Genomic DNA, 57,671 nt, shown 5'->3' with positions numbered 1-57,671 from the left:
GTATCGTCGAGAACCGGCAGGGCCTGGTGATGGCCGCGGCCGGCGTCGACGCCTCCAACACCCCTGCCGGGACTGTGCTGTTGCTGCCTGCCGATCCTGATGCCTCGGCGCGCGCGATCCGCGAGGGGCTGCGGGCGGCGCTGGGCGTCGACGTCGGCGTGATCGTCACGGACACCTTCGGGCGGCCCTGGCGCAACGGCCTGACAGATGTCGCGATCGGCGCGGCCGGAGTGCGGGTCCTCGACGATCTGCGGGGCGGGTCTGATGCGCACGGCAATCCGCTGAGCGCGACCGTCGTCGCCACCGCGGACGAACTGGCCGCCGCCGGTGACCTGGTGAAGGGCAAGGCCGATGGGCTGCCGGTCGCGGTGGTGCGCGGTCTGCCGCATCTGGTCGAGGAGGGCGACAGCGCCCGCGCGATGGTCCGCACCGCCGCGGACGACATGTTCCGCCTCGGTACGTCGGAGGCGGTACGGGAGGCGGTGACCCAGCGCCGTACGGTGCGGGAGTTCACCGACGAGCCGGTGGACGGCGGCGCGGTGCGGCGGGCGGTCGCGGCTGCCGTGACTGCTCCGGCGCCGCATCACACGACGCCGTGGCGCTTCGTACTGCTCGAATCCGCGTCGTCCCGCGCCGAGTTGCTGGACGCGATGCGGGATGCGTGGATCGCGGATCTGCGACGCGACGGCAAGTCGGAGGAGTCCATCGCGAAGCGGGTGAAGCGGGGCGATGTCCTGCGCAAGACGCCGTACTTGGTGGTCCCCTGCCTGGTGATGGACGGGTCGCACCACTACGGGGATCCGCGCCGGGACACCGCCGAACGCGAGATGTTCGTGGTCGCGGCGGGCGCGGGCGTGCAGAACTTCCTGGTGGCGCTGGCGGGCGAGCGGCTCGGGTCGGCGTGGGTGTCCTCGACGATGTTCTGCCGCGAGGTGGTACGGGACGTGCTGGGCCTGCCGGAAGACTGGGACCCGATGGGCGCGGTGGCGGTGGGGCATGCGGCCGCGCCGGCGAAGGAACGCCCGCCGCGCGACGCGTCGTCCTTCATCGCGGTGCGCTGAAGGACGACGCGTCGTTCGTGTCCTTCTACGAAGGATCTCCCTCTTCCCATGTCGCCACCAGATCTGCGGCGACAACGAAGAGGGAGCCGCTCGTGAACGCAATTTCGTGGGTGAATCCGTCGGGGTGCGGAAGGAGCTCGTCCAGCAGCAGACTTCCGAGCCGGGGGATCGTCCCATCCCCTTCGTCGACGGCCACACGAACGTCGCGGACATCGGTGTAGCGAATCCTCAGCCCCGACTCGTGTTTCCAGTCATTGGGGTTAAGGCGGATGGTGAGGGAGAGCTCTTCTCCCTCATCGACCAGTGAAGCTTCGGCCATGGTCAGATCCTTCACACAGCGCGTGCTACCGAAGTCGTAGTGCCCTGCGTGCGAGGCGAACGCATACGCCCCGGAGGGAAGCGCGCCCTTGAGTCCCGGCAGTTCGCCGAGGTACGCCTGCGGATCGAGGGAGTAGCCGTACTGGTCTTCCAGGGGAGCCACTCTCACAAACTTCATCAGCAACCACCCGTAATCCGCGGGAGCTTCCAGCTGTCGCCCTTGACGTTCTGCGTACCCTTGGGACCCAATCGGCCCGAAGCGCGCATCTCTCCCACTGCCAGACCCTTTAGATTGTTGTAGACATCCTGCGGAACGTGGACGTCGGCACTCTTCCCATGCTTGGGGAACCAGCCGTTACTACCGAAGATCCCGATTTCCTTGCCCCGATGGTAGACGTGGACCTCGAAGTCTGCTGTACCGCCGATATTGATCCGGTCCAGGCGGCCCGTGTACCTACTTCCGAAACTCAGCGGATCCATCGGACCCCCCGCGTTATGGACAAGGACCGGGGTGGTTCCAGCGAGCACGTAGTACGTGTGGAACTCGTCGACGGTGAAGTTGTGTACGGTGGCCGGCGCTGACCGACGCGCGACCGCGAGGATCGTTACCTGCCGACCAGGTCCGGCCAGCAGGTGCTGACCGGCGATCAGGTCCGTTGCTGCAAGCCATTCGTTGAGTTCCGGAACCCAGAAAGGGTGCCCTGCGGTTGTCGTGATCTCGGCGGTCTTGCCACCGGTCTGCCCGTCGGTGTCGACCTTTACGCGGACGAGGTTCTTGTTCCCTGTGTCCCCGCGGATCGCCGAAACCTCCTTGCTCCGCGTTTGGCCGGTTTCGGGATCGGTGGCCAGAACCTTGTCACCGGTCTTGATGTCCTCAATGGGCTTGGCCGTGCCGTCTGCCATCAGCACGAGCGTTCCGGGGACAAAGCTGTTCAGTTCGCAGACGTCGTCGACCTTGTCGATCACCTTGTAGGTAACCTTCAGGCCCTTCGCGAGCTTGGCTATGGGCAGGTCCAGGGCGGCCGCCCCGCAGGAGGACAGCTCTCCGCCGAAGCAGCCCTTCCATGCCTCCGTGTCCGGGGCCACGACGCCCACGATGATCGCCGTGACGATCTTCTGGGACGCGGACTGCTCGTACGAGACCAGGCCCATTCCCTCAGCGGCCACGCAGAACTTGCTGCCCTGGTCCTCGGGGTTGTAGCACTTGCCCTGCGCCCACTGCTTGAGGCGTTCTTCCTCCGACTTCACCAGCGGGTAGCGGGCCGCGAGTTCCTGGGCTGTCGGCATGCGCATGCCCTCGACCCAGGTGACGCCCTTTCCATCGGTCGTGATCGTGACCGTCTGGGCGGGCTTCTGTGGCTTGGTCGTCGACGAGGTGTTGGGGTTGTAGAGGTAGTCGCCGTCGGTGTCGTAGCAGCCTTCCGTCGTGCAGCCCGGGCCGTGGTCCGGCGTCCAGACCGTGTCCGCGCCGCCCGCGCCGCAGCCGTCGCAGAACAGGCCCGACGGGTCGGACGCGCTGATCGGGCTGTTGTTGCTGTAGGCGTACCCGTTCATCTGCAGCGGGTCTGTGAAGTCGATGACCGGGTCCGCCGAGACAAAGCGGCCGGCCGTCTGGTCGTACTCGCGGGCGCCGATATGGGTCAGGCCCGACGCGTCGTCGATGCCGACGCCCAGGTATGTGCGCTTGTTGGGCCACGAGGTCTTGGTCCCGCGGATCTCTCCGTACGGCTTGAAGGCCCGTCGTGAGACCGGCTGGTTCGCGGCCATGCCGATCACCGTGGTCGCCGTGCCCAGGTGGTCGCTGACCAGGACGTCCAGCTTGTGGCCGGTCGTCGCGCCGTTCGTGGTCGAGCGCAGCACCGTGGGGGCGCCGGCCTGGGAGTACGCCCGCGTCGCGCGGGTGATCGTGCCCGCGGCCGTCGTCAGCTCGGTCTCGCCCAGGTAGAGGACACTGCCCGAAGGGGTGTTCTCCAGCAGGCGGTTGCCCTCGGCGTCGTAGACGTACTTGGTGGTGACACCGTCGTCCGTGATCGTGGCGAGCTTGCGCTCCTGCGTCCAGGTCAGCTGCTGGGTGGTGTCAGGCAGGTCGCGGACCGTGGTGTTGCCCACGGAGTCGTACGTGTAGACGCTGCCGCTGCCGCTCGGTGTGGAGGTGACGTCGGCCAGCGTGTGGGGCTGGATCTCGGTGGCAGGAGCGGTGCCGCCGGGGACGGTTGTTCCGTAGCCGTAGGTGCGGGTGACGTCCTTCGTCGGGTCCGCGGGGTTGTGGATCACGAGCCCGGTGCGGTTGCCGATGACGTCGAAGGTGTAGCTGTCCCAGTAGCCCGTCGTACCGCCCGAGACCGTGCCTGCGAGCGGGGCCGCCCCCTTCAGCGAGTCGGTGAGCGCGGTGTCCGGGGCCGTCGCGTCGGTGACGTTGTCCGGTGCGTCCGCGACCGGTCCGCGGGTGGCCAGTCCGTCGGACCGGTATCCCCAGGACCAGCCGCCCGGGCTCTGGCAGGCCGCGCCGCCCGCCGAGGACGGCAGGTTCGTGGTCCAGGCGTGGACGAGCTCGCCCATCGCGTCGTAGGTGAAGCACTGGTTGTCGTTCGTAGCCGCGCCGGTCGTCGGATCGGACATCTTGTGGCCGATCGACGTGATCTTTCCGGCGTAGTCGTAGGAGTAGCGGGTGTCGCTGACCCGGGTCTTCGCCGTCTCCCGGTCGACGACGGTGCGCTGCAGCTGCCCCGTGTTGTTGTGGAGGAAGTTGGTGGTCCACACCCGGTAGGGCTGCGGGCCGCTGACCGTGCGCATCGGCTCGCCATACGCCGAGTACGTGACGTCCGCCGTGTACCAGGTGTCCCCGGACGTGGACTCCGGCAGGCCGTCCTCGTTGTACCGGGTGACGACCTTCTCCGCGGCCAGGCCGCCCTTCGCCGGAAGAGTCGTCGTCAGCGGCTTGCCGGTCGGCGTGTACGTGTACGCGTAGGCATACGTGCCGGAGACACCGGTGGTCATCGTGTTCGCCGGGATGACCGTCTCACGGCCGGTCGGCCGGTACCCGATGTCGTAGCCGGTGACGCGGTTGACGTAGTCGCCGCTCGCGTCGTGCCGGGTCGAGGAGACCGGCAGGCCCAGCGCGCCGGGCAGGGTGTCGTACCTGAACTCCTTGACGGGCGGGGCCGTCGCGGAGCCCTCGCGGACCGCGGTGAGCCGGCTCAGCTCGTCGTACGAGGAGAAGAGGGTGCCCTTCGAGTCGGTGACGCTCGTGACCCGGTCGGCGGCGTCGTAGTCCGTCGTCGCGGTGCCGGTGTCCGGGTCCGTGCTGGAGACGACCCGGCGCCGCGCGTCGTAGCTGGACGACCAGACGTTGCCCGCCGGGTCGGTGACCTTGGTCCGGTTGCCCCGGGCGTCGTACTCGTACGTCGTCGCACGCGACAGCGTCGAGTTCGTGTTGGTGTAGTGCAGGACCTTCGTGACCCGGCCCAGGGCGTCGTTGAACGTCTTGGTGGCGGGGTCGCTGACGCCCGCCGGGCGGACGTAGGTGGTCGTATCGCCGTACGTGGTCGAGTCGTTGTGCAGGAACGTGGTGCCGTGGTAGGTCGCCACCCGGACCTGGCGCTCAAGGCCGTCGAAGAACGTCCTGGTCAGGCTGGGGACGAGGGTGTCCGACTGGCGCTTGAAGAGCGAGGTCACCGGCTCGCCCTTGGCGAGGTAGCCGCTGGTCTGCTCCCAGGCCAGACCATGGTCGTTGTACCGGGTGTCGGTGACGATCCGGCCCGGGCCGTGCGCCTGCGACTGGGTCTGGACCGGCCGCATCAGGCCGTCGTAGATGGTGACCTGCGTGGCGTGGGTCCCGTCATCCTTGATCGTCTGGACGGTGACGGCCGAGGGCTTGGTGACCGTCGAGGACGCGTCGGCCATCTGGTACGAGATCTGCACGTCCGGCGTCTGGATACCGGAGGAGCGCGCCGGGGACCAGCCCTTGACCAGCCGACCGAAGACGTCGTACTCGTTGCGCGCCGTACGGCCGTTGGCGTCGGTGACGGTCAGCGGCAGCCCGCGCCCGGGGTCGAAGACGGTGGTGTTCGAGTGGCCCTTTGGGTTGATGGTCTTGATCGAGGTCACCGGACCACCGACGTCACCCGGGATGTACTGCGTCTCGGTGGTGCCGAGCAGCGGCTTGGTCACCTTGCGGATACGGCCCAGGGGGTCGTACTGCATGGAGGTGACCACGGTGTGCGAGGTGCCCTCGGCGTTGATGTCGGCGACGGAGGTGGCCAGGCCCTTCACCGGGGTCACACCGTAGGACAGTCCGTCGTACGAGGTACGGGTCGCGCTCACCAATTGGGTGCCCGGGTCGGCCGAGGCGTAGTCGGCGCAGGAGGTGGCCGTCGTCCGCACGGCCTTGACCAGGCCGACGAGGTTGGCCGAGGTGTTGTGCGCGTACTCGGTCTTGGTGCAGGAGTAGTCGCTCAGCGTCTCGCCGGTCCCGTTGGGCTTGACCACCGCGGTCTGCGTCTGGACGGGCAGCCCGTAGTTGCTGTCGAACTCCGTCTCGGTGCGCACGGCCTGCCAGCTCGTGCCGACGGTCTGGATCGCGTCCGTCTGCTGCACGCCGGTGCGGTGCGCGAGCAGCGGTCCGACGCCTCCGTCGCGGGCGCGTGAGGCCGTCTGCTCGGACCACGGTCTGCTCAGGGTGCGGCTGAGGATGCGGCCGCCGGCTCCGTTGTAGCTGATGGTCTCTGCGACCATTCCGGCGTACTGGTCCTGGTCGTCCGCGGCGAGCGTGACCTTGCCGGTGGAGTCCTTGACGGCACCGCCCGCACCTCGGAAGTAGCGGGAGACCGCGTACGACTGGGTCTCGGGATCGGTGCTCTTGGCGCTCTTGGTCTCGTTGCCCTTGACCGTGGTCACCGTCTGGTAGCCACGCCAGTCGCTGTACGTGCGCAGATCGGGCTTGGTGAACTCGTCGTCGCTCTTGCCCCAGGCAGCGTCCGCGTACTTGTACTTGGTGACGACGCGCGCCGAGACGCCGGTAATCCGGTCGGTCTCGATCACGGTGTCGGCGACGTACTTGTTGAACCAGGCGAGCTTGGGCAGCTTCTCCTCGCCGTCCGGGGACCAGCGCACGGGGTAGCAGGTGCCGTGGTTGTTCTCGGGGGCCACGCTCGGCTGAACCTTGCAGCCGCCGCGGTAGATGACCTCGATGTCGCCGCCGTGCTCGGTGGAGACGGTGCCGATGCGGGGGCGCTTGAATCCGGGGCGGTCGTCGCTGCCGTCCCGGGGGACGAGGTTGGGGAGCTGCTGGTCCTTGAGGTGCTTGAGCGGGTCGTTCGGGCCGACCACGTACTTCTCGAAGCTGACGCCAGACTCCGTCATTCGGGTTCCGCTGGTGGCGCCGGGTGCGAAGCCGTAGCGGGTGATGGAGTTCAGCCACAGACCGGGCGAGGTGTCGTACCAGTCACGCGGGAAGGAGTGGTTGAGGACGAACGTGTCGACCTTCTGCAGACCGGTGGTGCCGGGGCGGTGCGCGAACGTCTCGATCTTGCCCAGGCGCATCCGGTTCCAGAAGGAGGGAAAGGCCGGGCAGAGCTTGGAGGACGACTTGCAGTTGAGGCTGCCCGGGCTGTCCCACCAGGGACGGTAGGCGGCCGGGTCGTCGGTCTTGTCGAAGTTCTCGGACGCGCAGACGGTGGCACTCTCCAGGCAGCGCTGGGAGAGGTAGAAGTTGACCGAGGCGGTGGGAGTGCCGCCGAGGTTGTCGTCGCGCAGTCCGTACTCGATCGAGTCGGGCAAGCCGCCGCGGACGTACTTCTCCGGGGTCTCGGTCTTCTTGCTGACCGCGTAGTAGTTCGTCGACTGGTGCCAGTTGACGACCATCGCGTTGCCGTGAACGTCGACGACCTTGTCCAGGCCCCAGTGCCAGGCCTGCTGCTTGGTGGTGTCGTTGTTGCACCGGGAGGCGGCGAAGGTCGCGGCGTGGCAGGGCTCGTCGGGGTGGTTGCCGAAGACGGGGACAGTGAAGACCGAGCCGGTGTCGGCGTGGCCGCCGCCGATCTTGTTCAGTCCGTAGAAGTACTTGGTGCCGTCGGCGGTGGTGACTTCCCAGTACTCGCCGTCGTTGTCGCCGTTGCCGGCGCCGGTCTTCAGCTGAACGCGGGTGCCGTCGTCGTCCTGCGGGCGGTAGATGTCGGAGGTCGGACTCTCCCGCACCAACTCGACGGTCTTTCCACCGAGGGACATCACGGCGTTGTGCGAGACCCAGCACAGGTCGGAGGTCTCGTCCTTCTTCGCCGTGTTGTTGGGCGTCTCGCCGTCGACGGCCTTGGTGTCGTCCTTGCAGGTGCGGTACCGGCGCTGGATGTGGCCCGGGTCGTAGTCCCAGCCCTCGCCGATCCAGGAAGCCTGGGGCGAGGATGTGGCGGTCCGGCCGTCCACCGACTGGGAGTTGTAGCCCAGCGCGATCTTCGGCGCGGGACCGGCCGGGGCCGGTGGCACAGTGATCGGGTACGACCAGGTGAAGGCGCCGGAGGAACTGCCCGCGGCCCACTGGCCGTTGGAGATCAGCGGGGTGGCCTTGAAGGAGCCGCCCTCGCCCGCGCCCGAGTCGATGGCGCCGACGACCGCCCGGTCGCCGCCCGTGGCGGCGGACGTGGCGGCGGACTTGGGAGCAGGCCTGACATACGCGGCCTGCATGACACCGGAAGGCGTCGCCCCCAGCTGCGGCGCTGCGGCCGGGGTCACGGTGCCGTCGGCCGCCGTGTCGACCGTGGCCGTGATCGACTTGGCCTTGGAGTCGTTGACCGTCTCCAGCTCCTGGTAGGTCCGGCACTCCTCGACCGCGGGGGTCGTCAGATAGCACTCGGGGAACTGGACGAAGCGCAGCCGGGAGGACCAGTCGGCGCCGTAGAGGTTCTGGTACGCCCGGTAGTCGAGCTGGACGGAGACGGGGACGGAGCCGGAAGCGGGCGCGGTCACCGTGAGCAGCGCGCCGTCGACGCCCTTGGCGAGCGGGTCGGCGCGGTCGGTGATCGACACCTGCCAGGTGCCGGTGGGGGCCTCCGCACCGGTGGCCTGGCCGAGCTTCACCGGTAGGTCCTCGGCGGGCTCGAGCGCCACGGGGGTGGCCGAGGCCGTGCCAGTGGTGAACGCCGCGGGCTGGACGGGGGCGCTGAACTCGACGTTGCCCGTGTCGGCCTTGGGCGGGGTGGTGGTGCCCGCCGGGGCCTCGGACTGCGTCACCGGGGCTTCGGCACCGATACGCGCGAGGCCGGCGTTTCCGCTCTTCTCCGGGACGAACTGCCCCTTGGGGAGGGCCTCCAGGACCAGTTCCTCGCGCGGGACCTCGTCGCTGGCGGGGTCCGGTGGCAGGGCTATTGCCTGAGCCGGAAGGGTCAGGGCGAGCAGTACGGCAGCGGCCGGCACCGAGAGGGCGCGCAGGCGTCGGCGTACGGACGGCAGAGCTGGCACAGCGAAGTCCCCCCGGACGACAAAAAGCGGCGCCTGGGCAGACCGCGGGTGAAGTCAATGAATGGGGCGATTGTGTGGGGCAGCCGTGAAGAAAGACCAGACCACAAGTGATCAAGTGATGGTGATCACAGCAACAAATCAGCCATGTTCATCGCAGGGTCGTGGTTAAGCCGCAGGACCCGGCGAGACGTGCCTCATCAGGGGATCCAAGCCTTCTGCCGCATTACGGAGCCTGTCCGTCCACATGGCCTGAAATCACCCTGGATTATGCCCGGATTCGCGGCGGAAAGGCCCAATCTCCGACTGCGGCTCATCGCCTCGTCCGACAGGGCGACATCTCTTTGGCTCACTTCAGAGACGGACCAGCCCCAACGGCGGTTCCCTCGCCGACACGTGACGGCCGATCCGGCGTGGGTCATGATCTGCTCGCATCCGTCACGCCCGGGCCCGACTTGCTGTGCCCGCGTGACCAGCTACAGGAGGCCGGTCGGCGGTATGCCGTAACTGGTTTCCGAGGGGGGAAAGGGAACCTCGCTCATGACGAGCAGATGGCGCCGCATGCCCGGACGCCGACCACTCGCCGCGGTCGCGGCCGCCGTCGTCCTGGCCTCCGGCCTCACCTACGTGGGCCTGAACAACCACGAGGAGCAGCGACCTTCGGCCAAGCCACGCAGCCGGCAGAGCGCGCCGCTGAGTGAGGCCGACGCCGCAGTGAAGGCCAAGAAGTCCGGCAAGGCGGTTGAGGCGACCGCGCTGCGCACGTCGTACGCCACCACCTGGGCGATGCCCGACGGGCTGATGCACCGGCGCATCCACGCCAGCCCGATCCGCGCCAAGGTCGACGGCGCGTGGAAGGCCATCGACACCGACCTGGAGCGAGTGGAGGGCGGCTGGGCCCCCAAGGCCACCAACGTCCGCATGGTCTTCTCCGCGGGCACCAAGGCCAAGGGCGGCAACCGCGCGTCCCGCGACTCCGTGCGGCGCGTCTCGCTGCTGCCGGGGGCGATCACGCCCGGTACCGGCAACACCCTCGCCACCATCACCGTCGACGGCCATGACATCGTGCTGACGTGGCCCGGTGCCATTCCTACGCCCATCATCGACGGCCCACGAGCGCTCTATCCGGAGATCCTCCCGGGCGCGGATCTGGTCCTGACCTCGGACGACAACGGATTCGCCCAGCTGCTCGTCGTGAAGAACCGGACGGCGGCCGCCGATCCCCGGGTCGCGCGCCTGGCCTACGGGCTCTCCTCTCCCGACCTCAACTTCTCCCTGGACCCGGTGTCCGGCATCGTCAGCGCTCAGGACCAGGGCGGCAATGACATAGCCGAGTCCCCGACCCCGCTGATGTGGGACAACTCGGGCGTCCCGGCGCTCACCGACGGGCAGGCGGGCAGCGATGCCACCCCGGCACCCGAGGTGCTGCCCTCCGAGTCTGCCGGGACGACGCCGGATCCCGCGGAGTCGGAGACGGCCACTCCCGAACCCTCGGACTCCGTCCAGGACGGCGATGTGGAAGACCCCTTCAAGGAGGTGCTCCCCGAGGCCTCCGACGAGGCGCCGGACCCGTCCGCCACCGAACCCGGATCAACGGTCCCGCCCATTCCGTCCGAGCCGTCCCCGGAGCCCTCGCAGACCGGCGCCGCGGCCACCCTCTCCCTGCCCTCGCTCAACGGCCCTCAGCCGGACTCCAACGGCACGCTCGTGGAAACACATCTGGACGACGGCAACTGGGTGTTCATCCCGGACCAGGACTTCCTCGCCGACCCCGGCACGGTCTACCCGGTGTTCATCGATCCTTCGGTCAGCAAGCACACCAACGACTGGACCACGGCGTACAGCCGGCACCCCTACGCGAACTTCTACAACGGCAAGAACTTCAACAAGGGCGGCACGCACGAGGCCCGGGTCGGCTTCGAGTCCGACACCTGGGGCACCTCGCGTTCCTTCTTCACCATCGACTGGGACCGCGATCTCAAGGGCGCGACCGTCAGCAAGGCCACTCTGCGGGCCCTGAACACCTACTCCTGGTCCTGCCAGGCGCGCAGCATGTCCGTGCACCTCACGGGCTCGGTCAGCTCCAAGACCAATTGGAAGAACGCGCCGTCGATGAACGACGGCAACAAGATCGGCCGGGACAGCTTCGCGCACGGATACAAGAGCAACTGCCGTGACGACTATGTCGCCTTCGACGTCAAGTCCACGGCCCAGCGCGCGGTGAAGGGCGGCTGGCCGACGATGACCATAGGCTTCAGGGCGACCGACGAGAACTCCCAGTACTCCTGGAAGAAGTTCCAGGCGAACGGCGGCAGCGACCCGTACATCGACCTGAGCTACAACCGTCCCCCCGACCCGCCCACCGGCCTGGACCTCGACCCCGGCCTGAGCTGCGACACGACGTATCCGTACATCAACCTCGGCTCTTCCTCCCTCACCTTCTGGGCCAACGCGAGCGACAAGGACGACAATCTCGCGGCGGTCCAATTCGATCTGTGGCCCACCGGCGGCAGCACCGCCAACCTGCTCGGCAGCAAGGGCAGAGTGTCCGTCGGCAGCCAGACCAGCTCGGCGAGGGTGCACACCGACCCCTTCTCCACCAGCGGCCTGAAGAACGGCACCAGCTACTCGTGGCGTGCCAAGGCAGTCGACAAGTTCGGCGCGACCTCTGGGTACTCACCCTCGAAGACCCCGTGCCGGTTCGTGTTCGACAGTGCCAAGCCTTCGCCGCCGACCGTCACCTCGCCGCACTTCCCGGACGCCGATGCCAAGGACAACGGCTTCAACAACGAGGCCGAGGACTCGAAGTGGAGCACGGTCAAGTTCGGCACCGCGGGCTCCTTCACCTTCAAGGCCGCGCAGACCGATGTGGTGAAGTTCGAGTACGGCTTCAACCAGGCCTCGTATCCCTTCTCTGTGGCGCGCACGAACGGCGCTGCCGTCACCACACTGACCACGGTGTCCAATGCCAAGCCCCCACTCGCCGGACCCAACGTCCTGTATGTGCGAGCGGTGGACGATGCCGGGCATGTCTCGGAGCCGCTGAAGTACTTCTTCTACGTCACCCCGCGCGACCAGGCCGACAAGCCCGGCGACTTCACCGGTGACGCGCTCCCCGACCTGTTGGTCGTCGACGCCAACGGCAACCTACGGCTGTACGCGTCCGAGTCAACGACCGACCTCACGAAGGGCACCGGTGACCTGGACTACTCCATGTCCGGTGCGTACAAGGGGAATCCGGCCAAGGACCCGAACGGTGACGACGGGCTCCCCGTCTATGTCGCGGCCCCGTCCGGGTACTGGAAGAACACCCTCATCACCCACCTCGGCGACATCTACGGCGGCGACGGTCTGCAGGACCTGGTCGCCCGCCGGGAGGGTAAGCTGTGGGTGTATCCCGGTGACGGATACGGCGGCGTGAACATCGACAAGCGCCAGCAGATCCTGCTGCCGTCGAACGCGCCGGCCCCGGACAGCATCACCCAGATCGTCTCCGCCGGCGATGCCACGGGCGACGGCAAGGCCGACTTCTTTCTCACCGTCGGCGACGCCTTCTGGGTGCTGATCGGCTACAACGGCGCGTCCGTCGAGCAAGCGACCCAGCTGTCCAGCTCCGCGTGGACGGAACGCGACATCGTGACGGTCCAGGACGTCACCGGCGACTCAGTCACCGACCTCATCTACCGGACCGATGTGACCGGGCGACTCCTGCTGCGTACGGGCAAGGCGGGCGCCTCAGGCGGTGTCGACCTCAACTCTCTGGCGGCCGCGGCCAATTCGGCCAAGGGCGTGGACGAGCAGTACGGCGCCTCCGGCTGGGCCACCAGCAACATCCGGCTGCTTGCGGGCACACCCGACGCCAACAAGGACGGCATCCCTGACATCTGGACGCTGCGGGCGGACGGTGCTGTCCGCTTCTACGCGGGCTCGCGTGGGGAGATGGCGCACTCCGGAGTCGAGATCGTCGGCAACAGTGACGGCGGCTGGAAGAACAAGATGGCCATCGGCTGACGCAGGTGAGGCATGAGGGCCCGGTCGGTTTCCGACCGGGCCCTCGGCGTTCTACAGCGCGCCGATGTCGACGCGTGGCATCTTCGGCTTGCGGCGGGGCGGGGTGCGGCCGCCGAGAAGGATGAGGCGGGCGGCGCGGTGGCGCTGGCCCGTGTAGGGGGCGAGGAGTTCGAGCATCGCCGCGTCGTCGGCGTTGCGGTCGCCCGCGAGTGCGTAGCCGACGATACCGGGCAGATGCAGGTCGCCGACGGTTACCGCGTCGGGGGCGCCGTTGCTGCGCTGGACCGTCTCGGCGGAGGTCCAGGGACCGATGCCGGGGATCAACTCCAGGCGTTCCTGGGCCTGTTGGGGCTCCATCGCCGCTGCCTCCTCCAGACGGCGGGCGACGCGGACCGCGCGCAGGATGGTGGAGGCGCGCTTGTTGTCGACGCCGGCGCGGTGCCACTCCCAGGACGGGATCATCCGCCAGGCGGACGGGTCCGGCATGACATGCATACGGTGCGCGCCGTCGGCCGGTCCGGGGGCGGGCTCGCCGTACTTCCGTACGAGCAGCCGCCAGGCGCGGTACGCCTCGTCCGTGGTGACCTTCTGCTCCAGGATCGAGGGGATCAGGGACTCGAGGACCAGTCCGGTGCGGGTGAGGCGGAGGCCGGGGCAGCGACGCTGGGACGCGGCGACCAGGCGGTGGCGGGGCTCGAAGAGGTCCGGCTCGTCCTGGGCCCCGAGCAGCTCCGGCAGCCGGCCGAGCAGCCACTGTGCGCCGGGTCCCCATGCTTCGGCCTCGGCCTGCGCGGCTGCCGGCCGGAGGGCGACCCTGAGGGTGCCGGGGCCGTCGGGCGTACGGGTGGCGCGCCAGACGGATCCGTCGGGGGTGGTACGGAAGGTGGGGTCGGCGGGGCCACGGCGGAGGGGGCCGAGGACGAGGCCGAGGTCGAGGGGGCCGGGCGGGGTCCAGCGGCGGGTGTGGGACGCGGACGCCTGCCTGGGGATGCCGGTGGGGGCGGGCACGGTGGTGTGACCGCCTCGCACGGTGGTGCGGGTGGGTTGGTTCTGTGCGAAGCGTCCTGCCACGGTGACGAGAGTACGGGCCCGCGTCGCCCGCGGCGGGCTTTCCCCTGACTGGGGGCAGTGTCCTCAATCGCCGGACGGGCTTGATTTCCGCCCGCGATTGAGGCGCGGGGTCCGGGGCGGAACCCCGCTACTGGTCGGACGAGAAGCGCACCGACGCCCGCGGCAGCACCGCGTCGCACCACACCCTCGCGCCGTCGCGCAGTTCGTTGTCCGCCCCCACGACCGCGCCGTCGCCGATCACCACACCCGACAGCACCGTGCGCGCGCCGATTCGGGCGCCCGCGCCGATGAGGGAGGAGGAGATCACCGCGCCCTCCTCCACGATCGCGCCCTCCAGGACCGCGCTGCCGTCGATGCGGGCGCCCTCGGCGATCACCGCGTTCGCGCCGATGGCCGTGCCGCCGGTGAGTTTGGCGTCGGGGGCAACCGACGCCGAGGGCAGGACCAGGCGGTCGCCGCGGCGGCCCGGGACTGCCGGGGACGGGGCGCGGCCCAGCACCAGGTCGGCCGAGCCGCGGACGAAAGCCTGCGGGGTGCCGAGGTCCAGCCAGTACGTGGAGTCGACCATGCCCTGGAGGTGGGCTCCCGAGGACAGCAGGTCGGGGAACGTCTCGCGCTCCACCGAGACCGGGCGGCCCGTCGGGATCGTGTCGATGACCGAGCGGCGGAAGACGTACGCGCCCGCGTTGATCTGATCGGTGACGATCTCCTCGGGGGTCTGCGGCTTTTCGAGGAAGGCCGTGACCCGCCCGCTCCGGTCCGTCGGGACCAGCCCGAACGCCCGCGGGTCCTCGACCTTGGTGAGGTGCAGGGAAACGTCCGCGCCCGACGAGCGGTGCGTGGTGACCAGCGCCTCGATGTCCAGGCCCGTCAGGATGTCGCCGTTGAAGATCAGCACGGGGTCCTCGGGGCCCGACCGCAGCCGGGAGGCGACGTTGCGGATCGCGCCGCCCGTGCCGAGCGGCTCCTCCTCGGTGACGTACTCCAGGTGGAGGCCGAGCGCGGAGCCGTCCCCAAAGTACGGCTCGAAGACCTCCGCCAGATACGACGTCGCCAGCACGATGTGCTCGACGCCCGCCGCCCTGGCCCGTGCCAGTTGATGCGTGAGGAACGGGACGCCCGCCGCCGGAACCATCGGCTTGGGCGTGTTGACGGTGAGCGGGCGCAGCCGGGTGCCCTTGCCGCCGACCAGGAGGATCGCTTCTGTCACCTTGTCGTCTCTGCTTCCTGCTGGGGCCGGCATGGTCACTCGTCTTGGTCACTCGTTCGAGACCGGCCAGTTTATGCAGTTGGTTGGTGCGGGGTCCGTTGCCTGTTTCAGGCGCGTCCCTGGTACGTGGCCGCAGCACTCCGGGCCTTGCCGAGCCTGCTGTAGAGGAGGGCACCCGGACATTCAGTGAAGAATCCGTCCCGGTGCCCGGAAATGACATTGAAGTTGACCCTCACCCCCTCCGCGTACTTACCGCTCCCTCCCGACGTCAGCACCACCTTGCCTCGCGGATCGCGGCCGTACAGCCCGAGCTTCCAGGCAGTCAGCCGGGCGACCGCGGTGACCGCGGCGGCCGGTGGGGTGGAGAGACTGTACGTGCCGAGCACGGCAATTCCCACGCTATTCGTGTTAAATCCCAGGGTGTGCGCGCCGAGAACCGGCTTGGCCACGCCTCCTGCGCGCCCTTCGTAGATGTTTCCGCACTTGTCGACGGCGAAGTTGTAGCCGAAGTCGCGCCAGCCACTGCTCACGACGTGGTAGCGGTAGATACTGCGCAGGACGGAGGGCGCCTGCGCGCAGGTGTAGTTGTTTCCGGTGGCGCTGTGGTGTACGAAAGCGGCTTTCACGGACGTCGTGTAGACGAAGGTCTTCTCGCGCAGCGACTCGTCGGCGCCCCATCCCTGGCGCGTGATGATGCGGGGGCGCGGTCCGATGTACGGCGTCGCGCCTGCCACGGCCGGGTCCACCTCAGCTTCTGTCTCGGCTCGTGACAGCTCCGGGAGCACGTTCCCGTCCGGGGGTGCGGGTGCGGGTTCGGTCGCCCGGTCGGCTCCCGCAGGCGCGGGCTCCCCGGACGCCGGTTCCCCGGACGCGGGCTCCTCAGACGCGGGCTCCCCGGACGCGGGCTCCTCAGACGCCGGTTCCCCGGACGCGGGCTCCTCAGACGCCGGTTCCCCGGACGCGGGCTCCTCAGACGCCGGTTCCTCGGGCGCGGGCTCCTCGGACGCCGGTTCGCCGGACGCGGCTCCCCCCGACGCGGGTCCCTCGCCCGGGTCCACGAGTTCGAGGCGCAGGCCCTCCGGCAGCGGCACCGTTCCGGCCGCCTCCGAGCGTACGCGGACCTCCACGCCGTCCGATTCGCCGACCCACAGCGGGGCCGTGGAGCCACGCACCTTCCCCGACTCGCGCTCCGCGCTGTCCGGGTCCGCGCCGTGCTCGTGGTTGTGGGTCTCCACGTCCTGCCAGCCGGACCATTCGCCGGAGCCGACGGCCCGGGTTCGGACCTGGACCGTGCCGCGCAGTTCGGCGTTCACGTCGTCCCAGACGACGCCGACTAGGGAAAAGGGTCTGACGTCATGTTCGGTGACCCCCTGTTCCGTCGCCGGACCGCGGGACCGGTCCGACGCCCCCTCCCCGATCGGCGCCAGCGGCAGCGACTGGGTGGAGCCGGGCAGATCCGGCACCTGCGGGGGCGCGGTGGCCGCGCCGGAGAGCAGCGAAAGCGGAAATATCAGCGCGGCTATGCACGCGACGCCGACGGAAGAAGCAAGAAATCCACGCATGATGACGATCCTGAGCCGGGGCCGCCGACTCCGCTATCCGGGAAACTGACCACCCGTCGGTCCGACCGGAGGACCCGCCACCACTACGGCGGCTTCCCGCCCGCCCCGCCGCGTACCCTTGCGCGGGTGAACGCCAGCGACCGTACCCCTGCCGACCTGCTGCGATCCGCGCTCGCCGCGGACCCCGCGCGCCCCTTGGTCACTTTCTACGACGACGCCACCGGTGAGCGGGTCGAATTGTCCGTCGCCACCTTCGCCAATTGGGTGGCAAAGACGGCGAATCTGCTCCAGGGCGACCTGGCCGCCGGGCCCGGCGACCGGCTCGCGCTGCTGCTTCCCGCGCACTGGCAGAGCGCGGTCTGGCTGCTCGCCTGCTCCTCGGTCGGCGTGAGCGTCGAGGTGGGCGGCGACCCGGCGGACGCGGATCTCGTGGTCAGCGGTCCGGACACGCTGGAACAGGCGCGTGCCTGTTCCGGGGAGCGGGTGGCGCTCGCGCTGCGGCCGCTGGGCGGGCGGTTCCCGCAGCCGCCGGCGGGCTTCGTCGACTACGCGGTGGAGGTGCCGGGCCAGGGCGACCGTTTCGCGCCGTACGCACCGGTGGATCCGTCCGCGCCCGCGCTCACCGTGGGCGGCAGGGAGCTGACGGGCGCCGAGCTGGTGGAGCGGGCCCGCGCGGACGCGGCCGGCATGGGCCTTGCGCCCGGCTCGCGGCTGCTGACGGGACGCGGGTACGACTCGTGGGAGGGGCTGTCGGCCGGGCTGTACGCGCCGCTTGCGGCTGGTGGGTCGGTGGTGCTCTGCCGAAACCTCGGCGAGCTGTCCCAGGAGGGCCTCGAGAAGCGGATCGAGAGCGAGCGCGTCACGAACACCGCGGTGTGACAACCCTCTGAGGTCCACTCGTGTGGCGCACACCCGGGCCGAGCCCCCGGGCCTGAGCGTCAACTCCGGTGGATGATCGGCGATACGCGTGCTTCAACGCACAACCAAGCGCGAGGTTCAGCCGTCTAGTCCTGCGATCGGCGACCCAGCGCGCCGCCGACGCCATGAAGGATGGACGCAGACGTGACGGACAGTGCTGGCACGCCCGCCGAACCGGACGGCCCGGCCGATGACGAGCCGCCGACCGGAACGCGCGGGCCTGGTAGTACGGGCGAGGCTGATTCCGGCGAGGGTCCGGCAAAGGCGGACGCGGCCGGCACGGACGCGGCCGGCACGGACGCGGCCGGCACGGACGCAGAAACCCCCAACCGCAAGCATCACTGGCTGCGTTGGATCGCCCTCGGTACCGCCGTCGTCGTCCTCGCCGCCGCCGCCGTCGGATGGTGGTTCTACCGTAAGTTCGACGCCAACATCACCACCGACATCACCGCGGCCTCCGAGCTCGAGGCGTACGAGAAGGAGCGGCCCAAGGCCCTCTCGCTCGACGCGAAGAACATCCTGCTCCTCGGCTCCGACACCCGCTCCGGCGACGGCAACAGCAAGTACGGCCGCGACGACGGCGGCAGTCAGCGCTCCGACACCACGATCCTGCTGCACATCTCCGGGGACCGGAAGAGCGCGACCGCGATGTCCATCCCGCGTGACCTGATGGTCAGCATCCCGAGCTGCCGCAAGCCCGACCGCACCCGTACGAAGGCGCAGTTCGCGCAGTTCAACTGGGCGTTCGAGTTCGGCGGCGCGGCCTGCACGATCCGTACCGTCGAGCGGTTCACCGGCATCCGCATCGACCACCACATGGTGGTGGACTTCAGCGGCTTCAAGGGCATGGTGGACGCCGTGCACGGGGTCGAGATCTGCCTCAAGGAGCCGATCGACGACGCGGACGCGCACCTCAAGCTGCGCGCGGGCAAGCAGACGCTGCGCGGCGAGCAGGCACTCGGTTTCGTACGGGCCCGCAAGTCCATCGGCAACGGCAGTGACACCGAACGCATGGAACGCCAGCAGCAGTTCCTCGGCGCGCTGGTCAAGAAGGTGCAGAGCAATGGCGTACTGCTCAATCCGACCCGGCTCTTCCCGGTACTGGACGCGGCTACCAAGTCACTGACCACCGACCCGGGTCTGAGCTCGCTGAAGGATCTGTACGAACTAACCCGCTCAATCCGTGGCATTCCAACCGAAAAGGTACAGTTCCTCACCGTTCCGCGGCAGCCGTACAGCGCCGACCCGAACCGCGACGAGCTCGTCGAGCCCGACGCGGCTCAGCTCTTCAAGCGACTGCGCGAGGACATGCCTGTCACCGTCATCCCGGACAAGGACAACGAGGGAAGGCCCTCGCGGAAGAAATCCTCGCCCGACGAGAAGCCGGACGACAGCGGGTCCGCGACACCGACGCCGTCGCCGATTTTCTCCGGTACGACCGCCGCAGAGAGCACGTGCGAGTAAAGCGATGGCCAAGCCGGAGTCAGCAGTCCATGACGATTGGGCGGAATGACCGCTTGTAAGGAGCGTGGAATTTGTCACTGACGTCGCTCGACGTTGAACTGGACGGATAGTGTGACGCGATCTGGTGCTTCCGACCTTGGGTCGCGCACTGCTGGATCGAAAGACCGAGCGCCCTTCGGGGGAGGCGCCTCGCGTGGCACCGACGGAGGACTCAAGCAACCGTGGATGCGCAAAGCCGTGGACGGGCGGACGAGATCGACCCCGCCGACCAGTGGGTCCTCAACCCGCAGACCGGCAATTACGAATTGCGACTGAACCAATCCGCACAGCAGTCGTCCGCGTCGACAAACGCCGCTCCCAGAACTCCGGCGCCGAGAAGTCCGCGGGACCGCAGGACCGCTTCTCCTGAGCGGGAGGTGCCGGGTCAGCGCTCGCGCCGCGCGGGCAATGCCTCCGGCGGGACTCCCCCCACGGCGGGCCGGCGCAAGCGCAAGCAGCCCAAGTCCCGCAAGAAGAAGGCGCTTCTGTGGACGGGCGGCGTGACGGCCGTTGTCGTGGTCGCCGCCGCCGTGGGCGCGTATCTCGTCTACCAGCACTTCGACTCGAACCTGAACACGGTCGACGTCGCGGGCGCGGGCAGCGGCGGCTTCAAGAAGGACCAGGCCGTCAACATCCTCGTCATCGGCACCGACAAGCGGTCCGGCGAGGGCAATGAGTCCTACGGCGACAAGGACAGCGTCGGGCACGCCGACACCACGATCCTCTTCCATGTCTCCAAGGACCGGACGAACGCCACCGCGCTGTCCATTCCGCGCGACCTGATCACCACCATCCCGACCTGCGAGACCAAGACCTCAGAGGGCACCAAGGACATCCCGGGTACGCGCAAGACCCGGTTCAACGAGAGCCTCGGCCAGTTCGGCCGCGACCCGGGCTGCACCATGCGTACGGTCAAGGAGCTCACCGGCGTCACCGTCGACCACTTCATGATGGCCGACTTCAACGCGGTCAAGACGATGACGACCGCCGTCGGCGGTGTCGAGGTCTGTCTCGCCAAGGACATCAAGGACAAGGACTCCAAGCTCAACCTCACGGCGGGCAAACACGTCGTGGAGGGTGAGCAGGCGCTGGCGTTCGTACGCACGCGCCACTCGGTGGGCTTCGGCGGCGACCTCAGCCGGATCGAGATCCAGCAGCAGTTCCTGAGCTCGCTGATCCGCAAGATGAAGTCCAGCGACACCCTCTCCAGCCCCTCCAAGATGTGGGACCTGGCGGAGGCCGCCACCAAGGCGCTCACCGTCGACACCGGCATAGGCAAGATCTCCAGGCTGCGCGATCTCGGCATGGAGCTGTCGAAGGTGGACCCGAAGAACATCACCTTCGCGACCGTGCCGGTGGTCGACAACACCGACGGCGCAACCGTGCTGCTCAACGAGGCCAAGGCCAAGCCGCTGTTCTCGATGATTCAGAACGACACCTCGCTCACCGAGGTGAAGCAGCAGCAACAGGACGCAAAGAACAAGCAGCAGGGCCTGCTCAAGGGGACCAGGGCGGCCGCGTCCGAGGTGCGGGTCGCGGTCTTCAACGGCAGCGATACGCGGGGGGCGGCGCTGACGACGCTGACCTGGCTGCAGAACGAGCAGGGCGTACTGAAGTCGAGCAACGAGGGCAATGCCCCGAGCAAGCTTCCAAAGACGACGCTGACGTACGCGCCGAACCAGGCCGATCAGGCCCGCAAGCTCGCGGACCTCATGGGCCTGTCGGCGACGGCGCTGAAGCCGGGCACCAAGGACGCAGTGGGTCTTGAGGCCATGCAGCTGACCCTCGGCGCGGATTTCGAGCGCGCGGGTGTGCCCATCACCGGTCCGGCGAAGGCGCCGGAGGGTGTGCAGAAGGTCGAAGCGGACAAACAGGTGTGTGCCAAGTGATGCCGGAACACCGGGTCATCAGGAGCGCCTGAACGACAGGGGGGACCCGGGGTGGGACAGAACAGCGTGCGGGGGGAGGGGACGCGGCATCGCGTTCCGCACGCCCGCGAACTGGGCTGGGACGACAGCCTGTACGGCGAAGGGGACGACCAAGCCGCCGGAGGCCGCAGGAGGAGAACCGGCAGACAGGCCGGTCCTGACGGGCCGGACGGCGGGTCCGCGGAAGGCGGCGGCCACGAGGCCGGACACCGGCACGGCGGCCCGCGGCGCGGAAAACGGGGCAAACGCCGCATACTTCGCTGGGTCGCCTTCGTACTGTCGCTGCTGATACTTGGCACAGCCGGCGCCGGTTACCTCTACTACGAGCACCTCAACAGCAAGCTCAAGAAGGACGACCTCACGCTCGGCAAAAAGATGCGCGAGCACCAGGCCAACGCCGCCGGTCAGGTCCCGCTGAACATCCTGCTCATCGGCTCGGACGCGCGGGACTCCAAGGAGAACCAGAAGCTCGGCGGCGCCAAGAAGACGTTCGGCGGACAGCCGCTCGCGGATGTGCAGATGCTGCTGCACCTCTCGGCCGACCGCAGCAATATCTCGGTGATCAGCATGCCGCGCGACACCGTGCTCAAGATCCCCGAGTGCAAGGACCCGGACACCGACAAGACGTTCGCCGCGACCGGCTTCAGGCTGACCAACGAGTCGCTCGGCCGCGGCGGGCCCGGCTGCACGGTGGCGACCTGGTACGCACTCACAGGCATCACCATCGACCACTTCATGATGATCGACTTCGCGGGTGTGGTCTCCATGGCCGACGCCATCGGCGGCGTCCCGGTCTGCGTCGAGAAGAACGTCTACTCGCGCAACAGTAAGGGCGAGGGCTCCGGGCTGAAGCTGGAGGCGGGCACTCACCCCGTCAAGGGCGAGCAGGCGCTCCAGTGGCTGCGTACGCGCTACGGCTTCGACGACGGCACCGACCTCGCCCGCACCCGCGCGCAGCACATGTATATGAATTCGATGGTCCGGGAACTGCGCAAGAACACCAAGCTCACCGACCCGAACAAGCTGCGCAAGCTCGCCGAGGCGGCCATCGGAGCGCTCACCGTCGACAAGGGCATCAACTCCGTCAAACAGCTCTTCGACCTGGGCGAGGAGCTCAAGAGCGTCCCGACCGGCCGGATCACCATGACCACGATGCCGAACTTCTACTCCCAGCGGCCGGGGTTCGTCGGCAAGGTCGAGCCCCAGCCGGGCGACGCCGAGCAGCTGTTCCGGATGGTCCGCGAGGACATTCCGCTGGACGGCAAGGCGCCGAAGAAGAAGCCGGCCACCACCACGCCCGCCGTGTCCAAGGACCCGGCTGCGGCACCCGGTGAGATCGCGGTGATGGTGCAGAACGGCACCTCGGGCGACGGCCAGTTCGCCGAGAAGGGCCGTGCGGCGGCGGTCGCCGGGATCCTGTCCGACAAGGGCTTCACACAGGCCAGGGCGGACGCCACGAGGGACCCGCAGAAGAAAACGGTCATCCGGTTCTCCAACGCCGAGCTCGAGGGCGATGCTCAGGCGGTCGCCAAGTCCCTCGGGATTCCGCTGACTTCGGTGAAGAAGTCGACGGATGTCACCGGTATCTCGCTGATCGTGGGCGCGGACTGGCGCCAGGGCGACGCGTACCCGAAGTCGGTGCAGGACGACAACAAGACCCCGGCCTCGGCGAAGGCGCTGAAGGGCGACAACGACGAGTACTGCATGCCCGTGCAGCCCGGCTTCACCTGGTAGCTCGTACGCGAAGGGCCCCGGGTGCGCGTGCACCCGGGGCCCTCTCGTATCTGTCAGAGGCGTACGAGAGTCAGGCGGCCTCGGCCTTCACTGCCGGGCGGCGGCTCGCTATGACCTTCTTCGCCAGTGCGCGCGGGCTGGTGAGGAAGCCGTACCCCCACGACATGTGCATGGTGGCCAGCGCCACGGGGATCTGCAGGCGCGCCTTGAGCGGCAGGCCCTTGCCCGCCGGGAGGGAGCCCGCGACTATCGCGGCCAGATAGCCGCCCGGGACGATGAAACCCCAGGAGGTGAGAGCCGCGCCCACCACGAGGCCCGCCGCCATCGCGCAGACCGCGGTCGGCGGGGCGAGGTAGCGCAGGTTGATGGAGCCCTCGTGGAAGCGGGCGACGACATGGCGCCAGCGGCCGTAGTCCTTGTACTGCTTCGCCAGCGCCCGCACGCTCGGCCGCGGCCGGTACTGCACCCTGAGTTCGGGCGAGAACCAGACCAGGCCGCCCGCCTCGCGGATGCGGAAGTTCAGCTCCCAGTCCTGGGCGCGGATGAACTCCTCGTTGTAGCCGCCCTGCTGCTCCAGCGCCTCGCGCCGGAAGACACCCAGATACACGGTTTCGGCCGGGCCCGCAGTGCCGCCGGTGTGGAAGGCGGCGTTCCCGACGCCGACCTTCGAGGTCATGGCGGCGGCGACGGCGTGCTCCCAGTCGTTCTCGCCCTCGGCGTGCATGATGCCGCCGACGTTCTGCGCGCCGGTCTCCTCGAGCAGCCGGACCGCGGTGGCGATGTAGTTCGCCGACAGCATGCCGTGGCCGTCGACCCGCACCACGATCGGGTGGCGGGAGGCCTTGATGGCGGCGTTCAGCGCTGCCGGGGTGCGGCCGGTGGGGTTCGGGACGGTGTGGACGCGAGGGTCTTCCCGTACGAGCTCGGCGGCGATCTCGTCGGTACGGTCCGTGGACGGTCCGAGCGCGATCACCACTTCCATCTCGCCGTCGTACTCCTGCTCGAGGATGTGACGGACGGAGTTGCGCAGATGCCGCTCCTCATTGAGGACCGGCATGATCACGGAGACAGGGGGCGTGGCGTTCATCGCCCGACACGTTACCGCGAATGGGGGACACGAACGCGCGGCGACCGGTCGCTGCAGGTCGGCGCAGATCGTACGGCCCTACGGTGTGCGGGATCCCCCTGTCGCCCGCGGAGGTTTCCCCCCTTGCCCACGCCGCCCCGCTCCCGGCCGTCCCCCTCCGGCCGTCCCCGGCAAAACGACCGGAACAGGACCAGACGGCCGGTCGAGCGGCCGCGCTGGGGCATGCGAGTGGCGACCACGCTCTCGGTCCTGGTGCTGGCGGCGGGCGGCATCGGGCATGCGGTGGTGACCAGCGTGGACACCGGCATCGTCCGGGTGGACCCGTTCAAGGACATGAAGAACCGGCCCGACGCGGGCGAAGGCATGAACCTCCTGGTCGTCGGCACCGACGGCCGCGACAAGATCACGAAGAAGGAGAAGCGCAAATACCGGCTCGGCGGCGCGCCCTGCCGCTGCACCGACACGATCATGCTGGTGCACATCTCGGGGGACCGGGAACGCGCCAGCGTGGTGAGCCTGCCGCGGGACAGTTACGCCGTGATCCCGGAGCACACCGACGCGACCACCGGCAAGCGCCACTCGAAGCACGCGTTGAAGCTCAACGCGGCGTATTCGAAGGGTGGGCCGAGCCTGACCGTGCGGACTGTCGAGCAGCTGACCAAGGTGAAGATCGACCACTATCTGGAGGTCGACTTCACCAGCTTCATGAAGACGGTGGACACGCTGGGCGGGGTGGAGATCTGCACGACCCGGCGGATGAAGGACACGTACACAGGTCTGAATCTCGCCGCCGGCACCCACAAGCTGAACGGCGGGCAGGCACTGCAGTACGTGCGCTCACGCCATATCGACGGGGCGGCCGACCTCGGCCGGATGCAGCGCCAGCAGCGCTTTCTCGCAGCCCTCATCCACCAGGCGGCCGACAGCGGTGCGCTGCTGAACCCGGTGAAGCTCCGCGAGGTCTCCTCGACGATGCTCAGCTCCGTACGGGCCGACAAAGGCTTCGGCGCCGAGGAAATGCTCGCCCTGGGCAAGGCGATGCGTGGCTTCACCGCGGCCTCGTCGGAGTTCACCTCCGTGCCGCTCCGCGACTCCAGCGACCACGTCAAGGGCATCGGCGCGACGGTGAAGTGGGACGAGGCGAAGTCGAGGAAGCTGTTCCAGACGCTGCGCGAGGACAAGCCGCTCGCGCCGCACCGCCCGAAAAGGCCGCAGGCGGCGGCGGTTGATGTGTCGCCGCGGCAGATCCGGGTGCAGGTCTACAACGGGACGCTCACCGACGGCCTGGGCAGAACGGTCGACGATGCGCTGCGCGCCACCGGCTTCAACACGACCCGCGCTCCGCTGAACCTCGGCGGCAGCGAGGTGCGCCGCAGCTATGTGACGTACGACCCGCGCTGGGACCGCTCGGCGAGGTCGCTGGCGGCGGCGCTGCCGGGGTGCGAGCTGCGGGCGGTGAAGGGGCAGGGACGGACAATGAAGGTGACGGCCGGGACGGACTACAAGGGAGTGACGCGGGTGCGGGCGGAGGAGCCGCCTCCGGGCGAGTTCGGCGCGGTCACCGGCGACCAGGTGGTCTGCCCATAGCTGGAGCTCCGCCCCCGGACCCGCCGCCTCGCCCCCGTACAGCCCCCTAGTCCTCCAGGCCCTCCGCCGCGCGCTTGTCCCGGAGCTCCTTGATCGCGCGGCGCCGGGCGAGCCGGTGCGTACGCCGGATCTGCGCCTCCTGGTAGCGCCGCTGATCCCGCTCGGTCTCGGGGATGACCGGCGGTACGGCTCGGGGCTTGCCGTCCCCGTCGACGGCGGCGAAGACGAGGTAGGCGCTGCCGACCTGGGTCGCCGGCGTCGACTCGTTCCAGCGCTCGGCCAGGACCCGTACGCCGACCTCCATCGAGGACCGGCCCGTCCAGTTCACCTGGGCCTTCACATGCACCAGATCGCCGACCCTGACCGGCACCAGGAAGACCATCTCGTCCATGGAGGCGGTGACCGCGGGACCGCCGGAGTGGCGGCCCGCGACCGCGCCCGCCGCGTCGTCCACCAGCTTCATGATCACGCCACCGTGCACCGTGCCGAGGAGATTGGTGTCACTGCCGGTCATGATGTGGCTGAGGGTGGTTCGGGACGCCGCGGTGGGCTTGCCCGGAATATCTGCCTCCGGGTGCTGGGCCTGGTCTGTCATGCCCTCCACCATATGCGGGGGCTCTGCGGCGGTCGCATTGCATCAGCTTCGCAACAGCCCTGCCCCTATTCCCCCACCCGCCTTGTGGGCGGCGGGGGCCCGCCCTGCACACTGGTCCGCATGAATGACTGGCCCGATGGATGGTCCGACGACCGCGGCAACAACAACGCAGCCGGCTACGGCCGCGGCAGCGGCGGCGCTCAACCCGAGGGCGCGCGAGTGATGCGCCATGTGCAGCGCCCGGCCGCACCCCCGCGCGGCGGGGTCCCGCCGCAGTCGCGAGGGTACGACGAAGGCTATGACCAGCAGGGCTACGACAGCGGCTACAACACGGGCCAGGTCTACGGCGGCCCCGGTGGCGGCAACGGCGGTCCGCCGCACGACGGCCGGCCCTATGACGGCCGCCCCGCCCCCAACTGGCGGCGCCGCCTCAAGGTCGGCTCGCTGACCCTGGTCGTCGTACTGCTCGCCGTCTCCATCGGCACGTACTTCTGGGCCGACTCCAAGCTCAAGCGCGAGGTCGACCTCTCCAAGGTCATCGAGCGCCCGGGCGAGGGCGAAGGCACGAACTATCTGATCGTGGGCTCCGACAGCCGCGAGGGCATGTCGGCCGACGACAAGAAGAAGCTCCACACGGGCTCGGCCGAGGGCAAGCGGACCGACTCGATGATGATCCTGCACGAGGGCTCGAACGGCCCGACGCTGATCTCACTGCCGCGCGACTCGGACGTGGAGATACCGTCCTTCAAGGGCTCGGAGTCCGGCAAGGCCTTCCCGGCCGAGGGCCGGCGGGTGAAGCTGAACGCGGCGTACGCGGAGGACGGCCCGGAGCTGCTGGTCCGCACCGTCGAGCACAACACGGGCCTGCGCATCGATCATTACGTCGAGATCGGCTTCGCGGGTTTCGCGAACATCGTCGACGCGATCGGCGGCGTGGAGATCGACATCCCGAAGGCCTTCAAGGACAAGAAGTCGGGCGCGGACTTCCAGGCGGGCAAGCAGACGCTGAACGGCGAGCAGTCGCTGGCGTTCGTGCGGACGCGGTACGCCTTCGCGGGCAGCGACCTGGACCGTACGAAGAACCAGCAGAAGTTCCTTGCGGCTCTGGCGAGCCAGACGGCGACGCCGGGCACGATGCTCAACCCGTTCAAGCTCTACCCGACGATGGGCGCGGGCCTGGACACCCTGATCGTCGACAAGGACATGTCCCTGTGGTCGCTGGGCAAGATGTTCTTCGCGATGAAGGGCGTCACGGGCGGCGAGGGCAAGTCCATGAACATGCCGATCTCGGGCAGCAGGGGCGGGAACCTGGTCTGGGACAAGGCGAAGGTGAAGCAGCTGGTGCAGCAGTTGAAGAACGACGAGAAGGTCACGGTCACCTCGGACCGCTGACGCGACGACGCGAAGGGGCCCGCACCGGAAACGTCCGGTGCGGGCCCCCTTCGTATGCCGAATTTCGTATGCCGGCTTACGGCAGGTTGCGGGCCATGACGATCCGCTGAACCTGATTCGTGCCTTCATAAATCTGCGTGATCTTGGCGTCGCGCATCATGCGCTCGACGGGGTAGTCACGGGTGTAGCCGTAGCCGCCGAGCAGCTGGACCGCGTCCGTGGTGATCTCCATGGCGGCGTCCGAGGCGTAGCACTTGGCGGCCGCGCCGAAGAAGGTGAGGTCGCTGTCGACCCGCTCGGACTTGGCAGCCGCGGCGTAGGTGAGCTGGCGGGCGGCCTCCAGCTTCATCGCCATGTCGGCGAGCATGAACTGGATGCCCTGGAAGTCGGCGATCGGCTTGCCGAACTGCTTGCGCTCCTGGACGTAGCCCTTGGCGTAGTCGAGAGCGCCCTGCGCGATGCCGAGGGCCTGGGCCGCGATCGTGATGCGGGTGTGGTCCAGGGTCTTCATGGCGGTCGCGAAGCCGGTGCCCTCCTCGCCGATCATGCGGTCGGCGGGGATGCGGACGTTGTCGAGGTAGACCTCCCGGGTCGGGGAGCCCTTGATGCCGAGCTTCTTCTCCGGGGCGCCGAAGGAGACGCCCTCGTCGGACTTCTCGACAACGAAGGCGCTGATGCCCTTGGAGCGCTTGGTCGGGTCGGTGACGGCCATCACCGTGTAGTACTCGGAGACGCCGGCGTTGGTGATCCAGCGCTTCACGCCGTTGAGTATGTAGTGGTCGCCGTCGCGCACGGCCTTGGTCTTCATACCGGCCGCGTCGGAGCCGGCGTCCGGCTCGGAGAGGCAGTACGAGAACATCCCGTCGCCATTGGCGAGCGGGCCCAGGTACTTCTTCTTGAGGTCCTCGGAGCCGGAGAGGATCACCGGGAGCGAGCCGAGCTTGTTCACGGCCGGGATCAGGGAGGAGGAGGCGCAGACGCGCGCGACCTCTTCGATGACGATGACGGTGGCCAGCGCGTCGGCGCCCGCGCCGCCGTAGGACTCCGGGACGTGGACCGCGTGCAGGTCGGCGGAGACCAGGGCGTCGAGGGCCTCCTGCGGGAAGCGGGCCTCCTCGTCGACCTCGGCGGCGAACGGAGCGATCTTTGCCTCGGCGAGCGAGCGGATGGCGTCACGGAGCATGTCGTGCTCTTCGGACGGGCGGTACAGGTCAAATGCCGAGTTACCGGTCGATCCGGCCAAGGTCTCTCACTCCCCAAGGAACGCTAACTACCGTTAAGTAACCGAATTTTAGAGGGCTGGCCGCAGCTAGGCATACGTGACCTTGGCGACAGCGGTCTGACAGGGGGAAACGTGCCCCGAGGGGGCACGGCTATGCTCGGGCACGCATTCCGAGCCCGCACTTCCCTGGAGCACCGCATGGCCCTCAAGATCACCGTGATCGGCACCGGATATCTCGGCGCCACGCACGCCGCGGCCATGGCGGAGCTGGGCTTCGAAGTGCTCGGACTCGACATCGTGCCCGAGAAGATCGAGATGCTTTCGGCGGGCAAGGTCCCTATGTACGAGCCGGGGCTGGAGGAGCTGCTCGCCAGGCATGTCGCGGGGATAGAGGGATCGAGCGGGCGGCTGCGCTTCACGACCTCCTGGGAGGAGATCGGGGAGTTCGGCGACGTTCATTTTGTCTGCGTGAACACCCCGCAGAAGCACGGGGAGTACGCCTGTGACATGTCGTACGTCGACTCCGCCTTCGAGTCGCTGGCGCCGGTACTGACGCGGACCGCGCTCGTCGTCGGCAAGTCGACCGTCCCGGTGGGGTCGGCGCAGCGGCTGGCCGACCTTCTCGCCGAGAAGGCGCCGGGGGACGTGGAGCTGGCCTGGAACCCGGAGTTCCTGCGGGAGGGCTTCGCCGTGCAGGACACGCTGCACCCGGACCGGGTCGTGGTGGGCGTCACCAGCGAGCGGGCCGAGAAGCTGCTGCGCGAGGTGTACGCGACGCCGGTCGAGGAGGGGTCGCCGTTCGTGGTGACGGACTACCCGACGGCGGAGCTGGTGAAGACCGCGGCGAATTCCTTCCTGGCGACCAAGATCTCGTTCATCAACGCCATGGCGGAGATCTGCGAGGCCGCGGACGGCGATGTGGTGAAGCTGGCGGAGGCGATCGGGCACGACGAGCGCATCGGGAAGAAGTTCCTGCGGGCGGGCGTCGGCTTCGGGGGGGGCTGCCTGCCGAAGGACATCCGGGCGTTCATGGCGCGGGCCGGTGAGCTGGGCGTGGACCAGGCGCTGACGTTCCTGCGCGAGGTCGACTCGATCAATATGCGGCGGCGCGGGCACATGGTGGAGCTGGCGCGGGACGCGGTGGGCGGCGACTCCTTCCTGGGGAAGCGGGTGGCCGTGCTGGGCGCGACGTTCAAGCCGGACTCGGACGACGTACGGGATTCACCGGCGCTGAATGTGGCGGGCCAGATCCATCTGCAGGGCGGCCAGGTCACGGTGTACGACCCCAAGGGCATGGAGAACGCACGGCGGCTGTTCCCGACGCTCGGGTACGCGGACTCGGCGCTGGAGGCGGTGCGGAGCGCGGATGTGGTGCTGCACCTGACGGAGTGGCGCGAGTTCCGCGAGCTGGACCCGGCGGCGCTGGGCGAGGTCGTGACGAGCCGGATCGTGCTGGACGGCAGGAACGCGCTGGACGGCGGGAAGTGGCGCGAGGCGGGCTGGACGTACCGGGCGATGGGGCGGCCGCGGGCCTGAGCTTCCGCCGCTCGCGGCGCGGCTGCGCGCCTGAGCTTTCGCCGCTCGCGGCGCGACGGTCGGCATGGGCCTTCGCCGTTCGCGGCGCGGCGGTCGGCCTGAGGATCCGTCAGCCTGTCGCCGTGCGGCGGGCGCGGTACGTGCGCATCTTGGCGCGCGCGCCGCACACCGCCATCGAGCACCAGCGGCTGCGGCCGGCCGGGCTGCGGTCGTAGTACGCCCAGTGGCAGTCCTCGGCCTCGCACGCCTTGAGGCGCGCCCATGTCCCGTCGGCGGCCGCGGCGGCGATGGCCTCCGCGATACGGGAGACGAGCGGGCCGTCCGGAGTCGCGGGGCGCAGTGCCGCGGCGCCGTCCTCGGCGACGGTGACGTACAGCGGGGCCCCGGCCAGGAGCCGGTCGAGCGCGGCGGGCGAGCGGCCCGGTGATCGGTGCCCGGCGTGCGCGAGGCAGGCGCCGCGCAGGGCCTCGCGGAGCTCCCGGGCGGCGGGGACGTCGCGCTCGGCGAGACCGAAGGCGGCGCGGCCGTCGGCGGTGTCGAGCATGTCGGCGCCGTTCTCGATGTTCAGCGTGTTCACCAGGGCCTCGACCAGCACGAGGCCGCCGGGTGCGGGTGCCCTGTCGTACATGGTTGCGACGTTACCTCTGGTGCGGGAGCATGGGGTAACCGTTACTGGTTACGCCGTTGTACCGGTAACTCAAACAGAGGAGCAGACCATGGCCATCGCCACGCTGGGCACTGTGGTGCTGGACTGTCCCGACCCTGTCGCGCTCGGCCGCTTCTACGCCGGGCTCCTGGGCGGTGACATCGAGACTGACGGCGACGGCTGGGTCTCCCTGACGGGAGCACCGGGCGCCCCGCTGGCGTTCCAGGCGGCACCGGACTTCGTACCGCCGAAGTGGCCGGCACCCGACGCCTCGCAGCAGTTCCACCTGGACCTGATGGTGGACGACCTGGATGCGGCGGAGAAGGAGGCGCTGGCACTGGGCGCGAGGCCGCTGGACGCGGACGACAGGGGCCGGTCCTGGCGGGTGTACGCGGACCCGGCGGGGCATCCGTTCTGCCTCTGCGCGAACTGAGCGGCGCGCTCAGCGCGGACAAAGCGGGGCCCGGCCCCCAAGCCCCTACGCGTCGTCCAGCGTCGTCACCCGTGCTGTCGACGCCGACCTGCGGTCCTGCATCGCCCTGGCCACGAAATCCGTGTCCCTCACGACCCGGTATACGTTCCCCCATGTCAGCGCCTCGATGTCCGGTTCGGGCCAGGAGCGGTCCAGGAGTTCGGCGATCAGGCGGGGGAAGCAGGACACGTCTGCCAGGTCGGGGGCGTGTTGGGCGCCCGTGTCGTAGGCGCCGGTGAGGGCTACCGACTCCGGGCCGACCGCGTCGCGGACGTGGTCCAGGTGGTCCGCCGTTTCGCGGAGGGTGGCGGCCGTGCAAGGGACCATGCAGACGCCGCGGTTGGCGCGGAGCTGGCGCAGTACGTCGTCCGGGACCCGCTCCGGGTGGTGCGAGATGACGACCGGCGCCTGGGCCACCTTCAGCGCCCGGTGCATCGTCTCGGGCGTGCAGCCGGAGAGGTCGACGACGATGCCCAGGCGGTTCATCTCGCGGACGACCTCATGGCCGAAGGAGGTCAGGCCGGTGCGCTGGGTCCAGCGAGTGCCCGCGAGGGTCAGGCTGCGGACGCCCAAGGCGTGGTACGCGCGCAGCGTGCCGAGCGAGTCGCCCAGGGCCGGGCCGGCCACCGGGCCGAGCAGCACGGCTATGCGGCCGCAGTTGCGTGCGTCGGCGAGGTCGTCGACGCTCAGCGCCAGGCGCATGCTTTCGGGATAGCCGGCCACCAGCGAGCGGACCAGGTCGAGCTGCTCCATCGTCACGGTCAGCGCGCCGTCACCGGTGATCTCGGACGGCGCATGCAGAGACCAGAACTGCGCGCCGACGCCGCCGTCCCGCAGCCGGGGTATGTCCGTCTCCAGCGTCCGCTCGCCGTGTTCGATGTCGTGCGACGGGGTGCCCCTGAGCGCCTGGGCCAGACCGCTGAACCCGTCGGCTATCGGGTGCACGGCAAGTAGTTCCCGTGCCCGCTCCAGGCTCCCGGCGACCGGCTCGACCGGCTCGACCGGCTCGGCCGACGCCCCGGCGCGGGGCAGCGCCAGGGAGTCGAGGTCACCGAGATCGTCGAGGGCGCCGAAGTCGCCGAAGTTGCCGACCGCGGCGGTGGCGGTTTGGGGTTCGTCCTGCAGATCTGCCATGGCGGGTGCTCCGAGCTTCGAACGACCGTGCCGTAGAGCCACCGTGGCACGGGAGCGCCGAGGGTTCACGGTGGGTTGGTGCGTTCGGGGTACGAGGCCTGACCCCGGACCCCCGCACCGCACTCAGCCGTCGAGCGGACCGCACTCAGCCGTCGAGCTGCCCGATCGTCACGTTCGACGGGCCCCGCTGCGTCTGCAGATCGCGGGCGACGTCCTCCGCCGCGCGCAGCGTGCGCACCGCGTTCTGCCAGGTGAGCTTCGCCAGTTCGGAGGCCGACCAGCCGCGCTGCAGCAGCTCCGCGATCAGGTTGGGATAGCCCGCGACGTCGTCCAGGCCGGCGGGGGTGAAGGCGGTGCCGTCGAAGTCGCCGCCGATGCCGATGTGGTCGACGCCGGCGACCTCGCGCATATGGTCGAGGTGGTCCGCCACCGTCGCGACGGTGGCCACCGGGCGGGGGTGCGCCTCCTCGAAGGCCGCGTGGATCCGCATCGCGTCCGGCGTCGTGTCCAGGGGGTGGAAGCCGTGCGTCTGCATGTTCTCGTCGGCCGCCTGGGTCCAGGCGACGGCCTGCGGGAGGATGAACTTCGGCACGAAGGTGACCATCGCGACGCCGCCGTTCGCGGGCAGCAGCGCCAGCACATCGTCGGGGATGTTGCGTACGTGGTCGCAGATCGCCCGGGACGAGGAGTGCGAGAAGACGACCGGGGCGGCCGACGTGGCGAGCGCGTCGCGCATCGTGGACGCGGCCACGTGGGAGAGGTCGACCAGCATGCCGGTGCGGTTCATCTCCCGTACGACCTCGTGACCGAAGTCCGAGAGGCCGCCGACCCCGGGAGCATCGGTCGCCGAGTCCGCCCACGGGACGTTGTCGTTGTGGGTGAGCGTCATATAGCGCACGCCCAGCGCGTACAGCGCCCGCAGCGTGGCGAGCGAGTTGTTGATGGAGTGCCCGCCCTCGGCGCCCATGAGCGAGGCGATCCGGCCCTCGCCGCGCGCCTTCTCCATGTCGTCCGCCGTCAGTGCGGCGGCCAGGTCGGCCGGGTAGCGCTCCAGCAGCTGGCGCACCCCGTCGACCTGCTCCAGGGTCGCGCTGACCGCGTCGTCCCCGGCCATGTCGCTGCGTACGTACACGGACCAGAACTGCGCGCCGACCCCGCCGGCGCGCAGCCGCGGGATGTCCGTGTGCAGCCGGCCTCTCTGGTCGGCGGCGATGTCCATACGGTTCAGGTCGTAGCGGACGTGTTCGCGAAGCGCCCACGGCAGGTCGTTGTGCCCGTCGACGACTGGGTGTTCGGCGAGGAGTTCCCGTGCCCGGCTGAGAAAGTCCATGGCGGTGTTACTTCCCGAAACCGAAGGCCGCCGCACCCTCGACCTTCGTACGCAGCCGCTTGCCCTTCTCCGTCGCCTGGTCGTTCAGCTCCTGCTGGAACTCCCGCATACGGGCGAGGAGTTCATTGTCCTGCGTGGCCAGGATGCGGGCCGCGAGCAGGCCCGCGTTACGGGCTCCGGCGACCGAGACCGTGGCGACCGGCACGCCCGCCGGCATCTGCACGATGGACAGCAGCGAGTCCATCCCGTCGAGGTACTTCAGCGGTACCGGGACGCCGATGACCGGGAGCGGGGTGACGGATGCGAGCATGCCCGGCAGATGGGCCGCTCCCCCGGCGCCCGCGATGATCGCCTTGAGACCGCGGTCCGCGGCCTCCTCTCCGTACGCGATCATTTCGCGTGGCATCCGGTGCGCGGAGACGACATCGACCTCGTACCGGATCTCGAACTCGTCGAGGGCCTGCGCCGCGGCCTCCATGACGGGCCAGTCGGAGTCCGAGCCCATGACGATGCCGACCAGTGGGTTACTCAACGATCGTCCCTCGCAGATAGCCGGCGGCGTGACGGGCGCGCTCCAGCACGTCCTCCAGGTCGTCGCCGTAAGTGTTGACATGGCCGACCTTGCGGCCGGGCTTCACGTCCTTGCCGTACATGTGGATCTTGAGCTGGGGGTCGCGGGCCATGCAGTGCAGATACGCCTGATACATGTCGGGGTAGTCCCCGCCGAGGACGTTCGCCATGACCGTCCAGGTGCCGCGCGGGCGCGGGTCGCCGAGCGGGAGGTCGAGAACGGCACGGACATGGTTGGCGAACTGCGAGGTGATCGCGCCGTCCTGGGTCCAGTGGCCGGAGTTGTGCGGGCGCATGGCGAGCTCGTTGACCAGGATGCGGCCGTCGGTCGTCTCGAACAGCTCGACCGCGAGATGGCCGACGACGCCGAGCTCCTTCGCGATCCGCAGGGCGAGCTCCTGGGCCTGGCCGGCCAGCTCCTCGTCCAGACCGGGCGCGGGCGCGATCACCGTGTCGCAGACGCCGTCGACCTGCCGGGACTCGACGACGGGGTAGGCGACGGCCTGGCCGTGCGGGGAGCGGACGATGTTCGCCGCCAGCTCGCGGGTGAAGTCGACCTTCTCCTCGGCGAGGACGGGGACGCCGGCCTTGAAGGGGGCCTCGGCGTCCTCTTGCGTACGGACGAACCAGACGCCCTTGCCGTCGTAGCCGCCGCGCACCGTCTTGAGGATGACCGGGAAGCCTCCGACCTCGTCGGCGAACGCCGACACATCGGCGGGGTCCGCCACGATGCGGTGGCGCGGGCAGGGTGCGCCGAGCTCGTCGAGCTTGGCGCGCATCACGCCCTTGTCCTGCGCGTGCACCAGGGCGTCGGGCCCCGGCCGGACGGGGATCCCGTCGGCCTCCAGGGCCCGCAGGTGCTCGATCGGGACGTGCTCGTGATCGAAAGTGATCACATCGCAGCCCCGCGCGAACTCACGCAGCGTGTCCAGGTCGCGATAGTCGCCGACGACGACATCGCTGACCACCTGGGCCGCGGAGTCCTGCGGGGTGTCACTGAGGAGCTTGAATCTGATGCCGAGGGGGATACCCGCCTCGTGGGTCATACGGGCGAGCTGACCGCCGCCGACCATGCCGACTACCGGGAACGTCACCCTCCTAGGGTATCCGCCGCCCCGGGACGTCCCTGCCGCCCGTGGTCCCGGACCCGGGTACCGTCTGCCTTGTCACAGCCTCGCCACACCATCGCGGCCGTCCGAAAGGCGGGAGCCGGGGGGTGCTGGATAGCATGGCTGGGTCGACGACACCGACTCGAACGGGGCTAGCGATCACCATGAGTGAACGAAGCGCACTGCGCGTGCGGCTCGAGCAGCTGGCTCGCGAGTTCGCGAAGTTCGGCGCAGTGGGTGGCGTGGGACTCCTGGTGGACCTGGGAGTCTTCAACCTCGTACGGCATCTCACGGACATCCCTGTCGTGCGGGCGAGCATCATCGCCACGGTTGTCGCGATCGGCTTCAACTATCTGGGCTTCCGGTACTTCACCTACCGGGACCGCGACAAGAGCCGCAGGACCAAGGAGCTGACGCTCTTCTTCCTGTTCAGCCTCGTCGGTCTCGTGATCCAGAGCGGGGTGCTGTACGCCGCGACGTACGGCTTCGGCTGGGACAGTCCGCTGCAGAGCAACATCTTCAAGTTCCTCGGCATCGGCATCGCGACGCTGTTCCGCTTCTGGTCGTACCGCACCTGGGTGTTCCGGGCGCTGCCGGGGCGCGAGGCCGTGCAGACTGCGGAGTCGTTCCTGGGGCAGCGGCGGCCGCAGCCCGACAAGGTCCGCGGCTGACCAAGTCTGCGGCCGGCCAAGTCCGCGGCTGACTACCTGGCGGCTGACTACCTGACTGTGGGCGGGTCGTCCTTGTGCGGGTCGCCCTTGCGCAGGTGGTCTTTGCGAAATTGGTCCTTGCGGCTGCGCACCACCCGGCTCAGGAACAGCGCGAAGACCGGCGGATGCTGCTGGAGCAGCTCAAGACGGCCGCCGTCCGCCTCCGCCAGATCGCGGGCCACGGCCAGTCCGATGCCGGTGGAGTTGCGGCCGCTGATGGTCCGCTCGAAGATCCGCGCGCCGAGGTCGGCCGGTACGCCGGGGCCCTCGTCGGTCACCTCGACCACGGCCTGATTGCCGGTGGCGCGGGTGCGCACGGCCACCGTGCCGCCGCCGTGCATGAGGGAGTTCTCGATCAGCGCGGCGAGCACCTGGGCGACCGCGCCCGGGGTGCCGACGGCCCGCATGCCCTGCCGTCCCGAGCAGACGATGGCCCGGCCCGCGCTGCGGTAGGCCGGCCGCCACTCCTCCAGCTGCTGCTTGACGACCTCGTCCAGATCGAAGGTGACGGCCGAACCGGTGCGCGGGTCACGGGAGTTGGTGAGCAGCCGCTCCACCACGTCGGTGAGCCGCTCCACCTGGGCCAGTGCGATGCTGGCCTCCTCCTTCACCGTCTCCAGGTCATCGGTGACGGTGATCTCCTCCAGCCGCATGGAGAGCGCGGTCAGCGGCGTACGGAGCTGGTGCGAGGCGTCCGCGGCGAGCCGGCGCTCGGCGGTGAGCATCCGGGCGATGCGCTCGGCGCTGGCGTCGAGGACGTCGGCGACCCGGTCGAGCTCGGGGACGCCGTAGCGCTTGTGGCGGGGGCGCGGGTCGCCCGAGCCGAGGCGTTCGGCGGTCTCGGCGAGGTCAGTGAGCGGGGAGCCGAGGCGGTTCGCCTGGCGTACGGCGAGCAGAACGGCGGCGATGACCGCGAGCAGGGCGACCCCGCCGATGATCAGCAGGCTCCGGCCGACCTCGCGGGTCACGGAGGAGCGGGGTTCCTCGACGGTGACGGTCTCGTCGCGCTCGCCCTCCGCGGTGCCTCGGATGACGCTGCCGGTGGGGCGCTCGCCGATCTCGATGGGGGCGCGGCCGGGGATCTCGATCAGGGCGTACCGCTTGGCGCCGCTCTGCTCGGCGAGGATGTCGGGGTTGACAGGCTCGCCGCCGATGAGCCGGCTGTCGACGATGCTGACGAGGCGCAGGGCCTCGGAGTCCACGCTCTCCTGGGCGCTGCTGCTGATGGTGCGGGTCTCGACGAGGACGAGGGAGACGCCGAAGACGGCGATGACGACCAGCACGACGGCGAGCGTGGAGTTGATCAGACGGCGGCGCAATGTGCCCTCCGGGCGGAACGCGATGTTACGAGGGCGTGCGGGACCCGGCCCGTACCCCTGCTAGCTCTTCTCGAAGCGGAAGCCGACGCCCCGTACCGTCGCGATGTACCTCGGGTTCGCCGCGTCGTCGCCCAGTTTCTTGCGCAGCCACGAGATGTGCATGTCCAGCGTCTTGGTCGACGACCACCAGGTCGTGTCCCAGACCTCGCGCATCAGCTGGTCGCGCGTGACCACCCGGCCCGCGTCCCGGACCAGCACCCGCAGCAGGTCGAACTCCTTCGCCGTGAGCTGCAGCTCCTCGTCGCCCATCCAGGCCCGGTGCGACTCTACGTCGATCCGTACGCCATGGGTGGAAGGCGCCGGGACGGGCTCGGTGGCGCCGCGCCGGAGCAGGGCCCGCACCCGGGCGAGGAGTTCGGCGAGGCGGAACGGCTTGGTGACGTAGTCGTCCGCGCCGGCGTCCAGGCCGACCACGGTGTCGACCTCGTCCGCGCGGGCGGTCAGCACCAGGATCGGGATCGTGTGGCCTTCGGCACGCAGCCGCCGGGCGACCTCCAGGCCGTCCATGCCGGGCAGCCCGAGGTCGAGCACCACCAGGTCGACGCCACCGGCAAGTCCGGCGTCGAGCGCGGTCGGACCGTCCTCCCGGACCTCGACCTCGTAACCCTCCCGGCGCAAGGCGCGGGCCAGCGGCTCCGAGATGGAAGCGTCGTCCTCGGCGAGCAGTACACGGGTCATGGGGTGATGGTAGACCGCAAGACGTACGCGTCGGTGCGTGATCGTCAAGCCCTGTGGGTGTGGGATGCGATCATGACTACGACCTTCGATTCAGGGCAGGTAGTTCCAGGAACGCCTGTGATCCATATCTCAAGTCCTTCCATATGCCGCAGTGTCATGTCGTATGGTGATGCGACGCCTGTAGCACTACACGGGACCTTTGGCACGCGACACGCGCCAAGGGTCTCTTTGCTGCGCGAGGTTGGCTCGCCAGTCTCGAAGACAGTGAATGACCTGTGGGCCGGGCCCCGAGCGCGATGGCGCGCGGGGCGTGGATCCGGTGCGGACAGTCCCCCCGTCTCCGACGTACCGGAGCGAACCCCTCAGGCGTGGGGCGGGACGCGTCCCTTGCCGGTGCCGGCCAACCCCCCACCGGGCGCGTACCGCTCACAAAGCGCCGCGTCCCGATCAAGCAAGGATCGACCATGGCGTCCAGCCTGACGAAGGACTCGGCCAGTACCCCTGGCTCCGAGAAGACCTTCATCGGCCACCCCCGCGGCCTGGCCACTCTCTTCATGACGGAGATGTGGGAGCGCTTCAGCTACTACGGCATGCGCGCCCTTCTCGTGCTCTACCTGGTCTCCGGTGGTGCCGACGCGGCAACCGGCAGCCAGGGCGGCGGGCTCGCGATGACCGCGGCGACGGCATCGGCGATCTACGCCGTCTACGTCTCGATGGTCTACCTCATGGCCATGCCCGGCGGCTGGTTCGGTGACCGTGTCTGGGGCGCTCGCAAGACCGTCACCATCGCCGGCTTCGTGATCATGGCCGGTCACCTCTCGCTCGCCGTCCCGGGCCAGGCGATGTTCTTCGTCGGCCTGATCCTCGTCGCGGTCGGCTCCGGTCTGCTCAAGGCCAACATCTCCACGATGGTGGGTCACCTCTACGACGGTCCGGACGACCCGCGCCGTGACGGTGGCTTCACGATCTTCTACATGGGCATCAACCTGGGTGCGTTCGCGGCGCCGCTGGTGATCGGCACCGTCGGTGAGACGCACAACTGGCACCTCGGCTTCGCGCTCGCCGCGGTCGGCATGGCCCTGGGGCTGGCCCAGTTCCTGATCGGCACCCGAAGCCTGAGCGAGAAGAGCAGCGTCGTCCCGAACCCGCTCGACGCCGCGGAGCGCAAGAGCATCCTGCTCAAGGTCGCCGTCGCCGTCGTCGTGATCGCCGGCTTCTACGGCGCCGTGGTCATGGCGGGCAAGTACACCCTGAACTGGGCGCTGGTCCCGCTCACGCTGGCCGGTCTGATCATCCCGATCGCCGTGCTGGTCCGCATCAAGCTCGACAAGAGCCTGAGCACCGCCGAGCAGTCGAAGATGAGCGGCTACATCTGGTTCTTCGTGGCCGCCGCCCTCTTCTGGATGATCTACGACCAGGGTGGCTCCACGCTGTCTCTGTTCGCGGACGGCAAGACCGGTGACAGCCTGTTCGGCTTCGCCTTCCCGGCCACCTGGTTCCAGTCGCTGAACCCTCTGTTCGTCATGGCGCTCGCCCCGGTCTTCGCCTGGATGTGGCTGTGGCTGGCCCGCAAGAACCAGGAGCCCAGCACCATCGTGAAGTTCGCGATGGCTCTGGTCCTCGTCGGCGGTTCGTTCTTCGTCTTCATCGTGCCGATGGGCCTGGCCGGTGACGGCACGAAGGTCAGCCCGATGTGGCTGGTCTCGATCTACATGATCCAGACGATCGCCGAGCTGTGCCTCTCCCCGGTCGGCCTCTCGGTCACCACCAAGATGGCGCCGCAGAAGTACGCCAGCCAGATGATGGGTGTCTGGTTCCTCGCCGTCACCGCCGGTGACTGCACCACGGGTCTGCTCTCGCTCGCGGGTGTCGACCTGAACGGAACCTCGATCATCGCCATGCAGGCGTTGCTCGCCTCCGCGGCCGGCTTCGCGATCTACATGTACCGCAAGAAGGTCGAGACGCTGATGGGCGACGTCCACTGACGTAGCTCCTGCTCATACGAAGGGCCGTCGCACCGGATTCGGTGCGACGGCCCTTCGCCGTGCCGGGCCCGCTAGCGCGTGCCGCGCAGCCGGCGCCACGGGGTGAACGTGAACACCGCGCCGCCCAGCAGGATCACCGTGCCGGCGACCAGGGCGAGTGCGCGCAGGGCGCCGTTGTCCTCGGCTCCCGTCTGGGCCAGGCCGCCGCCGGTGTTCGAACTCCCGCCGCTCGCCGTGCCGCCGCCGGAGCTGCCGCCCGCGCTGCCGCCGCCGCTCGCACCGCCCGGCTGGGCCGCCGTGTCGAGTTCGAGGGAGGCCTCCGCCTTGCCCTTGACCGTGCACGGGATGCTGATCTTCTGGCCGCCCAGGGTGACGTCGATCGTCAGGGTCCCGGGGCTGAGCGTCGACTTGCCGCTGGCGCCCGGCTTGTACGTCCCGGCCATGTCGGGCAGGTCCACCGGCTTCCCCTGCTCCAGCGGATCCTTGTTGGCAGGGCCTGTGACGGGGACGGTGCCCTTGTCGGCGCCGCCGAGAAGGACCGCCATGGACGGCTTGAGGGCGCCCGCGGGGAGCGCGGCCGGGCTGTTCATGACGCCCTTGGCGGTCTTGACGACGAGGTCGTAACTCCCGCCGTTCTTCTTGGCGTTGATGGTCACCTTGGAGTTGATGCTCGCCGGTCCCGGCGACTTGCACTCGAAGGTGACGCCGACCTCCTTGCCGGGGAAGTCGCTCTGGCCGCCGTCGCCGCCGCCGGATGTGGTGCCGCCGCTGGTCGTGCCCCCGGCGGTGGTGCCGCCGGAGGACGTGGTCCCGCCGGCCGTCGTACCGCCCGAGGTGGTCCCGCCCGACGTCGTACCGCCCGAAGTGCCGCCGCCGTCCGACACCTTGATCGTCGCCGCGGCCTTGACCGTCTCCTTCGGCGTGCACTTGGTGTCGGTGGACATCGGCTTGGAGACGTTGATGTTGTACGCGTCGGGCGTGAGCGTGATCTCGCCCGCCTTGGTCAGCTTGACCTTGCCCTTCATGTCGGACAGCTTCATCGGGCTGTTCTTCGGGATCGGCGGGTTCGTCCGCGGCCCCTCCATGGCGATGTCCGCGGTCTGCGCGCCGGCCGCCTTGAGCGTGCCGGTCGGCTTCACCGTGTCCTTCTCCAGGTCGAGGATGTCGGGGTTCTTGGAAGCCGCCTCGACGAACTTCCACACCACCTCGACCTCGTCGCCGACCTTGGCCTCGGCGGGCGCGGTGATCTGCACCTTCGTGGTGCCCTGCACGGGTGGCAGCCCCGAGATGGGCGGTGGGATGCACTCCGTCTTGTATGCGACCTCGGCTGCCTGGGCGGGGCCGGCGGCCAGCAGGATCCCCGCGCCGCCGAGCATCAGCGCGACTCCGGCCGCGCTCATCCTCCGTTGGGTGCTCACGAATGTCCCTTCGTCGTGGACGGGTTCTCTGACGGTGCGGAGTCAGGTGTGAACCACGGCAGAGCCGCCGTGGTGGTCGGGGTGCCGGCCGGCCGGCTTTCCAGCTGTACGGTGCGGTGGCGTCCGGTGCCGCGGGGGCGGACCCTCGGGCGGAGGCGGTCGACGATCGCCATGCCGATACGGAACACCGCCGCGGGCACGACGACGGCGAGCAGGATCCAGAAGATCGTGACGCCCCACGGGCGGCCGACGCCCCACGGCTGTTCGGCCAGCACCTTGGTGCCGTACTTCACAGAGATCTGGTAGTCGCCGTGCGCGCCCGCGGAGAGCTGGACGGGCAGCTTGACCAGTGCCTTCCGGCCGGGCGCGATGGTGCCGCGCCACTGCTGCTCCTCCCACTGCGGGGCGAAGACGCCGTGCGCGGTGCCGACCTGGAAGACGGGGTCCCGCACCGGCGCGGAGCCGAGGTTGCCGACGGTGAATTCGAGCGTGCGCGATGCCGGGGCGCCGAAGAAGACGAGGATGCCGGAGTCGCCTTCGAGCCGGGTGGCGGCGAGCACGGCGAGCTTGCCGCCGGTGGGCTGCGGCAGCGGCGCGGTGGGGTGGCCCGCGACGGTGAACGGGGCGTCCACTGTGGCCTGTTCACCGGTGACGGTCGCCACGTGCACGACGCAGGGGCAGGGCTTGGGCGGCTCGGCGACCGGCATCTTCTTGCTGAAGGCGCCCTTGGCGTCGGTGGTGACGGCGCGGCCGTCGGAGTTGGCGCAGGCGTTGGTGCCGCCGATCACGCCTCTGTCAGGGACAGCCTGCCCGCACATGAGCATCATCAGGAGCGTGTCGGGCCGCCATCCGGTGCCGCTGACCGTGATGTCCCCGCCCTTGCCGGCCTGCGTCTGCGAGAGGGTGACCTTGGGTTTCGGGTCGGCCACGGCGACGCTGTGCGCGGGCGGCATCGGCAGCACAGGCAGCAGTACGAGCGCCAGCGCCAGGAGCACAGCCGCCGTCGCCCTCAGACCCTTGGTGCTCACCTGGCTGCTCCCGTCAACTCGCGCTGCCCGTCCGCCTGTTCCGCGCCCTTACCGTCCGGCATCCGGCCTGTTGATCTCCTGAGCCGTACGCACCACAGCGCCGTGCCCCCGGAAGCGGCCAGGAGTGCCGCGGCCGCGCCGGCCACCGTCCCCCACGGCACGAACGTCGCCGATGCCGAAGCCTCGGCCCGCGTGTCGCCCGCGGCCGTCACCACGACATGGACCTTCACCGAGTCCAGGGACGGGTGATCCGGCCACTTCTCGGTGAGGGTGACGCGCTGGGCCGGGAGCAGTTCCGGGAGGGTGCGGGGCGCCCGGCTCAGTACCTGGCCGAACAGGCCGTCCGCGCGGACCGTGAGCCGCGGGGTCAGGGCCGTGTTGCCGCGGTTCACCAGAGTGCAGCGAATGATGCCGCCCGAGACTCGTACGTCCTCCACCGTGAGCGCCGCCAGCGTCGGGCCGCTGACGCGCAGATGGATCCGTACGCCCGCCTCCCGCTCGCCCACCGCCGCCATGACCGCGCCCGGATGGTCGCCCGGGAGTGCGCCCGGGGGGACCGTGACCGAGAAGGGGATCTCCGCACGGGTGCGCGGTGGGACCGTCACCCGGTCGGAGGCGAGGATGATCCAGGTGCCCGCGCCCTTGGACTGGCGGGCGCCGCGCACGGCGAAAGAGCCGGAGGAGGTGTTGTACGCGTCGGCCGGGCGCAGGCGCACGGTGAGCGGCTTCGCGCCGGGGTTCGTCACGGACAGCTTGTCCTCCAGCACGGCTCCCGGCACGCCCTCCAGATAGACGTACGGCCTGCCGCCGCCGCCCGGCTCCACCGTCCAGGCCGCGTCCGCCACGTCCGCCACGTCCGCCACGTCCGCCACGTCCGCCACGTCCGCCACGTCCGCCGCCCGCGCCGCTGGTGCGCTCAGCGCGCACGCCAGCGCGGCGGCGACGGCCAGGAGGGAGCGCATCCGCACGGGTCAGCTCGCGGTCCGCTGACCGCGCCTGGTCAGCCACAGCACCCCGGCGGCCCCGGCCAGCAGCACGGTGCCACCGAGCGTGCCGAGCGCCATGGCCGAGTCCAGTGGGCCGGTCCTGGGCAGTTCGTCACCGCCGGAGGGCGCGGTCTGGGGGCCGGTGCCGGACGCCGCGGTGACATCCAGTTCCAGCGACGGCTTCGGGTTGTTCCTGGGCGTGCAGGTCGTGGTCGTACCGAGCGCCTTGATGGTCAGCACCCCGGCGGTGAAGGTGGCCTTGCCGCTCTTCTTGGGGGTGTACGTACCCGTCAAATCATTGATTTTGATAGGGGTGTTGGCCGGGATCGCCGCGGCGTTCGCCGGTCCGGACACCGAAACCGTGCCCTCTCCCACCCCGCCGAGCTTGATCAGGGCGCTCGGCTTCATCGCGCCCTTGCCGAGCTCCACCGGGCTGGAGGAGACGCCCTTCTGGAAGGACATGGTCAGCTGGTAGCCGCTGCCGCTCTTGACGGCCTTGATGTCGATCGGCGAGACCGCGCCCTTGGGCCCGATCGGCGTCTGACACTGGTAGTCGACGTCTACAACACTGGCATGGGCGGCGGGGGCGGCCATCAGCACCACCGAGCCCGCCACCGCTGCTGCCAGCGCGAGAGCTGTCCGCTTCTGGTACGACACCTCGAGTTCCCCTCACGCCGGAAGTTACTACCGCGAGTCGCCGAAGTTACTGACGACACATCAGATCGGGCGCTCAAGGTACGCCTGGGACCTTGGGGAGGGAAGACAAAGAGCACGCCGTATTGACGTGCTCTACAAGAGATTCAAAACCTGCGTACACCAGCACGAAGGCAGTGCGACGGCGCTAGACCGGGGCGGCGAGCTCCGCCCACACCGTCTTGCCCGGCGCGCCGGGAACGCGTACAACCCCCCAGTCCATACAGAGGCGTTGGACGATGAACATGCCGTGTCCGCCAGGCCGGCCGGCCCGGTGCGGGGTGCGCGGCGCGGGCTGCCCGGTGCCGCGGTCCGAGACCTCCAGGCGCAGCACCTTGCCGTCGCACCCGACCTTCAGCGCCTCCGGCCCCTCGGCGTGCAGGCAGGCGTTGGTGACCAGTTCGGAGACGACCAGCAGCACATCTTCGGCCGCCGCTCGGCGGTCGGCCGTGGCGGCGGGCAGCCAGCCCCAGTCGTACAGCGCCTGGCGGGTGAAGTCGCGGGCGAGCGGGACGATGCCGCTGGCGCTGCCCAGGGCAAGGCTGCGCACCGCCCCGCCGGGCACCCCGGAGGAGCCGGCGGCGCCGGCGCCGCTCGGCTCGGGGCCGAGGTCGCCCGGCTGCTGCTGCCGGGTGGTGCTCATCAGCGCTTCACCTCACCGATTCACCAATTCGCCATTACTTCGATACTCAGAGTGCTGGGTGGTCAACGTTCTGCGGGGGTTCTCCTGCCCTGCCGAATCGTGACAACACCCACTACGCCTACGCGGTAAGCGTGACGCGGACTACACGGGGCCGGTCAGTCGGAGAGGGCCTCTTCGAGCGAGTCATGCACGGTGAAGACCGCCTCCGCCCCGGTGATCTCGAAGACCCTTGCCACTACAGGCAGCATCCCGACCAAATGGACCCCTCCCCCGGCGGCCTCCGCCTTCAGCCTGGCGCCGAGCAGCACATTGAGCCCGGTCGAGTCGCAGAACTCGAGCTGTGAGCAGTCGATGACCAGGCGTGCACGGCCTTGCGCGAGTGCGTCGTCCAAGGGCACGCGGAGAAGTTCGGCGGTGTGGTGATCCAACTCACCCGCCGGTTTCACAACCTCACTGTGGCCCTCGGTCCGAACCTCGACCTGAAGCCGGCCCCGATTCGCACTGCCGACCGTCCCGCGGTCCATGGCCGTCCCTCTTCGCCGTGTCGTTCGCTGCGTATTCACTGCGTACTCGCCGATTTCGCCGCTTCGTCCACCATGTCGCTCTTCGCGCCGGACGCCGTCGACAGACGGCGCTGGCGTCCGTCGAACATTACGCCTTCAGTACGCCGACCGGCCAGCCGAACACCCCATCAAACCCGACATTCAAGACATTTGACACTTGCAACTGTCCACATGGAGCGGGTAGGCCTAGTAAAGACACAACCAACCACGGCCGGCTTTGGAGGCGCCGCTCACCGCAGCAGCATGTATTGGCATCGGCGGCCATATGCCGAGAACGATGGAGGAGACCATGTCACCCCGGCTCGACGAATCGCGTACCCCCACCGCGCCGTCGGCACTGCGCACCCCCGCAAGCGACCAGTCCGAGCAGCTGGAAGGCCTCGACGGCCTCCCGGAGATCCCGCCCTTCGACGAGGTGGGGCCGCTGGACGCCCGATCCCTGTCGAAGACACTCTTCGGACGGCTCGAGAACCTCGAAGAGGGCACGCACGAGTACGCCTACGTGCGCAACACACTCGTCGAACTCAACCTGGCGCTGGTCAAGTTCGCCGCCTCCCGCTTCCGCTCCCGCAGTGAGCCGATGGAGGACATCATCCAGGTCGGCACCATCGGCCTGATCAAGGCGATCGACCGCTTCGAGCTCAGCAGGGGCGTCGAGTTCCCGACCTTCGCGATGCCGACCATCGTCGGCGAGATCAAGCGCTTCTTCCGCGACACCTCGTGGTCGGTACGGGTGCCGCGCCGGCTCCAGGAGCTGCGGCTCGACCTCGCAAAGGCGGGCGACGAACTCGCCCAGCAGTTCGACCGCGCACCCACCATCGGCGAGCTGGCCCAGAAGCTCGGCATCAGCAACGACGAGGTCGTCGAGGGCATGGCGGCGAGCAACGCGTACACCGCGAGCTCGCTGGACGCCCAGCCCGAGGAGGACGAGGCCGAGGGCGCCCTCGCGGACCGCATCGGCTACGAGGACCACGGGCTCGAGGGCATCGAGTACGTCGAGTCGCTCAAGCCGCTGATCGCAGGCCTTCCGCCAAGGGACCGTCAAATTCTCTCCCTTCGCTTCGTCGCCAACATGACGCAGTCGGAGATCGGCGAGGAGCTCGGGATCTCGCAGATGCATGTGTCCCGGCTGCTGTCCCGCACCCTGGTCAGACTCAGGAAGGGCCTGACGCTCGAGGAGTAGGCGCGGACGCCGCGGGGACGCGCCCCACCGGCCGCGCGAAGGGCCCATTCCGTCAAGGAATGGGCCCTTCCCCGTTATTGACGGGGCAGTCCGGATTGGTCCACATTGAGCACGGGGTTAGTGGGGGGACGAACATGGCTCTTGGGGAGGGCTGCCCGGCGGCGTACGCACCACTGGAAGAGCTGATGCGCCACCGCCTGGGCAGAGAATGTCTGTATGTGCCGTCATGCCGTCTGGGGCTCTATGTGGCGCTGCGCCACTGGTGCCGGCCCGGCGGGCGGGTGCTGATGTCGCCCGTCAACGACGACGTCATCTTCTTCGTGGTGCTCGCCGCAGGACTGCGCCCCGTACAGGCGCCGCTCAGGGCCGAGGACGGCTCCATCGACCTGGCGGCCGTCCCCGAATCCGTATGGCATGGTCTTTCCGCCGTGCTCACCACCAATCTGTACGGCAATCCCGACCCGGCTCCCGAACTGCGCGCCCGCTGCGACCAGTTGGGGATCCCGCTGCTCGAGGACGCCGCGCACGCCATCGGCAGCACGGTGGCCGGGCAGCCGGTGGGGACCTTCGGCGACGCGTCCGTCTTCAGCCTCTCCAAGCACACCGGGGCCAAGACCGGCGGATTCCTCACCGTCGCCGATCCGGCGCTGCGGGCGGGTCTTGAGCGTGCCCGGGACGAACTCCTCGAACCGGCGCGGCTGTCGGCGGAGCTCGCCTACGGTCTGCGGCCGTACGCCGAAGCCGGTGTGCGGGGACTGCGGCTCGTCGGCGCGGCCCGCGCGACCCTGCGGCTGCTCGGTCTCGAAGAACGCGAGGACATCCGGATGGAGCTGCGGCCCGGCGAGCTGAAAAGGGCGCAGTCCGCGGCGCCCGCGCTCACCGACTTCCACTCCTGGATACGGGTGGACATGCACGACTACCGCCTCAGACCGGGCGGCCTGCGGCTGCGGCGCACCGAGCGGCTGCTGACCCGCCTCGAAGGCCGGCTGGCCGGCCACCGGGCCGGCGTCCAGGTGCTGTCCGCCACCCGGTGGGCGCTGCCGCGGCCGGGACCCGCGCAGCCGCTGTTCCGGGTGCCGCTGCTGGTCGAGGACCGTGACGCCGCCATCGCCGCGCTCGCCCGGCGCCGGATCACCGTCGGCTATCTCTACGACCCGCCGCTCGACGCGTACGCGGGCGACCTCTTCACCGACCCGTCGCCCGCACCGGGACCGGCCGCCTGGTTCGCCCGGCACGCGCTGCCCGTCGACCCGCTCCGGGCCGAGGCGGCGATATCCGTCCTCACAGGGCTGGGCGCCAGGCCCGCGGAGGTCCCGGCGGCGTTCGCCCACCGCGACACAGACCGGGCCACCGGCCCGCAGGGCGGGGACAGTGGCTGATACGACCAGGCTTCGCCGGCCGGACGCGTCCGGCGACGCACTGCCCGGCACCGAGCCGGACGGCAAGGAGCCGGACAGCACCGAGCCGGACGGCGGCGCCGTGAGTACCGAGCGCCCCAGCGGCGACTCGATGTTCCGCAACGCCTACGCGCTGATGCTCTCCACCGGCGTCTCCGCCGCACTCGGCCTCGGCTTCTGGCTGGTCGCCGCCCGGTACTACACCGAGCAAGCGGTCGGCGAGGGCTCGGCCGCCATCGCCGCCATGCGGCTGCTGGCCTCCATCACCGCCACCACCATGATCGGCGCGGTGGTGCGGTACGTGCCGCGGGCCGGACGCGCCACCGGGCCGCTGGTGTGGCGCGCGTACGCCGTCAGCTCGCTGGTGGTGTGCCTCGCCTCCGCCACTTTCCTGCTCACGCTCGACCTGTGGGGCCCTTCGTACGCACCGCTCGGCGGCGTGAGCGCGGGCCTGCTCTTCACCGCGTCCTGCGTCGGCTGGGCGCTGCTGACCCTGCAGGACGGCGTGCTGACCGGGCTGCGCAAGGCCGTGTGGGTGCCGGTCGGCAACGCGGTCTTCTCCATAGGCAAACTGCTGCTGCTCGCCGTCTTCGCCACCGCCCTGCCCGTGCTGGGCATCTTCGTCTCCTGGGCGGCGGCCATCGCCCTGTCCGTGCTGCCGCTCGGCTGGCTGATCTTCCGCCGGCTCATCCCCCGCCAGGCCACGGCCGACCGCCACCGCGAGCTGCTGCGGATGCGCGACATAGGGCGCTTCCTCGCCGGCGACTCGGTCGGGTCACTGTTCTCGCTGGCGATGATCAATCTGCTGCCGGTGATGGTCGCGGTCCGCTTCGACGCCGCGCACAACGGCTTCTTCTACATCGCGTACACCGTCGGCGGGACGATGGAGTTCATGGCCATCAACATGGCCTCCTCGCTGACCGCGCACGCCTCGCACAGCCCGGAGAGCCTGGCCGGCGGGGTCCGTGGGGCGCTGCGCCGGATGGCCGTGCTGCTGGTGCCCGTCGTGGTGTTCCTGGTCGTCTTCGCCCCGCAGATCCTCGCCCCGTTCGGCGAGGACTACGCCGCGCACGGCACCACCGTGCTGCGGCTGCTGGCCGCGGCCGCCCTGCCCCGGGTCGTCGTCGAGCTGTACATCGGGGTGCTGCGCGTCCAGGGACGTACGGGCGTGCTCGCCGCCCTCCAGGGCACGATGTGCGCGCTGGTGCTGGGCAGCGCGGCGCTGCTGCTCGGACCCGTCGGGATCTCCGGCGCGGGCCTGGGGCTGCTGCTGTCGATGACGGTGATGGCGGCGGTTTCCGCGCCGGGCCTGCGCGCGGTGCTCTCCGCGCGCGAGCCCCGGCCGAGCCTGTTCACCCGGCTGGTGCGGCGCGGCACCGCCGAGGAGGAGGCGTACGGCACGACCTGGGCGCGCCGGGCCGCCGAGCGGCGCGAGGAGGCGGCGGCGGAGTACACGCAGGAGTACGGGAAGGACTGGGCGCGGCAGACGGCGTATCTGCGGGGTGCGCACGACGACATGGCGACGCCGGCCTTCGGCATCCCCGTCTACGTACGGGATCCGGCTCGGCGGGCGGGCAGTGGGGACGCCGGCGGGCACGTGCAGCCCGCGCCCGCACGGCAACCGGTGCCCGACCCGGGCGAGGGGCGGCTGGCCCTCGCGCTCTGGCTGCTGCTCGGGCTCTCGGCCGTGCTGTTCTGGGTGCCCCTGCTCCATGCCCCGGACATCACCATGGACCACCTCTCCGGCACGCAGCTGCTGAAGTCGCTGCCGGCGATCACCCTCACCGCGGGCGTCCTGCTCATCGTCGTCCACAGCGCGGCCTGCTCGCTGCTGCGCCCGCGTCCGGCGCTGCTCGGAGCCGGACTGCTGGTCACCTTCGCCGCGCTGCACACCTCGCCCGCGCTGCTCGGCCGGGAGCCGGAGCCCGTCCAAGGCGTTTGGTACGACACCCTGGCCGGCTTCCTCGCGGCGGCCGCGGGACTCGACAGCCCGGAGCCGCTGCTCCGCTGGCTGCCGACAGTCTGCCAACTCCTCTGCCTGGTCGCGGTGTTGGCGATTCTCCGGGCGATCAAGCTGCCCGTCGCGGCACAGTGGGGGGCACTGTGGCTGCTCGCCGTGTGCGGCTGGGCGCTGCAGAGACCTCTCGCGCCCGTCGCGCTCCCGCTCCAAGTGGGCCTCACCTGCGCGGCGTTGGCACTGATCTGGATACGCGCGGCGCGTTCGACGCCGGCACGGAACTGAACCACCAGGGGGAACAAGCGTGCAACAGCCAGCCACCGAAACCGGGAGACCCGTGGCCGCCCCCAACCAGCGGGCCGGGAAGGATCCCGCGATGGATCTTGCCGACCTGCCCTCCGCCGACCACTCGCGCTGGTCGGCACCGCTGCGGCTGGCGGCCCCGCTGGCCGGCGCGCTCGCCCTGTGGGCGTACGCCATGGTGCGCACCGACACCTCCCGGCTCGGCGACTTCGGGCTCGTCGGGGCGCTGCCGGTCGTCTTCTGGGTCGCGCTGGCGCTGCTGACCGTGGGCTTCTGGGTCTGCGTACGGGATCCGCTGCGCGGCAACAGCTGGTCGCTGGCGTACACCGTGGGCCTGATCGTGCTGGAGCGCGCCACCCAGGCGCTCGTCTACCCCACCCCGCTGTACTCCTGGGCGTGGAAGCACGACGCGGTCATCGAGCATCTGCTCACCGCGGGCGGCCTCCAGCGCGGCGACGAGCTGGGCGACATGGCGGTCTACGACCAGTGGCCCGGTTTCTTCGCCGCCCAGGCCGCGCTGGTGCGGCTGACCGGGGTGGAGAACGCGGCGATGTACATGGCCTGGTGGCCGCTGGTCTCCAGCCTCCTGCTGCTCGCGCCGCTGCTGCTGATCTACCGCACCTTCACCCAGGACCGCCGTCTGATCTGGACCGCTGTCTGGATCTTCTACGTCGCCAACTGGGTGGGGCAGGACTACTTCTCGCCGCAGTCGGTGGCCCTCGCCCTGTATCTCGGCGTGATCGCGATCGTGCTGCGTCGCGGCGAGCGCCCCGCGCGGGGCCGCAGATCGCGGCAGGTGCTGTGGACCGTCCTGCTCATCCCGCTGATCACCGCCATCGTCATCTCCCACCAGCTCACCCCGGTGATGCTGGTGGCGAGTCTCGGCGCGCTGTGCCTGACCCGCCGCTACCGCGACTGGACACTGCTGATCACTCTGCTGCTGGTGTTCCTGGCGTGGAATCTCACCGCTTCGCTGCCGTTCCTGCGGGAGGCGGTGCCCGAGATGGTGAGCTCCTTCGGCGATGTGAGCGGCAATCTGGAGACGGGCTACGGGTCCACGCCGACCGGCACCGGACCGGTGATCGTCTCCTGGGTGTCCCGGATCCTCTCGGCCTCCGTACTGCTGCTCGGCTCAATCGGCGTGCTGCGTCGGCGGGTGCTGCGGCACCGCGCCCGGCCGCTGCTGCTGCTCGCCGCGGTCCCGCTGCTGATGCTGGTGGCCAATGACTACGGCAGCGAAATGATCTTCCGGGTGCTGCTGTTCATGCTCCCGGGCGCGTGCTTCTTCGCGGCGGCCGCGCTGCTGCCCGCGGTGCGGCCGCTGGCCGCGGAGCCCGGCGGGCACGGGGTCCCGCAGCCCGCGGTGAGCCTTCGGTTCGCGGTGCTGCCCGGGGTTGTGCTGCTGGCGCTGACGGCGGCGCTCGTGCCCAGCTACTCGGGCAAGGACCGGCTCAGCTACTTCCCGCCGCAGGAGGTCGCGCTGGTCCGGCAGGTCTTCGACCGGGCGCCTCAGGGTTCTCTTGTCGTTGCCGCCCATCGCAACTACCCGCTCGCGTACGCTTCGTACTGGAATGTGCAGCATTACTGGTTCCTCGACGACGAGAAGAGCCATGTCGAAAAGATCCTGAAGGACCCGGCCGGGACGCTCGCCCGGGACATGGCCGCGGTGGAACCGCCCGCCAAGGCGTACTTCCTGCTCACCCAGGGCCAGATCGCCAACTCCGAGATGAACGGCATGCTCACCGGCGACCAGCTGCGGAGCATCGAGAAGTCCGTCGCGGCCTCACCCCTGTTCGAGCAGGTCGGCCGCAACGGCGCAGGCGTCATCTACGAACTGAAGCGCACCGACAGCTCGCCGGGGAGGACCCCATGAGACCTCAGTCGCTCGCGATCCGGCTGCTGCCGCCCTTCGCCGGCTGGTGCGCCGTCGGCGCCACCACGCTGGCCGCCGGATCACCGCTGCGGGTAGCCCCCGTCGCCGTATTCCTGCTCGCCGGTCCCGGCGCCGCCGTCCTGCGTATCTGCGGGCCCGCCCTGACGCGTCATCAGGCGGTCGGGCCGGTGGAGAGCTGGGACCGCGGCTTCGAACGGGACTCCGACCATCTGGAGCAGCTCGTCCTTACGGCCTTCCTGAGTGTGAGCGCGACGCTCATCTGCGCCACGGCGCTGATGGCCGCGCACGCGTTCAGCGGCCTGCGGGTCCTGGTGCTGCTCACCGTGCTGACAATGCTCGCCGCCTGCTGTCCGCAGCTGCCCGGCCGGACACGGACGGCGCGCGCGTCCTCGCCGCCACAGAAAGGCTCACCCCTGTGACGTTACCCCGACGCCCCGTTCGCGGGGCGCCAGGCATCCATCGCAGGCCGCACGACCGACGACGAAGGTGGGCCGTGTCCACAGCCCTCGTCGGCGTGCTGCTCGTGGGCGTACTCGCCCTCAAGTCCTCCGGTTCCGACGACTCCAACCCCTCGGCGCACAGCGCCGAATGCAGGCCGACCAAACTGCTGGTGCCGCGCTGCGGCGCCTGGTTCGGCGCATATGTACGGCACGCCAAGCCCGACCTCGAAGAGAACGTCCTCGCCTACGAGCAGCGCATCGGCCGCACGCTGGACATCGTCTACACGTACCACGACATGTCCCTGGACGGCCTGGAGGGACAGCTGCTGACCGAGCAGGAGCAGCGCGTCGGCAAGGACCGGATGCTGCTGCTGTCCTGGGAGAGCAAGTGGTGGAGCGGCACCCCGGCGCAGCAGCCCAGCTGGAAGCAGATCGCCTCCGGGGCGCTCGACACGAGCGTGATCGACGTCCAGGCAAAGCGGATCAAGGCCTACGGCAAGCCGCTGTTCCTCTCCTTCGACCTGGAGATGGACACCCGCACGCCCGCCAACGGCACACCCGCCGAGTACGTCGCCGCCTACCGGCACATCCATGACCGGTTCCGTGAGCTGGGTGTGACGAATGTGGTGTGGACGTGGATCATCACCGGCTACACCGGCCACAGTGAGCTGTTCCGCACGCTCTATCCGGGCGACGCGTACGTCGACTGGATCGGCTACAACCAGTACAACTACTTCCGCTGCCACAAGGCGAAATGGCAGAGCTTCGAGCAGACGCAGACCGCGTCCCACGAATGGATCCGCGAGAACCTCTCCGCGGACAAGCCGCTGATGCTCTCGGAGTTCGGCACGGCGGACGATCCCGCGAAGCCGTCCGCCCAGGCCGAGTGGTACGAGCAAGTACCGCGTGTGGTCAAGGAATTGGAGGGGGTACGGGCCGCGCTCCAGTGGAACTACCGGGACCCGGGACCCGGCTGCGACCTCTCACTGGCCAGGGACGAGTCCTGGAAGAGCCTGCGCAAGGCGGTCTCCGACCCGTACTTCAACCAGCCGCGGCCATGACGAAGCCCGGTCGCCCGGCCGCGCCCGGTCGCCCAGTCGCGCCTGGTCGCGCCGTTGGTCAGCCGCCGAACCGGCCACTGCCGGACGCTCCTCCGCTGTTCTCGTCGTCGGGGGGCCGTTCGCCGTGAGACGTGTGGGATCCGAAGTTCCCGTACCCCTTCATCTCGTGCGGCAGGATACGCCGCTTCCCGCCCTCGGCACCGAAGTCGTCGTCGGGTTCCCGGGTCTCCCCAAGGTGGGTGGGGTGCTCCGGGGGCCGCGGCTGTTCCTCGGGGCTCGGTGGCTCGTAGGGGCGTCTGCGGTTCGCCCACATCGCCGCGACGAAGATCACCACGCCGATGACCACGACGGCGGCGACCGGCGCGATGGCGGCCCCCAGCCCCCGGGCGAGAGGATCCGCGAGCTGGTCGGCCTGTGCGTACATGAATGCATTCATACTGTGCAGTTACCCGGAATGCCACAACTCTCACATTCCGCATCGTGGAAATGGCCTAGCCCGCGAAGACCGGGCCTCTGACGGCCGCACGGGCCCGTCGGTAGAGCCGCCAGCCGATCGTCGGCAGCGAATCGGGGAACGGCGCGACCGGAGCGCCCCGCCCGTCCATCCATGCCTCGATGTCCGCGACTGTGTGGGTGTGGCGCAGGATGAGGCGGGCGATGCGGTACGCCTCGTCGGTCTCGGAGCTCAGCGCGTGCCGGACGGCGACCGCGGAGGCGTAACCGGCCCCGAGCGCCGCCCTGCGCACGGCCGGACTGTTGTAGCCGTGCGGATAGGCGAGATGCGCCACCTCATGGCCGAGTACGTCCTCCAGCACCGCCTTGGGCTCCCGCAGCTCCCGGCGGAGCGCGCCGGGCGGAAGGGTGTCCAGCTGGGGGTGCGTGACGGTGTGGGCGCCGACCTCCATGCCGTACTGCTGGAGGAGCGGCGCCTGGGAGAGCGTCATCATCGGCGCGGGCGGCAGCAGGCTGCGCCGGCCGGGGGTGATGGCCCCGGTGGTGAGATACGCGGTGGCGGGCAGCGCGCGCGAGGCGAGCGCCTCGGCGGTGGGGCCGGGCAGATCGGCGAAGCCGTCGTCGAAGGTGAGGATGACGGGCCGGTCCGGCAGCGGAGAGCGGCCGGCGAGGTGGCTCACGAGAGCGCTGATCGGGACCGGGGTGCGGCCGCTGGCCACGATCGCGTCCAGCTGTGCGCCGAAGTCCCTTGGCGTGACGGTGAATTCGGCGATCCAGTCGGGCGGATCGTCCATCACCGCGTGGTAGAGCAGTACGGGAATCCGGGGCATCGTCGCACCATCGCCTCTCAGCTCTCCCCCGCCTCTCACTTCTCCCCCCGCTGGTCCCAGGGGAGCGGTACGCCCCGGACCCGTCGGCGTGCCTTCGCATACCCGACCGGCCCGGCCAGCATGCCGCGGCGCTCGAGCCGGGACAGCTGGCGCGGCCAGGGATAGTCCTGCGCCCCGTGCGCCCCCGGCACGGCCGCCCCGGCCGCCTCGCGGTGGGAGGTGATGGCGCGGGCGTGCGCGAGGCCGCGCGGCAGCTTCCGCAGCAGCGCGGGCAGCAGGGCGGGGCGGCGCACCAGGAGAGCGGTGAGATACGCGGTGAGGCCGGCGCCGTATCCGTAGGCCTGGTTCCTCAGGTCCTGCCAGGTCTCCCGGTGGTGGTGCCAGACGAGCGCGTCGGGTGTGTAGCGCAGCCGGTGTCCGGCGGCGAGGACGCTCACAAACGCGTACAGGTCGTCACCGCCCCTGGCGGGGGTGCCCGTGCCGGTGGCGGGGTCGAAGCCGCCGATGTCCCGCAGCGCCGTGGCACGGAAGGCCATGTTGGCGCCGGAGCCGAAGCTGCCCGCGGTGAACGGGAAGAGCGGTTCGTCCGCGGGCGGGCGCGCCGGGTCGTAGAGCCGCGCCTCGAAGCCCTTGGCGAAGCCGCCGTGGCTCTCCAGGAGAATCTGCGCGGGCGTGCGCAGCCGGGCGGGCAGGATCAGCCCGGTCGCGCAGCCCAGGCCCGGGTCGGCGGAGAAGGGCGCGATGAGCGCGGTGAGCCAGTGCGGGTCGGCCACGACGTCGTCGTCCGTGAAAGCGATGACCGTGCCCTCGGCGACGGCGATCCCGCGGTTGTGTGCGATCGCGAGGCCGGGCACGGACTCTCGGACGTACCGGACGCGCTCGCCGTACTTGTGCTCGACGAGATCCTGGGTGGCGCTGGTGGCGGGCGCGTTGTCGACGACGACGATCTCGAAGTCCGGGTGGTCCTGCTCCAGCAGTGAGTCGAGCGCGCGGGCGAGCTGGTCGGCGCGCTCACGGGTGGCGACGACGACGCTCGCACGCAACGTGCGGGGTTCCGTGGTCGCCGTGGGCCGGGGGCGTTGACGGTTGCTGCCCGGTGGGTGGTTATCCGGGGCGCAGCGGGAAACGGGCAGCTCGTGGCCCGCGAGGGCCGCGCGGGCGGCCTCGGCGACGGCGTCGGCGGGCGCCTTGCCGGGCGGGACGCGGCAGACGACGGTGGCGACGGGGCGGCCGCGGAGGCGTACGAGGGCGTAGACGTCGCCGCCATGGACGGCCGGGCCGCCGGCCTGCGCGGGGCCGAAGCTCAGCACGGCTCCGTCGGGACCTTCCAGGTCCAGCTCGGCGACCTGGATCTCGGCGAGCCGAGGCGCGCGCGGAGTGCCTTGTCCGCCCGCCGCGTCGGGTCCGGGTGCCGTGACCTGCCCGGGCGAGGTGCCCGGTGTGTTCCGTCTGTGCGGTGTGCTGTTCACGAGACTCCCCCCGCTTGCGCGGATGCTCCGGCGGTCAGTTGCCCCGCAGCCTGCCGATCTGGTTGAGCGTCTTCTGCGCGTATTCGGCCAGCCGCGGTCTGCCGCGTACGAAGCTGTGCGCGCGGCGCGCGGGCTCGCGGCTCAGCCAGTACAGAGCGGCCCGCGCCCCCGGCCGTACCGACGAGCCCTCGTACACCCGCAGCTCGCCGGTCTTCAGTGCGTCCTTGTACTCGGCCGCCCCGCGCCCCAGATCGAGCATCCCGATGCCTTCTGAGGCGGCCGACTCGGCCATCCGCAGATGCAGGATCAGACCCGGTGAGTACTTGGCGAACTCGGGTTCGTACGCCGGAAACCAGCAGGACAGCACGGTGGACGAGCGCAGCCCGAAGTGCGCGGCGACGGGCCGGTCCGCGGCGTACAGCACGGAGAGCACCCCGGAGCAGCCGGGCGTGCGCGTCTCGTGCAGCAGCCGCACGAGGGTGCTGATCCACTCCCTGGCGAAGCGGTCCCGGCGGCCGGTCCTGCGGTACTGCGCGGACTTCCGCTCCATGAGGGTGCGCAGCGCGGCCGGGTCGCGCTCGTCGAAGACGAACCGCACCTCGCCCACCTGCCGCCCCAGCTTGCGCTCCTTGGCCAGCGTCGTCTTGAGGAACTTGGGCGACTGGGCGCGCAGCACCTCTTCGTACGCCGCGTAGCCTGCGCCGACGTCGATGACGGGAGAGGCGAACTCCTCGGCGGCGTCCGGCTGAAACACGCCTTGACCCGCTTCGAGATTGTCGAACTCCCAGGCCGACAGCGCGCAGGCCCGCAGCAGTTCACGGGGCGCGATCGTCAGCCCCGGACGCAGGACCGCGCCCTGGGAGTCACTGACCCCCAGGCCGATCGCTCGGCCGTGACCGAGCGGCCCTTGTTCGTACGGGAAGAAGCCGGCCGGCTCCCCGTCCTCCCACAGCACCGCCACCCTGGCCGCGGGCCGCACCCGGCCGACGGCCAGGGTGAACTCGGGCTCCATGAACGGATTGGCGGGCGCCCCGCTCTTGGCGCGCAGTTCGCGCCAGGCCTCGGCTTCCTCCTCGTCCAGCTCGTCCGGTTTCAGCACACGAATGCGTACACCGCTCAACTCGACCCCCCGGTCCTCCCCCTTGAGCTTCCCCGG

Annotated in this window: 43 protein-coding genes (1 of these 43 cut by a window edge); 18 read left to right on the top strand and 25 right to left on the bottom strand. The window is 69.8% G+C overall.

The genetic code is table 11. From position 1 onward, the window contains the following. Positions 1-1,061 carry the 3' portion of a coenzyme F420-0:L-glutamate ligase gene (locus QFZ67_RS23520; RefSeq protein ID WP_307663053.1) on the top strand. Its footprint begins 289 nt before the window's first position, so the window shows 1,061 of its 1,350 coding nt (coding positions 290-1,350); its start codon lies beyond the left edge, outside the window; its stop codon occupies positions 1,059-1,061. Positions 1,062-1,086: 25 nt separating this feature from the next. Here QFZ67_RS23520 and QFZ67_RS23515 read toward each other — a convergent pair whose 3' ends face one another. Continuing rightward, positions 1,087-1,557 (bottom strand): hypothetical protein, encoded by a 471-nt coding sequence (locus QFZ67_RS23515; protein ID WP_307663052.1) that lies wholly within the window; start codon positions 1,555-1,557, stop codon positions 1,087-1,089. Next, the gene (locus QFZ67_RS23510) at positions 1,557-8,831 is read right to left on the bottom strand and encodes a polymorphic toxin-type HINT domain-containing protein (protein WP_307663051.1); all 7,275 of its coding nucleotides are present in this window, start codon (positions 8,829-8,831) and stop codon (positions 1,557-1,559) included. Before QFZ67_RS23510 ends, QFZ67_RS23515 begins: the two co-directional genes overlap by 1 nt. A 537-nt stretch (positions 8,832-9,368) precedes the next feature. Here QFZ67_RS23510 and QFZ67_RS23505 point away from each other — a divergent pair. Beyond that, positions 9,369-12,839: a DNRLRE domain-containing protein gene (locus QFZ67_RS23505; RefSeq protein ID WP_307663050.1), complete on the top strand. Its 3,471-nt coding sequence runs from the start codon at positions 9,369-9,371 to the stop codon at positions 12,837-12,839. Positions 12,840-12,890: 51 nt separating this feature from the next. Here QFZ67_RS23505 and QFZ67_RS23500 read toward each other — a convergent pair whose 3' ends face one another. The 3 genes from QFZ67_RS23500 to QFZ67_RS23490 form a co-directional block, all read right to left on the bottom strand. After that, a complete protein-coding gene (locus QFZ67_RS23500; protein WP_307663049.1) occupies positions 12,891-13,910 on the bottom strand; it encodes a DNA-3-methyladenine glycosylase in 1,020 nt (339 codons plus the stop codon). Positions 13,911-14,037: 127 nt separating this feature from the next. Then, entirely contained in the window at positions 14,038-15,153 is a 1,116-nt protein-coding gene (locus QFZ67_RS23495; RefSeq protein ID WP_307663048.1) for an NDP-sugar synthase, read from the bottom strand. A gap of 74 nt (positions 15,154-15,227) precedes the next feature. Beyond that, positions 15,228-16,682, bottom strand: coding sequence for an N-acetylmuramoyl-L-alanine amidase (locus tag QFZ67_RS23490; protein WP_307663047.1), 1,455 nt, complete (start codon positions 16,680-16,682; stop codon positions 15,228-15,230). 126 nt (positions 16,683-16,808) lie between these two features. On the opposite strand from QFZ67_RS23490, the gene QFZ67_RS23485 reads away from it, so the two are divergent. From QFZ67_RS23485 to QFZ67_RS23470, 4 genes are all read left to right on the top strand, one after another. After that, the gene (locus QFZ67_RS23485) at positions 16,809-17,561 is read left to right on the top strand and encodes a TIGR03089 family protein (protein ID WP_307663046.1); all 753 of its coding nucleotides are present in this window, start codon (positions 16,809-16,811) and stop codon (positions 17,559-17,561) included. A 183-nt stretch (positions 17,562-17,744) separates the two neighbouring features. Further along, on the top strand, positions 17,745-19,064 hold the full coding sequence (locus QFZ67_RS23480; protein ID WP_373430100.1) for an LCP family protein: 1,320 nt from the start codon (positions 17,745-17,747) through the stop codon (positions 19,062-19,064). 221 nt (positions 19,065-19,285) lie between these two features. After that, on the top strand, positions 19,286-20,992 hold the full coding sequence (locus tag QFZ67_RS23475; protein ID WP_307663044.1) for an LCP family protein: 1,707 nt from the start codon (positions 19,286-19,288) through the stop codon (positions 20,990-20,992). Between the two features lie 51 nt (positions 20,993-21,043). After that, the gene (locus QFZ67_RS23470; RefSeq protein ID WP_307663043.1) at positions 21,044-22,765 is read left to right on the top strand and encodes an LCP family protein; all 1,722 of its coding nucleotides are present in this window, start codon (positions 21,044-21,046) and stop codon (positions 22,763-22,765) included. A gap of 70 nt (positions 22,766-22,835) precedes the next feature. On the opposite strand, the gene QFZ67_RS23465 is transcribed toward QFZ67_RS23470, so the two are convergent. Next, on the bottom strand, positions 22,836-23,852 hold the full coding sequence (locus QFZ67_RS23465; protein WP_307663042.1) for a glycosyltransferase family 2 protein: 1,017 nt from the start codon (positions 23,850-23,852) through the stop codon (positions 22,836-22,838). Between the two features lie 222 nt (positions 23,853-24,074). Between QFZ67_RS23465 and QFZ67_RS23460 the strand changes: the two genes are divergently transcribed. Further along, positions 24,075-25,439, top strand: coding sequence for an LCP family protein (locus tag QFZ67_RS23460; protein WP_307663041.1), 1,365 nt, complete (start codon positions 24,075-24,077; stop codon positions 25,437-25,439). Positions 25,440-25,485: 46 nt separating this feature from the next. On the opposite strand, the gene QFZ67_RS23455 is transcribed toward QFZ67_RS23460, so the two are convergent. Then, complete coding sequence (locus QFZ67_RS23455; protein WP_307663040.1) at positions 25,486-26,034, bottom strand: acyl-CoA thioesterase; 549 nt, start codon at positions 26,032-26,034, stop codon at positions 25,486-25,488. Between the two features lie 120 nt (positions 26,035-26,154). Between QFZ67_RS23455 and QFZ67_RS23450 the strand changes: the two genes are divergently transcribed. Beyond that, positions 26,155-27,426, top strand: coding sequence for an LCP family protein (locus QFZ67_RS23450; protein WP_307663039.1), 1,272 nt, complete (start codon positions 26,155-26,157; stop codon positions 27,424-27,426). 76 nt (positions 27,427-27,502) lie between these two features. Here QFZ67_RS23450 and QFZ67_RS23445 read toward each other — a convergent pair whose 3' ends face one another. Further along, complete coding sequence (locus QFZ67_RS23445) at positions 27,503-28,669, bottom strand: acyl-CoA dehydrogenase family protein (RefSeq protein WP_307663038.1); 1,167 nt, start codon at positions 28,667-28,669, stop codon at positions 27,503-27,505. A gap of 177 nt (positions 28,670-28,846) precedes the next feature. Between QFZ67_RS23445 and QFZ67_RS23440 the strand changes: the two genes are divergently transcribed. Beyond that, positions 28,847-30,184, top strand: coding sequence for a UDP-glucose/GDP-mannose dehydrogenase family protein (locus QFZ67_RS23440; protein WP_307663037.1), 1,338 nt, complete (start codon positions 28,847-28,849; stop codon positions 30,182-30,184). Between the two features lie 109 nt (positions 30,185-30,293). Here the strand turns inward: QFZ67_RS23440 and QFZ67_RS23435 are convergent, their stop codons facing one another. Next, positions 30,294-30,812: a CGNR zinc finger domain-containing protein gene (locus QFZ67_RS23435; RefSeq protein WP_307663036.1), complete on the bottom strand. Its 519-nt coding sequence runs from the start codon at positions 30,810-30,812 to the stop codon at positions 30,294-30,296. Between the two features lie 88 nt (positions 30,813-30,900). On the opposite strand from QFZ67_RS23435, the gene QFZ67_RS23430 reads away from it, so the two are divergent. After that, complete coding sequence (locus QFZ67_RS23430) at positions 30,901-31,263, top strand: VOC family protein (RefSeq protein WP_307663035.1); 363 nt, start codon at positions 30,901-30,903, stop codon at positions 31,261-31,263. 45 nt (positions 31,264-31,308) lie between these two features. On the opposite strand, the gene QFZ67_RS23425 is transcribed toward QFZ67_RS23430, so the two are convergent. The 4 genes from QFZ67_RS23425 to QFZ67_RS23410 form a co-directional block, all read right to left on the bottom strand. Further along, on the bottom strand, positions 31,309-32,436 hold the full coding sequence (locus QFZ67_RS23425) for a dipeptidase (protein WP_307663034.1): 1,128 nt from the start codon (positions 32,434-32,436) through the stop codon (positions 31,309-31,311). A 145-nt stretch (positions 32,437-32,581) separates the two neighbouring features. Beyond that, positions 32,582-33,766 carry a dipeptidase gene (locus QFZ67_RS23420; protein ID WP_307663033.1) on the bottom strand — a complete coding sequence of 395 codons (1,185 nt, stop codon included), beginning with the start codon at positions 33,764-33,766 and terminating at the stop codon, positions 32,582-32,584. Between the two features lie 7 nt (positions 33,767-33,773). Further along, positions 33,774-34,271 carry a 5-(carboxyamino)imidazole ribonucleotide mutase gene (gene purE / locus QFZ67_RS23415; protein WP_307665942.1) on the bottom strand — a complete coding sequence of 166 codons (498 nt, stop codon included), beginning with the start codon at positions 34,269-34,271 and terminating at the stop codon, positions 33,774-33,776. A gap of 19 nt (positions 34,272-34,290) precedes the next feature. Then, positions 34,291-35,409 (bottom strand): 5-(carboxyamino)imidazole ribonucleotide synthase, encoded by a 1,119-nt coding sequence (locus tag QFZ67_RS23410; protein WP_307665941.1) that lies wholly within the window; start codon positions 35,407-35,409, stop codon positions 34,291-34,293. A gap of 200 nt (positions 35,410-35,609) precedes the next feature. Between QFZ67_RS23410 and QFZ67_RS23405 the strand changes: the two genes are divergently transcribed. Then, a complete protein-coding gene (locus QFZ67_RS23405) occupies positions 35,610-36,116 on the top strand; it encodes a GtrA family protein (protein WP_307663032.1) in 507 nt (168 codons plus the stop codon). A gap of 47 nt (positions 36,117-36,163) precedes the next feature. Here the strand turns inward: QFZ67_RS23405 and QFZ67_RS23400 are convergent, their stop codons facing one another. Next, positions 36,164-37,474, bottom strand: coding sequence for an ATP-binding protein (locus QFZ67_RS23400; protein ID WP_307663031.1), 1,311 nt, complete (start codon positions 37,472-37,474; stop codon positions 36,164-36,166). A gap of 60 nt (positions 37,475-37,534) precedes the next feature. Further along, positions 37,535-38,212 (bottom strand): response regulator transcription factor, encoded by a 678-nt coding sequence (locus QFZ67_RS23395; protein ID WP_307663030.1) that lies wholly within the window; start codon positions 38,210-38,212, stop codon positions 37,535-37,537. A gap of 464 nt (positions 38,213-38,676) precedes the next feature. On the opposite strand from QFZ67_RS23395, the gene QFZ67_RS23390 reads away from it, so the two are divergent. Continuing rightward, the gene (locus tag QFZ67_RS23390) at positions 38,677-40,197 is read left to right on the top strand and encodes a peptide MFS transporter (RefSeq protein ID WP_307663029.1); all 1,521 of its coding nucleotides are present in this window, start codon (positions 38,677-38,679) and stop codon (positions 40,195-40,197) included. Between the two features lie 71 nt (positions 40,198-40,268). Here the strand turns inward: QFZ67_RS23390 and QFZ67_RS23385 are convergent, their stop codons facing one another. From QFZ67_RS23385 to QFZ67_RS23360, 6 genes are all read right to left on the bottom strand, one after another. Further along, the gene (locus tag QFZ67_RS23385; protein WP_307665940.1) at positions 40,269-41,597 is read right to left on the bottom strand and encodes a hypothetical protein; all 1,329 of its coding nucleotides are present in this window, start codon (positions 41,595-41,597) and stop codon (positions 40,269-40,271) included. A 14-nt stretch (positions 41,598-41,611) separates the two neighbouring features. Further along, positions 41,612-42,643 carry a neocarzinostatin apoprotein domain-containing protein gene (locus tag QFZ67_RS23380; protein ID WP_307663028.1) on the bottom strand — a complete coding sequence of 344 codons (1,032 nt, stop codon included), beginning with the start codon at positions 42,641-42,643 and terminating at the stop codon, positions 41,612-41,614. Next, entirely contained in the window at positions 42,640-43,605 is a 966-nt protein-coding gene (locus tag QFZ67_RS23375) for a hypothetical protein (RefSeq protein ID WP_307663027.1), read from the bottom strand. Before QFZ67_RS23375 ends, QFZ67_RS23380 begins: the two co-directional genes overlap by 4 nt. Before the next feature lie 9 nt (positions 43,606-43,614). Further along, positions 43,615-44,286, bottom strand: coding sequence for a peptidase (locus QFZ67_RS23370; protein ID WP_307663026.1), 672 nt, complete (start codon positions 44,284-44,286; stop codon positions 43,615-43,617). A gap of 184 nt (positions 44,287-44,470) precedes the next feature. Next, positions 44,471-44,965: an ATP-binding protein gene (locus tag QFZ67_RS23365; RefSeq protein ID WP_307663025.1), complete on the bottom strand. Its 495-nt coding sequence runs from the start codon at positions 44,963-44,965 to the stop codon at positions 44,471-44,473. Positions 44,966-45,120: 155 nt separating this feature from the next. Next, positions 45,121-45,489, bottom strand: a complete 369-nt coding sequence (locus tag QFZ67_RS23360; protein WP_307663024.1) for an STAS domain-containing protein — start codon at positions 45,487-45,489, stop codon at positions 45,121-45,123. A gap of 328 nt (positions 45,490-45,817) precedes the next feature. On the opposite strand from QFZ67_RS23360, the gene QFZ67_RS23355 reads away from it, so the two are divergent. From QFZ67_RS23355 to QFZ67_RS23330, 6 genes are all read left to right on the top strand, one after another. Continuing rightward, entirely contained in the window at positions 45,818-46,711 is an 894-nt protein-coding gene (locus tag QFZ67_RS23355; protein WP_373430241.1) for an RNA polymerase sigma factor SigF, read from the top strand. 185 nt (positions 46,712-46,896) lie between these two features. Further along, positions 46,897-48,090, top strand: a complete 1,194-nt coding sequence (locus QFZ67_RS23350) for a DegT/DnrJ/EryC1/StrS family aminotransferase (protein WP_307665939.1) — start codon at positions 46,897-46,899, stop codon at positions 48,088-48,090. Beyond that, positions 48,083-50,350: a lipopolysaccharide biosynthesis protein gene (locus tag QFZ67_RS23345; protein WP_373430099.1), complete on the top strand. Its 2,268-nt coding sequence runs from the start codon at positions 48,083-48,085 to the stop codon at positions 50,348-50,350. The genes QFZ67_RS23350 and QFZ67_RS23345 overlap by 8 nt, the downstream gene beginning before the upstream one ends. A gap of 91 nt (positions 50,351-50,441) precedes the next feature. Beyond that, complete coding sequence (locus tag QFZ67_RS23340; RefSeq protein ID WP_307663022.1) at positions 50,442-52,241, top strand: glycosyltransferase; 1,800 nt, start codon at positions 50,442-50,444, stop codon at positions 52,239-52,241. Beyond that, entirely contained in the window at positions 52,238-52,681 is a 444-nt protein-coding gene (locus QFZ67_RS23335; protein ID WP_307663021.1) for a hypothetical protein, read from the top strand. The genes QFZ67_RS23340 and QFZ67_RS23335 overlap by 4 nt, the downstream gene beginning before the upstream one ends. Positions 52,682-52,755: 74 nt before the next feature. Beyond that, positions 52,756-53,763, top strand: a complete 1,008-nt coding sequence (locus tag QFZ67_RS23330) for a glycoside hydrolase family 26 protein (protein ID WP_307663020.1) — start codon at positions 52,756-52,758, stop codon at positions 53,761-53,763. A 58-nt stretch (positions 53,764-53,821) separates the two neighbouring features. Here the strand turns inward: QFZ67_RS23330 and QFZ67_RS23325 are convergent, their stop codons facing one another. The 4 genes from QFZ67_RS23325 to QFZ67_RS23310 form a co-directional block, all read right to left on the bottom strand. Further along, positions 53,822-54,199, bottom strand: a complete 378-nt coding sequence (locus QFZ67_RS23325; protein WP_307663019.1) for a DUF6479 family protein — start codon at positions 54,197-54,199, stop codon at positions 53,822-53,824. Positions 54,200-54,254: 55 nt separating this feature from the next. Beyond that, on the bottom strand, positions 54,255-55,046 hold the full coding sequence (locus QFZ67_RS23320) for a polysaccharide deacetylase family protein (RefSeq protein WP_307663018.1): 792 nt from the start codon (positions 55,044-55,046) through the stop codon (positions 54,255-54,257). Positions 55,047-55,081: 35 nt separating this feature from the next. Then, entirely contained in the window at positions 55,082-56,398 is a 1,317-nt protein-coding gene (locus tag QFZ67_RS23315) for a glycosyltransferase family 2 protein (protein ID WP_373430240.1), read from the bottom strand. 151 nt (positions 56,399-56,549) lie between these two features. Then, positions 56,550-57,635: a GNAT family N-acetyltransferase gene (locus QFZ67_RS23310; RefSeq protein ID WP_307663017.1), complete on the bottom strand. Its 1,086-nt coding sequence runs from the start codon at positions 57,633-57,635 to the stop codon at positions 56,550-56,552. Positions 57,636-57,671: the final 36 nt, after the last annotated feature.

This window comes from Streptomyces sp. V1I1 (assembly GCF_030817355.1).
In the GTDB taxonomy this organism is placed as follows: Bacteria; Actinomycetota; Actinomycetes; order Streptomycetales; family Streptomycetaceae; genus Streptomyces.
Note: the sequence above shows the minus strand (reverse complement) of the source record. Positions and strands in the feature narration are given on the sequence as shown.

Excerpts from the sequence above, each read along its gene's own strand:
- QFZ67_RS23390 (WP_307663029.1), top strand. The coding sequence starts at position 38,677 with ATGGCGTCCAGCCTGACGAAGGACTCGGCCAGTACCCCTGGCTCCGAG.
- QFZ67_RS23340 (WP_307663022.1), top strand. The coding sequence starts at position 50,442 with ATGGATCTTGCCGACCTGCCCTCCGCCGACCACTCGCGCTGGTCGGCA.
- QFZ67_RS23405 (WP_307663032.1), top strand. The coding sequence starts at position 35,610 with ATGAGTGAACGAAGCGCACTGCGCGTGCGGCTCGAGCAGCTGGCTCGC.
- QFZ67_RS23425 (WP_307663034.1), bottom strand. The coding sequence starts at position 32,436 with ATGGCAGATCTGCAGGACGAACCCCAAACCGCCACCGCCGCGGTCGGC.
- QFZ67_RS23365 (WP_307663025.1), bottom strand. The coding sequence starts at position 44,965 with ATGAGCACCACCCGGCAGCAGCAGCCGGGCGACCTCGGCCCCGAGCCG.
- QFZ67_RS23385 (WP_307665940.1), bottom strand. The coding sequence starts at position 41,597 with ATGAGCGCGGCCGGAGTCGCGCTGATGCTCGGCGGCGCGGGGATCCTG.
- QFZ67_RS23350 (WP_307665939.1), top strand. The coding sequence starts at position 46,897 with ATGCGCCACCGCCTGGGCAGAGAATGTCTGTATGTGCCGTCATGCCGT.
- QFZ67_RS23320 (WP_307663018.1), bottom strand. The coding sequence starts at position 55,046 with ATGCCCCGGATTCCCGTACTGCTCTACCACGCGGTGATGGACGATCCG.
- QFZ67_RS23515 (WP_307663052.1), bottom strand. The coding sequence starts at position 1,557 with ATGAAGTTTGTGAGAGTGGCTCCCCTGGAAGACCAGTACGGCTACTCC.
- purE (WP_307665942.1), bottom strand. The coding sequence starts at position 34,271 with ATGGGCTCGGACTCCGACTGGCCCGTCATGGAGGCCGCGGCGCAGGCC.
- QFZ67_RS23505 (WP_307663050.1), top strand. The coding sequence starts at position 9,369 with ATGACGAGCAGATGGCGCCGCATGCCCGGACGCCGACCACTCGCCGCG.
- QFZ67_RS23435 (WP_307663036.1), bottom strand. The coding sequence starts at position 30,812 with ATGTACGACAGGGCACCCGCACCCGGCGGCCTCGTGCTGGTCGAGGCC.
- QFZ67_RS23450 (WP_307663039.1), top strand. The coding sequence starts at position 26,155 with ATGAATGACTGGCCCGATGGATGGTCCGACGACCGCGGCAACAACAAC.
- QFZ67_RS23430 (WP_307663035.1), top strand. The coding sequence starts at position 30,901 with ATGGCCATCGCCACGCTGGGCACTGTGGTGCTGGACTGTCCCGACCCT.
- QFZ67_RS23490 (WP_307663047.1), bottom strand. The coding sequence starts at position 16,682 with ATGCGTGGATTTCTTGCTTCTTCCGTCGGCGTCGCGTGCATAGCCGCG.
- QFZ67_RS23335 (WP_307663021.1), top strand. The coding sequence starts at position 52,238 with ATGAGACCTCAGTCGCTCGCGATCCGGCTGCTGCCGCCCTTCGCCGGC.
- QFZ67_RS23355 (WP_373430241.1), top strand. The coding sequence starts at position 45,818 with ATGTCACCCCGGCTCGACGAATCGCGTACCCCCACCGCGCCGTCGGCA.
- QFZ67_RS23410 (WP_307665941.1), bottom strand. The coding sequence starts at position 35,409 with ATGGTCGGCGGCGGTCAGCTCGCCCGTATGACCCACGAGGCGGGTATC.
- QFZ67_RS23460 (WP_307663041.1), top strand. The coding sequence starts at position 24,075 with ATGCGAGTGGCGACCACGCTCTCGGTCCTGGTGCTGGCGGCGGGCGGC.
- QFZ67_RS23465 (WP_307663042.1), bottom strand. The coding sequence starts at position 23,852 with ATGAACGCCACGCCCCCTGTCTCCGTGATCATGCCGGTCCTCAATGAG.
- QFZ67_RS23325 (WP_307663019.1), bottom strand. The coding sequence starts at position 54,199 with ATGAATGCATTCATGTACGCACAGGCCGACCAGCTCGCGGATCCTCTC.
- QFZ67_RS23375 (WP_307663027.1), bottom strand. The coding sequence starts at position 43,605 with ATGCGCTCCCTCCTGGCCGTCGCCGCCGCGCTGGCGTGCGCGCTGAGC.
- QFZ67_RS23440 (WP_307663037.1), top strand. The coding sequence starts at position 28,847 with ATGGCCCTCAAGATCACCGTGATCGGCACCGGATATCTCGGCGCCACG.
- QFZ67_RS23455 (WP_307663040.1), bottom strand. The coding sequence starts at position 26,034 with ATGACAGACCAGGCCCAGCACCCGGAGGCAGATATTCCGGGCAAGCCC.
- QFZ67_RS23420 (WP_307663033.1), bottom strand. The coding sequence starts at position 33,766 with ATGGACTTTCTCAGCCGGGCACGGGAACTCCTCGCCGAACACCCAGTC.
- QFZ67_RS23395 (WP_307663030.1), bottom strand. The coding sequence starts at position 38,212 with ATGACCCGTGTACTGCTCGCCGAGGACGACGCTTCCATCTCGGAGCCG.
- QFZ67_RS23495 (WP_307663048.1), bottom strand. The coding sequence starts at position 15,153 with ATGCCGGCCCCAGCAGGAAGCAGAGACGACAAGGTGACAGAAGCGATC.
- QFZ67_RS23360 (WP_307663024.1), bottom strand. The coding sequence starts at position 45,489 with ATGGACCGCGGGACGGTCGGCAGTGCGAATCGGGGCCGGCTTCAGGTC.